At 61.2% G+C, this 57,671-nt stretch carries 49 protein-coding genes (1 of these 49 running past the window's edge); 20 read left to right on the top strand and 29 right to left on the bottom strand.

Annotated elements, in window-relative coordinates:
- Window positions 1–132 precede the first annotated feature (132 nt).
- The 7 genes from tkt to P3T25_RS07090 form a co-directional block, all read right to left on the bottom strand.
- Window positions 133–2,169, bottom strand: a complete 2,037-nt coding sequence (gene tkt, locus P3T25_RS07120) for a transketolase (protein WP_429357761.1) — start codon at window positions 2,167–2,169, stop codon at window positions 133–135.
- A gap of 99 nt (window positions 2,170–2,268) precedes the next feature.
- Window positions 2,269–2,940, bottom strand: a complete 672-nt coding sequence (dhaL, locus tag P3T25_RS07115) for a dihydroxyacetone kinase subunit DhaL (RefSeq protein ID WP_266241598.1) — start codon at window positions 2,938–2,940, stop codon at window positions 2,269–2,271.
- Window positions 2,937–3,944 carry a dihydroxyacetone kinase subunit DhaK gene (locus P3T25_RS07110; RefSeq protein WP_266241597.1) on the bottom strand — a complete coding sequence of 336 codons (1,008 nt, stop codon included), beginning with the start codon at window positions 3,942–3,944 and terminating at the stop codon, window positions 2,937–2,939. Before P3T25_RS07110 ends, dhaL begins: the two co-directional genes overlap by 4 nt.
- Window positions 3,945–3,970: 26 nt before the next feature.
- A complete protein-coding gene (locus tag P3T25_RS07105; protein ID WP_266259381.1) occupies window positions 3,971–4,741 on the bottom strand; it encodes a GolD/DthD family dehydrogenase in 771 nt (256 codons plus the stop codon).
- A gap of 15 nt (window positions 4,742–4,756) precedes the next feature.
- Entirely contained in the window at window positions 4,757–5,761 is a 1,005-nt protein-coding gene (locus P3T25_RS07100) for a substrate-binding domain-containing protein (protein ID WP_266241593.1), read from the bottom strand.
- A 45-nt stretch (window positions 5,762–5,806) separates the two neighbouring features.
- Entirely contained in the window at window positions 5,807–6,793 is a 987-nt protein-coding gene (locus P3T25_RS07095; protein WP_266241591.1) for an ABC transporter permease, read from the bottom strand.
- On the bottom strand, window positions 6,790–8,301 hold the full coding sequence (locus tag P3T25_RS07090) for a sugar ABC transporter ATP-binding protein (RefSeq protein ID WP_408518930.1): 1,512 nt from the start codon (window positions 8,299–8,301) through the stop codon (window positions 6,790–6,792). The genes P3T25_RS07095 and P3T25_RS07090 overlap by 4 nt, the downstream gene beginning before the upstream one ends.
- Window positions 8,302–8,554: 253 nt before the next feature.
- On the opposite strand from P3T25_RS07090, the gene rpiB reads away from it, so the two are divergent.
- Entirely contained in the window at window positions 8,555–9,025 is a 471-nt protein-coding gene (gene rpiB / locus P3T25_RS07085; RefSeq protein WP_054042378.1) for a ribose 5-phosphate isomerase B, read from the top strand.
- A gap of 87 nt (window positions 9,026–9,112) precedes the next feature.
- Window positions 9,113–10,099: a sugar-binding transcriptional regulator gene (locus P3T25_RS07080; protein WP_054042380.1), complete on the top strand. Its 987-nt coding sequence runs from the start codon at window positions 9,113–9,115 to the stop codon at window positions 10,097–10,099.
- Window positions 10,100–10,176: 77 nt separating this feature from the next.
- Here the strand turns inward: P3T25_RS07080 and P3T25_RS07075 are convergent, their stop codons facing one another.
- The 3 genes from P3T25_RS07075 to P3T25_RS07065 all read right to left on the bottom strand — a co-directional run bounded on the left by P3T25_RS07075 (window position 10,177) and on the right by P3T25_RS07065 (window position 13,710).
- Window positions 10,177–11,316 (bottom strand): ABC transporter substrate-binding protein, encoded by a 1,140-nt coding sequence (locus P3T25_RS07075; protein ID WP_429357760.1) that lies wholly within the window; start codon window positions 11,314–11,316, stop codon window positions 10,177–10,179.
- Between the two features lie 91 nt (window positions 11,317–11,407).
- A complete protein-coding gene (locus P3T25_RS07070) occupies window positions 11,408–12,427 on the bottom strand; it encodes a zinc-dependent alcohol dehydrogenase family protein (protein WP_429357759.1) in 1,020 nt (339 codons plus the stop codon).
- Window positions 12,427–13,710, bottom strand: a complete 1,284-nt coding sequence (locus P3T25_RS07065; protein WP_429357758.1) for a serine hydrolase domain-containing protein — start codon at window positions 13,708–13,710, stop codon at window positions 12,427–12,429. The genes P3T25_RS07070 and P3T25_RS07065 overlap by 1 nt, the downstream gene beginning before the upstream one ends.
- Before the next feature lie 124 nt (window positions 13,711–13,834).
- Here P3T25_RS07065 and P3T25_RS07060 point away from each other — a divergent pair, with 124 nt between their 5' ends.
- On the top strand, window positions 13,835–14,749 hold the full coding sequence (locus P3T25_RS07060; protein ID WP_266241547.1) for a LysR family transcriptional regulator: 915 nt from the start codon (window positions 13,835–13,837) through the stop codon (window positions 14,747–14,749).
- Window positions 14,750–14,852: 103 nt separating this feature from the next.
- Here P3T25_RS07060 and P3T25_RS07055 read toward each other — a convergent pair whose 3' ends face one another.
- Window positions 14,853–16,505, bottom strand: a complete 1,653-nt coding sequence (locus P3T25_RS07055; protein ID WP_429357757.1) for a carboxylesterase/lipase family protein — start codon at window positions 16,503–16,505, stop codon at window positions 14,853–14,855.
- A 2-nt stretch (window positions 16,506–16,507) separates the two neighbouring features.
- Window positions 16,508–17,362 (bottom strand): SDR family oxidoreductase, encoded by an 855-nt coding sequence (locus tag P3T25_RS07050; protein WP_429357756.1) that lies wholly within the window; start codon window positions 17,360–17,362, stop codon window positions 16,508–16,510.
- 105 nt (window positions 17,363–17,467) lie between these two features.
- On the opposite strand from P3T25_RS07050, the gene P3T25_RS07045 reads away from it, so the two are divergent.
- Window positions 17,468–18,070, top strand: coding sequence for a TetR/AcrR family transcriptional regulator (locus P3T25_RS07045; protein WP_429357755.1), 603 nt, complete (start codon window positions 17,468–17,470; stop codon window positions 18,068–18,070).
- An 83-nt stretch (window positions 18,071–18,153) separates the two neighbouring features.
- Here P3T25_RS07045 and P3T25_RS07040 read toward each other — a convergent pair whose 3' ends face one another.
- Both P3T25_RS07040 and P3T25_RS07035 read right to left on the bottom strand, forming a co-directional pair.
- The gene (locus P3T25_RS07040) at window positions 18,154–19,353 is read right to left on the bottom strand and encodes a porin (protein WP_429357754.1); all 1,200 of its coding nucleotides are present in this window, start codon (window positions 19,351–19,353) and stop codon (window positions 18,154–18,156) included.
- A 260-nt stretch (window positions 19,354–19,613) separates the two neighbouring features.
- A complete protein-coding gene (locus tag P3T25_RS07035; RefSeq protein WP_154563719.1) occupies window positions 19,614–20,519 on the bottom strand; it encodes a LysR family transcriptional regulator in 906 nt (301 codons plus the stop codon).
- A gap of 95 nt (window positions 20,520–20,614) precedes the next feature.
- Between P3T25_RS07035 and P3T25_RS07030 the strand changes: the two genes are divergently transcribed.
- From P3T25_RS07030 to aroE, 5 genes are read left to right on the top strand one after another with little or no spacing between them, the layout of a single operon-like run.
- A complete protein-coding gene (locus P3T25_RS07030) occupies window positions 20,615–21,565 on the top strand; it encodes a ketopantoate reductase family protein (protein ID WP_429357753.1) in 951 nt (316 codons plus the stop codon).
- Window positions 21,562–21,954, top strand: a complete 393-nt coding sequence (locus P3T25_RS07025) for a VOC family protein (protein WP_429357752.1) — start codon at window positions 21,562–21,564, stop codon at window positions 21,952–21,954. The genes P3T25_RS07030 and P3T25_RS07025 overlap by 4 nt, the downstream gene beginning before the upstream one ends.
- Window position 21,955: 1 nt before the next feature.
- Window positions 21,956–22,414, top strand: a complete 459-nt coding sequence (locus P3T25_RS07020) for a MaoC family dehydratase (RefSeq protein ID WP_154563713.1) — start codon at window positions 21,956–21,958, stop codon at window positions 22,412–22,414.
- The gene (locus tag P3T25_RS07015) at window positions 22,414–23,634 is read left to right on the top strand and encodes a CaiB/BaiF CoA transferase family protein (protein WP_429357751.1); all 1,221 of its coding nucleotides are present in this window, start codon (window positions 22,414–22,416) and stop codon (window positions 23,632–23,634) included. Before P3T25_RS07020 ends, P3T25_RS07015 begins: the two co-directional genes overlap by 1 nt.
- Entirely contained in the window at window positions 23,634–24,467 is an 834-nt protein-coding gene (aroE, locus tag P3T25_RS07010) for a shikimate dehydrogenase (RefSeq protein ID WP_429357750.1), read from the top strand. Before P3T25_RS07015 ends, aroE begins: the two co-directional genes overlap by 1 nt.
- A gap of 35 nt (window positions 24,468–24,502) precedes the next feature.
- Here the strand turns inward: aroE and P3T25_RS07005 are convergent, their stop codons facing one another.
- Window positions 24,503–25,192: an oxidoreductase gene (locus P3T25_RS07005; RefSeq protein WP_429357749.1), complete on the bottom strand. Its 690-nt coding sequence runs from the start codon at window positions 25,190–25,192 to the stop codon at window positions 24,503–24,505.
- 254 nt (window positions 25,193–25,446) lie between these two features.
- Between P3T25_RS07005 and P3T25_RS07000 the strand changes: the two genes are divergently transcribed.
- Entirely contained in the window at window positions 25,447–27,303 is a 1,857-nt protein-coding gene (locus P3T25_RS07000) for a beta-galactosidase (RefSeq protein WP_429357748.1), read from the top strand.
- A 58-nt stretch (window positions 27,304–27,361) separates the two neighbouring features.
- Here the strand turns inward: P3T25_RS07000 and P3T25_RS06995 are convergent, their stop codons facing one another.
- From P3T25_RS06995 to aspA, 3 genes are all read right to left on the bottom strand, one after another.
- The gene (locus tag P3T25_RS06995; RefSeq protein ID WP_429357747.1) at window positions 27,362–29,323 is read right to left on the bottom strand and encodes an enterotoxin; all 1,962 of its coding nucleotides are present in this window, start codon (window positions 29,321–29,323) and stop codon (window positions 27,362–27,364) included.
- Window positions 29,324–29,414: 91 nt separating this feature from the next.
- Window positions 29,415–30,707, bottom strand: a complete 1,293-nt coding sequence (locus P3T25_RS06990; RefSeq protein WP_171929291.1) for a dicarboxylate/amino acid:cation symporter — start codon at window positions 30,705–30,707, stop codon at window positions 29,415–29,417.
- 116 nt (window positions 30,708–30,823) lie between these two features.
- Entirely contained in the window at window positions 30,824–32,251 is a 1,428-nt protein-coding gene (gene aspA / locus P3T25_RS06985) for an aspartate ammonia-lyase (protein ID WP_429357746.1), read from the bottom strand.
- Between the two features lie 243 nt (window positions 32,252–32,494).
- On the opposite strand from aspA, the gene P3T25_RS06980 reads away from it, so the two are divergent.
- Window positions 32,495–34,732, top strand: a complete 2,238-nt coding sequence (locus P3T25_RS06980) for an NADP-dependent isocitrate dehydrogenase (RefSeq protein WP_429357745.1) — start codon at window positions 32,495–32,497, stop codon at window positions 34,730–34,732.
- Between the two features lie 67 nt (window positions 34,733–34,799).
- On the opposite strand, the gene P3T25_RS06975 is transcribed toward P3T25_RS06980, so the two are convergent.
- The 5 genes from P3T25_RS06975 to ansP form a co-directional block, all read right to left on the bottom strand.
- Entirely contained in the window at window positions 34,800–35,075 is a 276-nt protein-coding gene (locus P3T25_RS06975; protein WP_308102514.1) for a DUF883 family protein, read from the bottom strand.
- An 81-nt stretch (window positions 35,076–35,156) separates the two neighbouring features.
- Entirely contained in the window at window positions 35,157–35,981 is an 825-nt protein-coding gene (locus tag P3T25_RS06970) for a transglutaminase family protein (RefSeq protein ID WP_429357744.1), read from the bottom strand.
- 8 nt (window positions 35,982–35,989) lie between these two features.
- Window positions 35,990–36,931: an alpha-E domain-containing protein gene (locus tag P3T25_RS06965; protein ID WP_429357743.1), complete on the bottom strand. Its 942-nt coding sequence runs from the start codon at window positions 36,929–36,931 to the stop codon at window positions 35,990–35,992.
- Window positions 36,932–37,025: 94 nt separating this feature from the next.
- Complete coding sequence (locus tag P3T25_RS06960) at window positions 37,026–38,441, bottom strand: circularly permuted type 2 ATP-grasp protein (protein ID WP_168435833.1); 1,416 nt, start codon at window positions 38,439–38,441, stop codon at window positions 37,026–37,028.
- Between the two features lie 102 nt (window positions 38,442–38,543).
- Window positions 38,544–40,040 (bottom strand): L-asparagine permease, encoded by a 1,497-nt coding sequence (gene ansP / locus P3T25_RS06955; protein ID WP_266240925.1) that lies wholly within the window; start codon window positions 40,038–40,040, stop codon window positions 38,544–38,546.
- A gap of 342 nt (window positions 40,041–40,382) precedes the next feature.
- Here ansP and P3T25_RS06950 point away from each other — a divergent pair, with 342 nt between their 5' ends.
- Window positions 40,383–41,336, top strand: a complete 954-nt coding sequence (locus P3T25_RS06950) for a LysR substrate-binding domain-containing protein (protein ID WP_154563687.1) — start codon at window positions 40,383–40,385, stop codon at window positions 41,334–41,336.
- Between the two features lie 17 nt (window positions 41,337–41,353).
- Here the strand turns inward: P3T25_RS06950 and P3T25_RS06945 are convergent, their stop codons facing one another.
- Window positions 41,354–42,049, bottom strand: coding sequence for a mobilization protein (locus P3T25_RS06945; protein WP_154563685.1), 696 nt, complete (start codon window positions 42,047–42,049; stop codon window positions 41,354–41,356).
- A 193-nt stretch (window positions 42,050–42,242) separates the two neighbouring features.
- On the opposite strand from P3T25_RS06945, the gene P3T25_RS06940 reads away from it, so the two are divergent.
- Entirely contained in the window at window positions 42,243–43,931 is a 1,689-nt protein-coding gene (locus P3T25_RS06940; RefSeq protein WP_168435832.1) for an APC family permease, read from the top strand.
- A gap of 66 nt (window positions 43,932–43,997) precedes the next feature.
- Here the strand turns inward: P3T25_RS06940 and P3T25_RS06935 are convergent, their stop codons facing one another.
- Genes P3T25_RS06935 through P3T25_RS06925 form a run of 3 tightly spaced genes read right to left on the bottom strand, consistent with a single transcriptional unit; the run spans window position 43,998 to window position 46,095 of the window.
- Complete coding sequence (locus tag P3T25_RS06935; RefSeq protein WP_154563681.1) at window positions 43,998–44,738, bottom strand: PAS domain-containing protein; 741 nt, start codon at window positions 44,736–44,738, stop codon at window positions 43,998–44,000.
- A gap of 15 nt (window positions 44,739–44,753) precedes the next feature.
- A complete protein-coding gene (locus P3T25_RS06930; protein WP_154563679.1) occupies window positions 44,754–45,401 on the bottom strand; it encodes a response regulator in 648 nt (215 codons plus the stop codon).
- On the bottom strand, window positions 45,373–46,095 hold the full coding sequence (locus tag P3T25_RS06925; RefSeq protein ID WP_154563677.1) for a sensor histidine kinase: 723 nt from the start codon (window positions 46,093–46,095) through the stop codon (window positions 45,373–45,375). The genes P3T25_RS06930 and P3T25_RS06925 overlap by 29 nt, the downstream gene beginning before the upstream one ends.
- A gap of 288 nt (window positions 46,096–46,383) precedes the next feature.
- On the opposite strand from P3T25_RS06925, the gene P3T25_RS06920 reads away from it, so the two are divergent.
- The 7 genes from P3T25_RS06920 to P3T25_RS06890 are packed head-to-tail and all read left to right on the top strand — an operon-like array spanning window position 46,384 to window position 54,775.
- Window positions 46,384–46,953, top strand: coding sequence for a dimethylamine monooxygenase subunit DmmA family protein (locus P3T25_RS06920; RefSeq protein WP_414693464.1), 570 nt, complete (start codon window positions 46,384–46,386; stop codon window positions 46,951–46,953).
- On the top strand, window positions 46,950–47,885 hold the full coding sequence (locus P3T25_RS06915) for a PDR/VanB family oxidoreductase (RefSeq protein WP_154563673.1): 936 nt from the start codon (window positions 46,950–46,952) through the stop codon (window positions 47,883–47,885). Before P3T25_RS06920 ends, P3T25_RS06915 begins: the two co-directional genes overlap by 4 nt.
- A gap of 12 nt (window positions 47,886–47,897) precedes the next feature.
- Complete coding sequence (locus P3T25_RS06910) at window positions 47,898–48,914, top strand: heme-dependent oxidative N-demethylase family protein (protein ID WP_154563671.1); 1,017 nt, start codon at window positions 47,898–47,900, stop codon at window positions 48,912–48,914.
- A 51-nt stretch (window positions 48,915–48,965) separates the two neighbouring features.
- Window positions 48,966–50,096, top strand: coding sequence for an aminomethyltransferase family protein (locus tag P3T25_RS06905; protein ID WP_154563669.1), 1,131 nt, complete (start codon window positions 48,966–48,968; stop codon window positions 50,094–50,096).
- Window positions 50,097–50,147: 51 nt separating this feature from the next.
- Complete coding sequence (gene purU, locus P3T25_RS06900; protein WP_054041202.1) at window positions 50,148–51,005, top strand: formyltetrahydrofolate deformylase; 858 nt, start codon at window positions 50,148–50,150, stop codon at window positions 51,003–51,005.
- Between the two features lie 28 nt (window positions 51,006–51,033).
- A complete protein-coding gene (locus P3T25_RS06895; RefSeq protein WP_154563667.1) occupies window positions 51,034–52,401 on the top strand; it encodes a flavin-containing monooxygenase in 1,368 nt (455 codons plus the stop codon).
- 22 nt (window positions 52,402–52,423) lie between these two features.
- On the top strand, window positions 52,424–54,775 hold the full coding sequence (locus P3T25_RS06890) for a DUF1989 domain-containing protein (RefSeq protein ID WP_429357742.1): 2,352 nt from the start codon (window positions 52,424–52,426) through the stop codon (window positions 54,773–54,775).
- Window positions 54,776–54,839: 64 nt separating this feature from the next.
- On the opposite strand, the gene P3T25_RS06885 is transcribed toward P3T25_RS06890, so the two are convergent.
- Complete coding sequence (locus P3T25_RS06885; RefSeq protein WP_429357741.1) at window positions 54,840–56,657, bottom strand: bifunctional protein-serine/threonine kinase/phosphatase; 1,818 nt, start codon at window positions 56,655–56,657, stop codon at window positions 54,840–54,842.
- Window positions 56,658–57,671 carry the 3' portion of an APC family permease gene (locus P3T25_RS06880; protein ID WP_154563661.1) on the bottom strand. Its footprint extends 423 nt past the window's final position, so 1,014 of the gene's 1,437 nt are visible here — the last part of the coding sequence; the start codon falls outside the window, past its right edge; its stop codon occupies window positions 56,658–56,660.

The raw sequence follows: 57,671 nt of genomic DNA, 5'->3' as shown, positions 1-57,671 counted from the left end.
GTCATTTCCAGGAAGTAATGTCGCCGTGCGGCGAACGTCGTTAAATTGATATCGAGGATGATCACGACATCGCGCCGGTGTCGGCGATTCCGGCACTTTTGGGCACGACGCGGCGACGCAACGAAGACGCAACTAGTCAACCACCCCTTGTTCCACTTCGAGCGTGCAGTTCACGGCGTCGACGATCGCGTCCACCGTAATACCGAACTCTTCGTACAACGTCTCAGCCGGAGCCGACTCGCCAAAGTGCGACAACCCGATCACAGCGCCGCTCAACCCGACGTACTTCCGCCAGAAATCGCCGGCCGCCGCTTCAATGGCCACGCGCCGGATCTTGGGCGGCAAAACGGAAAGCTGGTACGCAAGCGGTTGACTATCGAAGATCGTGGTTGACGGCATCGACACAACCCTTGCGGCAATCCCTTGATCGGCGAGCGCCGTCTGCGCTTTGAGCGCGAGTTCCACCTCGGAACCCGTCGCAATCAGAATGATGTCCGCCGGTCCGCCGACAGCCTCCGAGAGCACATAACCGCCTTGCCGGATCTGTGCCTTCGCCTGCGCGGTACGGGAAAGCGGCGGCAGATTCTGGCGCGAAAGCAGCAGCGCAGTCGGCGCATCGGTTGTTTCCAATGCTGCCGCCCACGCATATGCCGTTTCGACCGCGTCTGCCGGACGCCACACGTTCATCCCCGGAATCTGGCGCAGCATTGCCGCGTGCTCGATCGGCTGATGGGTAGGCCCGTCCTCGCCGAGACCAATCGAATCGTGGGTGAAAACGTAAATACATTGCAGATGCATCAACGCCGCCATACGAAGCGCATTCTTCGCGTAGTCGGAAAACACCAGGAAGGTCCCGCCATACGGAAGGAAACCACCATGGAGCGCAGCGCCATTCATGATCGCGACCATGCCGAACTCGCGAACGCCGTAGTGGATATAGTTTCCAGGCCCGTTCGCGCTGTCGGACATGAGCGCACGCGAAGCCGGCACCATGGTGAGATTCGACGGCGCCAGGTCTGCCGAACCGCCCAGAAGTTCAGGCAATCGACCAACCAGCAACTCCAGGCATTTCTGCGACGCCTTGCGAGTCGCCATCTTCTGCTCGAACCAGTCACCGCCCTCCAGCAGGCTTTCGATCGCCTCGGCGGATCGTTCGCGGCGGCTGCCGTGCATGCGGGACTCGAAGTAGCCGGCCTTTTCCGGAAAGCGGGTGCGATAGGCTTCGAACAACGTGCGCCAGGCCATGTTGCTCTCACGGCCCGCCGCTCGCGCATCCCATGCGTCGCGAACCGGCCCGGGAATATCGAACGGCGCGTGATGCCAGCCAAGATGCTCCCGCGTGGCCGCGATTTCAGCGGCGCCAAGTGGAGCGCCATGCACGTCGTGCGTGCCGGCCCGATTCGGCGAACCATGTCCGATCACCGTCTTGCAGCAGATCAACGTCGGCCGGTCACGTTCCGCTCGCCCTGCCTCGATCGCCCGCTCGATCGACAGCGGATCATGTCCGTCGACACCCTCGACGACATGCCAGCCGTACGCACGGAAGCGCATCGGGGTCTGGTCGGTGAACCAGCCCTCGACATGGCCATCTATCGAAATGCCGTTGTCGTCATAGAACGCAATCAGTTTGCCGAGCTGCCAGGTGCCGGCGAGCGAGCACGCCTCATGCGAGACGCCTTCCATGAGGCAGCCGTCGCCGAGAAACACATAGGTGTGGTGATCGACAATGTCGAAACCCGGTTCGTTGAATTCAGCGGCCAACAGCCGTTCAGCCAACGCCATGCCGACGGCATTGGCAAGACCCTGTCCTAACGGGCCGGTAGTCGTCTCGACCCCTGGCGTCAGACCGCGTTCCGGGTGCCCGGGCGTAATCGACTGCCACTTCCGGAAACCCTTCAGATCGTCTATCGACAGACCGTAGCCGCTCAGATGCAACGCGGCATAGAGCAGCATCGACCCGTGACCGTTTGACAGCACGAAGCGATCCCGGTTGACCCAATCCGGACTTGCCGGATCATGCTTCAGGTACTTGCGCCACAGTACTTCGGCGATATCCGCCATTCCCATCGGCATGCCGGGGTGTCCAGAATTGGCAGCCTGGACGGCGTCGATTGCCAGAAACCGAACTGCGTTGGCAAGTTCTGTCCGGGTCGGATTAGCATGATCCATGAATCACCACTGTTTCGTATACCTAAATTAATATATTGAAGCCCCGCGCGTTTTTCTCGACGAGGCTCCGGCATCCTGTCTTCGGGTACTGTTACGACCTCAGGCGGCAGGCACCGCCGTACTATCCAGCAGATGCGTGATCGATTCACCCATGCTGCGCAGGATCAGAAAGCAGGAACATGCGCCGGCGTCCAGGACACCAATCGAACGGTCGCCCAAACGGGCTGCCCGGCCGATACGGGCGCGCAGCTCGCGGGTCGAATTCATCCCGGCTTCCGCGGCAACCACCATCGCATCGATACACTCCCGGAAGCTCTTGCCCTCTTCCAACGCCACCCCATACGCCATCCGCGCGGGAGCAAGCGTGTCGATCAGCGTCTTGTCGCCGACCTTCGCATCGCCGATCTCCTGGACAGAATCGATACCGGCAACAAGTGCCTGATAGAAAAGGGATTTGTCGAGTTCGGCGTGGTCCGCGAACGTGTCGCTCATGCTGAGAAAGAACGTCCCGTAGAGCGGTCCCATTGAACCGCCGATGCCGTCCATGAGTGCCGAGGACAGATCAGCGAGAGCCACCTGGAGCGACGGTGCCGATCCGCGTGCCGCAAGATGCTCCCCACACTGGCTAAAGCCCTTGCTCATGTTGATGCCATGGTCGCCATCACCAATCGCGCCGTCGACTTCGCTCAGATACTGGCGATTCGCGTTGATGGTTCGAACCAGATCGACGACCACACCGCCGGCGTCGGCCAATTTAACGATTTCAGTCATCGTGCGTCTCCCACATTGAGTCCGATGCTTTGACATGGATGCGCGAGGCACGCGCTCAGTTCGTCGTCGAGTTTCGTCAACGTCAGCGTAACCCCCATCATTTCCAGCGACGTAAACAGATTGCCGACGAACGAGAACTGGATGTCGATTCCCGCTTCACGCAGATACTCGGCAACCTCTCCGTACAGGATGTATTGCTCCATCACCGGCGTCGCGCCGAGACCGGACAACAGCACCGATACCCTGTCGCCTCTGGCAAAAGGCAGATCCGGCAACAGCTTGTCGAGCATCAGCCTCGCCATGTCTCTCGCGGGAACGGTGGGCTGGACCAGGATTCCGGGTTCGCCATGATGGCCGATGCCGACTTCCATTTCGCCATCTTTAATGACGAAGTTCGCCTTGCCGACCGCGGGGATCGTACAGGCGGACAGGCCGACGCCGATCGAGCGCGTCGAGTCCACCGCTTTGCGCGCACTGGCGATCACTTCATCGAGCGTGGCGCCCTGAGCGGCCCGTGCACCCCCCACCTTCCACATCACGATTTCACCGGCAACGCCGCGCCGTTTTTCGATCTCGTCTTTCGGCGCCGACGCGGCATCGTCGTTTGCGACGACCGTGCGCACGCGAATACCTTCGCGCTCGGCCAGCTTGATTGCCATCTTCACGTTCATATTGTCGCCTGCGTAGTTGCCGTAAAGGCACGCTACGCCCGCGCCGCTATCGGCCGCCTTGAAAGCTTCAAAGAATGATTTCGCAGTCGGCGACGAAAAGATTTCGCCGATGGCCACGGCGTCCACCAGGTTGCGCCCGACATAGCCGATAAAAGCCGGTTCGTGTCCTGATCCCCCGCCGGTCACAATACCCACACGGTCCTTCTGGCGAGCATGGGCATGCGAGACAACGCGAGGATTCTCCGGTGCGGCGCGCAGCTCCGGGTGTGCCGCGAGGATGCCGCGAAGCATGTCCTCGACAACGAGATCAGGATTGTTAATGACGCGATTCATACCGTTCCTTTACATCTTGAGTATTGTTACTGGGCGGTGTAGCCGCCATCAATCACGATATTCTCGCCGTTGACCATAGCGGCGGCATCGCTGACCAGATACAGAATCAACGCGGCGATTTCGTCGGGGCGTGCGAATCGCCCTGCGGGAATTTTAGCCTTCATCGCTTCGCCCACCGCACCCGCCCAGGCTTTCCTGCCCAGTTCGGTATCCACGACCGTGGGCGAAACGGCGTTGACCGTAATGCCGTGCTTTGCCCATTCGAGCGCGAGCACCTTGGTCATGCCGACGATTGCCGCCTTGCTCGCGCAGTACGCCACATGGCGCTCCAGTGCGACGACACTCGCCTGAGAAGCCAGATTCACAATCCGGCCGGGACCACCACGGCCCAGCATCTGCTTGCCGACGGCTTGCGCCAGGAGAAACGGGGCTTTGAGGTTGATTGTCATCGTCCTGTCCCAGGCTTCCTCGGACAGTGCTTCCGCGTTCTCAAGCAGAGCGACGCCGGCATTGTTGACCAGGATGTCGACGGGACCTAACGTCTCGGTCACGCGCCGCACCAGGGCATCCGAGATCCCGGCGACCGTGATATCCGCCGCGATACCCACGTGCCGCTCCGGGCCGCCAGGAAGCGTCCGGGCCACGGCCTCGACGGCCGGGTTGATATCGAGCAGCGCAACGCGCGCACCCGCGGCAGCAAGGCACTCGGCAACGGCAAACCCGATACCGCTTGCCGCGCCGGTCACGACCGCGACGCGGTCCGTGATATCAAAAGGGGTCGTTGAATTGACCGACATCGCTCCACTCCTTGATTAATTACTCTTGGGAATCTTGTTGAGAATGTCCTGGGCGTTGGCCGGCGTGACCTGCGTCCAAGGCACCGCGTAGGACTTCGCCGTACCGTCGTCCCAAGGCATCTTCGCGCCGTATCCCGCCCAGACGTCCGAGCGCGGTTTGTAAGACGAACCGATGACCGTACGCAGCGCAACGTCCAGTGCGCCTTGCGCCTGCGCCTGCGAGTCCTGGAAGAAGGTCGTCATTTCGCCGCGCTTGACTGCGGCGATGCCGTCGACAATTCCGTCAATACCGGCAACCGGAACTTTCTTCGGATCGATACCCTTCGATTTCAGCGCCTGGATTGCGCCGAGCGCCATGTCATCGTTCTCCGCAATGATGCCGCTGATCTGCCCCGGATGCGCGGTCAACCAATTCTCGACCAGTGCCAGCGACTCGGCACGCGACCAGTTCGCCGTCTTATGCTCGAGCACCTTCACGTCCGGATTTTTCGACAGCACGTCCTGAATACCCTTCGAACGATCGATCTGCGCGGACTGGCCGATCGGCCCCTCGAGGATGACCACATTGCCCTTGCCGCCGATCGCCTTGACGATCGCCCCGGCTTCCATTTGTCCTGCAATCACGTCGTTACTACCAACATAGGACGTGAGTTTGTCGCCGGACACCAGGGTATTCGATCCAATGACCGGAATATGCGCCGCGGCGGCTTTGGCCACGGCGGCGGCACCCGCTGCCTTGTCGATCGGCACGAAAATGATCGCGTCGTATTTCTGCGTGATCATCGTGTCGAACTGATTGCTCTGGGTGAGCGCGTCATAGTTGCCGTCGAATACCGTGATCTGCACCGTACCGTCCTTGACCGCGGGCTGAGCCTTAAGTGCGTTGGTCCACATCTGCATGAACTCACCCTTGAGCCCATACACCGCTGCGCCAATACGGATGGGTTTGGCCGCCTGCGCGACAGTGCAGGTGAGGCCCATCACTGCGCAGGCCAGCAAGGTTTTTTTCCACGAAATCATCGAAGTCTCCTGAATAGTTCCGGATTGTTTCTTTTGAGGTTGACGTTATTGCTTCTTGCGCGAAGCATCGAGCAGGACGGCACCGACGATAATGACGCCCTTTACAACTTGCTGGTAATACGACGACACGCCCAGCAAATTCAGTCCGTTGTTGATGACGCCGATCAGCAGCGCGCCGACCACCGTGCCGCCGAGCGAGCCCGTGCCGCCCGAAAGACTCGTGCCGCCGATCACGACGGCCGCGATAGCATCGAGTTCATAGGACACGCCGGCCTGCGGCAATGCCGATGTCGTGCGCGCGGCGAGGATGATCCCGGCAAGGCCCGCCAACAGTCCACCGATCACGTAGACGGAAAAGAGGATCTTCCCCGTCGAAATACCGCTTGTTTTGGCGCTCTTTGCGTTGCCGCCCACTGCATAAACGTAGCGGCCGTAGGTCGTATAGCGCAGGACAAACCAGAACAGCACAACGACGAGAGCGAAAACGATGATCGGCACCGGTATCCCGGCAATCGCGCCCGTGCCGATGGTCAGGTATCCGTCCGGCAGATCGGTCACCGGCATGCCATCGTTGTAGATATAGGTCAGCCCTCGCGCCGCGCTCAGCATGCCGAGCGTCGCAACAAAAGGAGGAATGGAGAGCCGGGCAACGAGCAAACCGTTGATCGCACCGATGGCAGCGCCTACGGCAAGCCCCGCCGCCAGTCCAATTGCCGCGCCGTGCGGATGCGGACCCGTCACGAGACTGGCGCTGATGATGCCGGCGAGAGCGAGCGTGGACCCGACCGACAGGTCAATGCCCGCCGTGAGCACGACATACGTCATCCCGACGGCCAGAATGCCGTTGATCGACGTTTGTCGCAGGATGTCCGCGATGTTGCCCAGCGTCAGAAAGTACTGATTGGCAAAAGACAACACGATGCACAGGACGACGAGCACGGCGACGATGCCGTAGCGCCGGTAGATATCGCGCATATGGGCGGAACGGCTTTGGCTCGCCGGGACTTTCAGGGAAGTGGTATGAGTATTCATGATGCGAGGTGCAAAAGATCTTCCTGAGTGGTGGTATGGCCGTCGATCACGGTGACCAACTGCCCCGACTTGAAAATGGCGATGCGGTCGCTGACATCCAGAATCTCCTGTGCCTCGGAAGACACCACCATGGCGGCGCCGCCTTTCGACACGAAGTCGTCGAGCAGCTTGTAGACCTCGCGCTTGGCGCCCTCATCGATGCCACGGGTCGGTTCGTCGCACAGCAGGCACGTGGGCTCGGTTGAAAGACAACGCGCGAGCACGACCTTCTGCTGGTTCCCCCCGCTCATCGACGAGACCGGCAGCGACACCGAACTGGTCTTGATCCGCATGCGATCGACCATCGTGTCGACGAGGGCCTTCACTTTCCGGCGGTTGATCAGCGACAGGCGCGACAGGCGGTTGTAGGCGGAGAACGAGATGTTGTCGCGCACGGACGCCGACAGCACGAGTCCCGTCTCCTTGCGATCCTCCGTCACAAGCGACAGGCCGGCCTGGATGGCCTTGGCGGGGCGGCCAACCGGCAACGCGCGGCCCTTGAGCCTGACTTGACCGCTATCGGGACGGGTCAGCCCGTACATGCAGTTGAGGTATTCACTGCGGCCGGCGCCCATGAGCCCGTAGATGCCAAGGATTTCTCCCTCGTGAACCGTGAGCGAGATATCGTTGAATTCCGACTCCCGGGAAAGACCCGTCGACTCCAGTACGGGCTCGCCCACGGCCCTGCGAACCTTCTCGGCGGAATGCAGCTTGCGGCCGACGATCGTGCTCACCAGATAGGAGCGGTCGATGTCGGCGATACGCCCGCTGTCCACATACCGTCCGTCGCGAAAGACCGTGTAGTCGTCCGCGATCTGGAATATTTCCGAGAGCCGGTGGCTGACATAGATGATCCCGGTCCCCTGCGCCGTCAGGTTACGGATCGCGTTGAACAGCACTTCGGTTTCGCGCTCGCCGATCGCCGAAGTCGGCTCGTCCATGATCATCACGTCGCAGTCGCGGCTGAATGCCTTGGCGATCTCAACTAGCTGGATCTGCGCGAGACTCAGCGACGACATGCGTGCGCGGGCATCGACCGGGAAAGCAAGGCGGTCCAGGAGTTCCTGCGCCTGTCTCACGAGCGCCCCGAATCTGACCAGCACACCGGCCCTGCGGGGTTCGCGGCCGAGATACAGGTTCTCGGCAACGGTCATGCCGGGAATCGGCGAAAGCTCCTGCGTAATGATCGCGATGCGATTGTCGAGTGCTTCGGCCGGCGTCTGGAAATTGACGCTTTGTCCCTTGAACAGGATTTCTCCGGCATCGCGCTGGGTGATACCCATGACGATGCCAAGGAAGGTCGACTTTCCGGCACCGTTCCCGCCGCATAGCGCATGGACACTTCCGCGCCGCAGCTTCAACCGGCCGTCCTCTAACGCCCTGACACCATTGAATGCCTTTTGTACACCGCTGGCATCCACAAGAAGGTCGTTCACTTTGTCTCCTAACATTTGCTCGTCATTGAACATTTGAGCATCTGGATGACATCGTAGGTTCGCTCCAAGCACCTGTCAATTACTCGGATCACGTGGTTTACCCCTAATGTCATCTCGCCTCAAAATCTGCTGCAGCGCAGTGATTACGGTCAATAGCGCCTTGGGGCCTTAACAGAAAACGCGTACCTACGGTCTTGACATTCACACGTACACGACTGAGAATTTGATCATCAGTGGACATTTGATCATTCGTGCGCTGAGCAATCTCGGACAACTGGAGTGAAATATGAAGCTGGCAATCGGGTGCGATGAAGCCGCATTTGACCTGAAGGAACTGATCAAGCAACATTTGACTGGCAAGGGGCTGGACGTCACTGACTTCGGAACCTACGAGGCGGAACCTGTCCACTACCCAAACATCGCGTTCGCCGTAGCGGAGAAGGTTGCGCAAGGCGAATTCGATCGGGCCGTGCTGCTGTGCGGAACTGGCATCGGCATGGCGATCGCCGCCAACAAGGTGCATGGCATTCGCGCTGCGCAATGTCACGACACCTACTCGGCGGAACGGGCGAGCAAGAGCAACGACGCGCAAATCATTACAATTGGCGCTCGCGTCGTCGGTCCCGAACTCGCGAAAGCGATTGTTGATACATGGCTTGGTGCGAGCTTCGATGGCGGACGCTCCGTCCCGAAGGTGAACCGCATCAAGGAATACGAGGATGACCACCAGTTACCGCGCAACAACAAGCCTGCTTGAACTGGCTGCCCCGGTCATAACTCGATTACCCACCGGCTCCGCGGCAAGCCACGTAATATCCAGCCGAATGGGAAAGAGACAAATCATATGACCACCGACGAACTGACTCGTCTGGCAACGCTTTACTACGTCGACGGACTCACGCAGGAAGATCTGTCAAAGCAGTTTTCGCTTTCCCGAGCCAAGATAGGCCGTCTTCTGAAGCGTGCGCAGGAAGAAGGCATCGTTGAAATTCGCGTCAGGCACCATCCACGTGATACACGAGACCTCGAGCGTGAGTTGATCGAGCGGTTTGGGATCGAAAAAGCGATCGTGTCCGTCAATCACAAAGACCAGGACAAGCAGCGCGAACTGCTTGCCGGTCTGGTCGCCAGCCATCTGGATCGCATTCTCACCAACGACATGATCGTTGCCGTGGGTATCGGCCGTAATATCAACGCGATCTCGGAGCATGCGATCTCGTCGACGCAACGCTCTCCGACCTTCGTCTGCGCCATCGGCGGCTTCTACCGGGGCGGCGAGATCATGAATGCCGACCACATCAGCCGTCGGCTTGCCGCCCGTTTTGGGGGTGGCAGCGAAACACTTTACGCGCCGGCTCTCGTGGGCGACCCTGCCGTTCGCGAGGGCCTGCTTCACAACGATGCGGTCAAACCCACGCTTGACAAGGCACGTAGAGCCCACATCGCGCTGGTTGGGGTCGGCGACATCAATGAAGACAGCATCATGGTTCGCAACGGCTGGTTTTCGCCGGACGAGATCGCCGAACTCCGCAAGTGCGGGGCAGTTGGAGACCTGATGGGCTACCACTTCATCGATATTGGCGGCCGCCCCGTTGTCACTCCCGTGCGCGACCGGGTCATCGGTCTTAGCATGGAAGACCTGAAACGCATTCCGAACGTTATTGCGGTCGCCAGCGAAAATACCAAGACAACCGCGGTCCTGGGCGCGTTGCGCGCAGGGGCAATCACCACGCTCGCAACGACGGAAGCCATTGCTCAATCGATTGTCAGCCTGGAAGACGCCACTCGCAACCCGCTTTCTCCGCAACAGTCGGAGCTGGCGACCCGGTAAAAGTCGGGCCGTCTGCATGGTCCGCATGCGCGTGCCGTGCAAACTCGAACGGCGTCCGCACACACGGTTCGGACGGCCTACTTCCCGACATGCTCGAGAACCGCAAGCTTGCCGCCCCGCACGCCAACGATCTGCATCATGACGTGGGCATGATTGTGCTCGTCCATCGCAAAGGTGCCACCCAGCATGGAAGGCATTTGGGTCGATCGCAACGCCTGCCGTATCGCAACAGGATCGTCCGAATTCGCGCGACGGATCGCGTCCACGACCAGCTCCGTCGCCTCGAACGCGAGGACCGACCGCTGGGTCGGAGCAAGCCCGTATTTCTCCCGGTAAGAGGCCACGAACTCCTGCACGCCAGAGTCGGGCGCCGAGGGTGTAAATACCGAAATCCCCGCGGACCGATCAAGCGCGCCAGCCGCCACGAACTGGGGAGACAAATTCGCAATCGCCGCCGTGAAATCAATGCGGCCCGCTAGCGGGATGCCGCCGCCGGTTTGCTCATAAGCACGGAAAAACGCCGCACTGGACGCGCCAAGGAGCGTAACGATGCGATCGGGTTGCAGCGCCTTCAATCGCTCGATTGACGGAACAAGGTCCGTGGTTCCCTTCGCAACGGTCTCGCTGGCCAACGTCTCGATGTGAGCGGACGTCGCGGCCTTTTCCATCGCCACCGCGTTGGCGCGGTTGAAGTCGTTGTCGTCCGCCAGGATGACGATACGCTTGACGTTCTGGGCCTTCAGCCACTGCATCATCGCGCTCGCCACGTCGCCATCGGACGGACTGGTTTTGAAAACGTAGTCGTAGCCCCCGGAACCGGCGGCATCGACGAATTCCTGGCCAGCCGAAATGTCGATCACAAACGGCACCTTCGCGTCATTCGCGACCGGCATCACGGCGCGCGTGACCGGCGTTGCCAGCGCGCCCAGCAACACGGAAACGTGCTGCTGTCCGATGAGTCGCTTCGCCGCCGCAATCCCTGTTGCCGGATCGGCAGCGTTGTCGCCATAGAACGCCTCGACAGGTCTGCCGAGCACGCCGCCGGATGCGTTGATGCGCTGTAATGCCAACTCGACGCCGTATTGCTCGCTCTGTCCGCGATCGGCATTCGGGCCGCTCAGAATGGTTGTGACGCCGATGCGAACGGGGTCCGCGGCGAATGCCGGGCTAACCACAATCGCCAACCCCGTCGCCAACAACACTGACATCAATCTCATACACGATTCCTTTGCTGATGGCTTAACTGGCGATCGCAGCCAGACTGCCTGTGGAAAGCGCCTGCTACCGGAACAGAAGGCGAGCGCCGCGTTATGCGCGCACGTCGACTACCACTTTGCCGAAATGCCGGCCGCCCGCGAGATACTCATAGGCTGACGGAGCCGCATCGAACGGGAAGACTTTGTCGACGGCAGGATTGATCTGGTTGACGTCGACGAAACGGACGAGCTGTTCGAGCATCGCGCGGCTACCCGCGGTAATGCCGGCGAGACGCTTTGCTCCGCCGATGAGTGCGCCGGGCTCGATCGAGACACCCCCGCCGCCGCTGACCCGGCCGATCACGACGATCGTCCCGCCGGATCCCGCGGCCTTCAGCGAGCGCGCCAACGTGCCCTCGCCACCGACCTCGACCACGACATCGACCCCGGCCCCCTCCGTGAGCTGCAAGACCTCGTCCTGCCATTCCGGGCTGTTCCGATAGTTGATGGTCGCATTCGCGCCCAGCGAGCGTGCTCGTTCAAGTTTTTCGTCCTGGGACGATGTCACGATCGTGAAGACGCCCGCGGCTCTCGCAAGCTGTAGTGCCCAAAGCGAGACACCGCCGGTTCCCAGCAGCAGCACGCTGCCACCGCGTTTGACCGCGCCTGCGACGAACAGCGCATTCCATGCCGTCACACCGGCGCAAGGCAACGTTGCAGCCATGATGGGATCAAGACTGCGTGGCGCCAGCACGAAAGCCTCCTCACTTGCCACGAGTTCTTCGGCGAGCGTGCCGTCGAACTGGGCGCCGAAGGACACGGCCGTCTTGGCAGGGGACAACGCACCGTCAATCCATCGCGGGTAGTAACTCGTGATGACGCGATCGCCCACCTTGAAACGGGTGACCGCCTCCCCAACGGCAATGACGTCCCCGCATCCATCGACGAGCGGGACGATCGGATAGCTCGGCGGGTTATCGAACTGGCCCCGCGCAAAACTGAGGTCGCGATGGTTGAGCGCGGCGGCGTCTACGCGCAGCCTGATTTCGTAGGCACCGGGGTCCCGGCTTGGGCGTTCGACACGTTCAAGTCCGCCAAGGCCAGCACCGGCCTGGATTTGATAAGCCTTCATTACACCTCCTGGTAGACTGCACGGCGCAGTGCCATTGGAAAATTCCCGGTCATGCCTGCGACTGCCGTGTTCGTCAACGCAACGACAGAAATGCCGGTAGCCGGGTCCACCCAGAAGTTCGTGCCGTACACGCCGGACCAGTTCCAGGCGCCGGCGCTCACTGGCGATTTCGCCGCAGCTGGATCCCTGAGCACGGCCACGCCGAGTCCCCAGCCGAAGCCTGGGCCCGCTGCGCCGACCGGCAGATCGCCGATCGCATTGGACGTCATCGCCGCCACGGTTTCCGGACGGATGATGCCCGCACCACCTGAGCGGATCGCTTCGACAAAGCGGAGGTAATCTTCCGCCGTGCCTACTATGCCGACGCCACCTGATGGAAAGGCCTTCGAATCGAATGCCCGGGCGGGCGAATACACAATGGCGCTTTGCCCGAAGCCGAGCGAGAAAGGATCGGTCATGCGGGTGGGGTGAGGCGACGCATCGCCATACGGCGTCGCCAGCACGGTATCGGCTGAAGCAACGAAGCGGATACTGGCGATGCCCAACGGATCCGTCACGATGCGCTGGACCGCGTCAGGCAATGTCATGCCGGTTACGCGCTCGATGACGGCGCCGAGCACGTCGATGGCGACGGAATAGTGCCAGGCAGTCCCAGGCTCAAAAAGCAGCGGTGCTGCTGCAATTCGCCAAAGGTTCTCTTTCAGCGTCAGCCCGGAATGATCGAGTCCGTCGGACACGCCCAACTGGTGATAGGGACCGCCCTCAGCCTCGAGGAACCCATAAGTCAGCCCAGCCGTATGCGTGAGCAGATGGCGCACCGTGATGACGGGCTCGCGGCCATCGGACAGCTTCGGGCGGAAGTCGGGCAGCCATCGGGTAACGGGATCTTCCAGGCCAAGCCGGCCACGATCGATGAGCGCCAGCGCCGCCACGCAGACAATCGGTTTTGTCATCGACGCGAGGCGGCAGACCTCGTTTTCCGTCATTGGCCGGCGGGCTTCGCGGTCGGCAAAACCAGCCGCGTGCCGGTAGACGATCTCTCCGTCTTTTGCGGCAATCACGGTCGCGCCTACGATATGCCCACTGTTCACCGCGTCGAGAATGACGGCGTCCAGCGCCTTCGCCCGATTCCATCGGGACCGAATGGCCGGCGCAGATGGCGTTGCCTCGGAAACCGGACTCGTCAACGCGGCGGCAAGGCCGCCGACCGTGGCGGCGACACAGAATTCACGGCGCGATACCTTTCGAACCGCGACTGCTCGCCGGGATGTGGATGCTGTCATTGCTGCCTGCCCTCGCCGCTCACGCGGCCTCTAACAAGATATGGAGAGCAATGTACAGTTTCACCTATGAGGCGATAATATGTTCAATTGACGATTCAGTTTTTAACCACAGCGAGAAATCACAATGCTCGACCGCCTTACGGGAATGCAGGTGTTTTCCCGTGCAGCTACTGCCGGAAGCCTCTCCGCGGCCGCCCGGCAACTCGGCCTGTCGCCCGCCATGGCGACAAAGCATCTGGATGCAGTGGAGCACCGGCTGGGCGTGCGCCTGTTTCACCGCAGCACGCGCAAGCTCACGCTCACCGAAGCGGGACAGCAGTATCTGGAAACCTGTGCCCGCCTCCTGCCCGATCTGGAAGAAGCGGAGGCGACGATCGCGTCCCAGCGCGTGGAGGCGAGCGGACTGCTGCGGCTGAATTCGCCACTTTCGTTTGGCGTTCGCTACATCGCGCCGCTGATTCCTGCCTTCAGAAACAAGCATCCCGGGGTCACCATCGACCTCGGGCTGAACGATCGTGTCGTCGATCTCATGGAAGAGGGCTGGGATCTGACGATCCGGGTTGGGCGCCTGAAGGACAGTCGTCTCGTCTCGCGCAGGCTCGCGGAGAGCGCGATGATTGTCTGCGCGGCTCCGGGCTACTGGGAGCGGTATGGGCGCCCGAAACGCTGGTCCGAACTGGGCGATCACAATTGCCTGAGCGTCACTTTCTCCAACATCTCGCGGCCCGACGAATGGCGCTTCGGCAAGGACGGCGACAAACGCGTGGCCGTCAAGGGAACCATGCGAGCCAATAACGGCGACGCACTCGTCGCCGCGGCCGTTGCCGGTCTCGGCGTTCTTTACGAGCCCGAGTTCATCGTCGCCGATGCGGTTCGGCAAGGCGCACTGGAGCAGATTACGCTCGAAGTCCGCACCGCGGACCTCGGCGGCATACACCTGGTTCGCGCGCCGGATCGGGCTCCCCCGGCGAAGGTGCGGGTCATGACTGATTTCCTTCTCGACGCATTCAATCCACACCCGCCGTGGGCCATCCGATAAGGTGACGGCGAGCGCTCCGCTGGATCGTCGGACTGCTTACGATTCGGGCCGCCGGCGGGCGGGCCCCGAGTACTTTCGACGAGGAGCGAAGAGGGGCGTATGACTAGCCCATGAACAGGAGCACCGTCTTTGCCACGACCTTGGCCAACAGCGCCGGCATCCGGCCCTGGACTCGCCTCCAGTCCTCTGGTAGTCGACCAGAAGACCTGAAGGACTGGATGAAGCGGAATCGTGCCGTTGCGTCCTCGGGTGCTGCGCCGCTGGAGCTGCCGAAACGCATGACCAGGGAACCCGGCCCGCCGTAGACCGGCCATGGCGGCAATCCGGGGCCGTTCGGATTCCCATTCCGTGCGAAGTTCGTCCAGTACGACATCATCAACGCCGACAATTCCTTGTCTGCCTCGCCGGCCGGTGCCGTTGACGGCCCAAAGCTCATGTCAAGGCTACCGAATACGAATGCCGTTTCCGCGCCGTGACTAGGCTTGGGCGAATAAGGCGAGGTGTAGTCGAAGTTGTAGGCAAACACGTCCGAGCGGGCCGTCGTGCGATGGAAACCCAGCCATGCCCAAGTCTGTTGGCTAATGCACAGATCACCCATCAGATACTGCGCCGATTGCTCGGCCGCTTGCTTCGTGTCGGCAGGATATACGGCCAGAAAGTCCTGCATCCGGGAGGGACCGAACTGTGCCGCGGCAGCCTCGACGAACTGCGCCGGTGTGCGATGCGGCAACGCCCGGCTCATGAAGAAGCTGTGCTCGTCTGCATTCCAGCCACCCAGCAAAGGGACATCGGCTTGCCCGCCGCGCTCGAACGTCTGTGCGGGCGATTCTTGCAGCACAAAACCGTCGATATTAGGAGCAAATGCGGTGATGGCGGGGTCTGTAAGAAAGTTCCAGGCGGAGGCGCGGTGAAGCTTTTCACCCGCCAGCGCACGCAACTCCGCGAGAGAACGGACCCGCATCCTGGTCATGAAGGCGCGGGTTCGGGCTTCGGCTTCGGCCTTGCTCGCGATCGACCCATGCTCGGTGTCCCAGAACGCGCCGCTTTCTCCGATGGCTCGATGGAACAAGCCGCGGGCCAGTGGTGAGGCCATGAGCATGCCCACAGCGTGCGACCCGGCGGATTCGCCAAACAGCGTGACATTGCCCGGGTCGCCGCCGAACAGTGCAATATGCTCTTGCACCCATCGCAGCGCCTTGATCTGATCCTGCAAGCCGAAGTTGCCCGAGGGCGAACCTTCGCGATCCAGTTCGGGATGAGCGAGAAACCCGAACACGCCAAGCCTGTAGTTCATGCTGACCATCACGACGCCCTTCGCCGCGAGGTGCGCACCCTCAGCCCCGAAGAAAGTGGACGCGCCCAACTCGAAGCCACCACCGTGAATCCACACCATGACCGGCCGCCGCTCCTCGGCAGTCTGCGCCCCAGTCCAGACATTCAAGGTCAGGCAATCCTCGCCCTGATCCCTGGTCAGCGCTTTCAGGCCCGGCACCGGCATCGGTGCCCCAAAGCACGGCGGGCCATAGGCAGTAGCGTCGCGGACATCGGTCCAGCCCACGACATCTTGCGGAGGCCGCCAGCGCAATTCACCGACCGGTGGCGCAGCGAAAGGGATTCCCTTATAGGCGAGTACGCCCTGTGCATTGCGGGTAACGCCGCGGATGCGCCCATGCGGCAAGCTCGACTCAGGCATCAGCATGGCTGGCGCTTCCTGTGCCGACGCGTGATGAGCGCCGTGATCGACGAGTGCTAACATTCTCACCGTCCTCCCGCGGCCGGCGCGGCCGATTCCGCACTCAGGAACCGCGCGCGCATCAGTGCGATATAGTTGTCTTCGCCCATTTCGTGCCGGGCCTTGACCAGCGCAGCGATATCTTCGCCGACAACATAGCGCAGCCGCGACGACTGATCGATCGCCGCGCCGAAGACAACATCGGCCACCTGCTCGGCACTGCTCGTCTCGCCGCCCTGCATCGCGGCATAAAGGGCATTGGTCTTGTCGATGAACCGGTCGTAGCAGGCCAGCGACCGATCATGCGCAAATTCAGAGAACATCCGCGCCCCAAACTGCGTGCGCACTGCGCCCGGCTCGATCAGCCTGACCGCGATGTTCTGCGACGTCAGTTCATAGGCCAGCGATTCGGAGAAGCCCTCGACCGCGAATTTGGTGGCGTGGTACATCGACATCAGCGGCACGGTGATCATGCCGCCGCTGGAACTCACGTTGACGATCGTGCCACCGCCCTGCCGCCGCAAGACAGGCAGCACGGCGCGCGTGACATCCATCAGGCCGAAGACGTTGACCGCGAACTGCTCCTGGATCTTTTGCGGCGACAGCGCCTCGAAAACGCCAAACAGGCTGAAGCCGGCGTTGTTCACGAGAACATCGATCCCACCGAAGCGCTCGACGGCTGCATCAACCGCCGAAGTCACACTGGACTCGTCCTGAACGTCCAGTCGCGTGACGAACAGGCGGTCTCCGTTGACGAGTTCAGTCTCCGCAGACGGATCGCGCAGTGTCGCCACGACGTTCCAGCCCCGCCCGGCAAACTGCTTCGCTACAGCTTTGCCGATGCCTGACGAGGCACCGGTGATGAAAATGGTCTTAGGCATGCCCTGCTCCGTTCCCACAAGTCGTTCATATGTTGAGGTATCATTCAACTTCATCCTATTTTAAAGTTGAGGGTGCCGTCAAGTTATGAATAAAACCTTAACGCCATGAACCATCCTGGCGCCGGGAAACCTGATACGCCGCGGCTACGACGCGACGCACAGCTCAATACGGAAAAGATCAAGACTGCCGCACTGGACGCATTCCAGGAGCGTGGCCTCGACGTGCCACTGGAAGAGATCGCGCAACGTGCGGGTGTCAGCATCGGCACCCTGTACAACCGGTTCGGCACGCGCGAAGCACTCACCGATGTGGTCATGGCGGACGTCGCGGCAGAGCGGCTCAGTGACGCGGTGGCGCGCGCACGCGGCTGCCCCGACCCATGGAGCCGGTTCGCCTCTTATGTCGAACTGATTTGCGAAATCCAGGCCACCGAGCCTGCGCTCAACGACATCGTTTCACGCCGCCACCCCGACGCCTCGCGGCTGGCGGCTGTGTGCGACGAGACGATGACGCAAGCGCGGCAATTCGTCGAAGACGCGCAGCGCGATGGTTCGTTGCGCGCAGACTTCACGCTCGAAGACCTGTTTCTGGTGTTCGTGTCGAATGGCGCACTGATGCGGATCATGGCCGACATCGGAGCCGACACCTGGCGGCGTCGCGTTGGGTTCACGCTCGACGGTCTTCGCACCGAGGCGGCGCGACGATGATGGTGCGCCCGTTCGTGAACGAACGCCGGCAGCAGGCGGATTGCCGCAGCAGCGTCGACAGACGCCGCCACGCCACCTGGCAATTAGAACCGGTGAATGATACCCACGCCTGCCGCGAACTGGCTGCGTGACGAGGACGGCGCGCTGTTCTGACCGTCACCGATATCGGCCGTTGCGTTGATGATGCTCTTGCCGTTCGTTCCGATCGTCTGGCCACCCGCACGCTGATAGGCTTCCAGCGCATACAGCCCCGTACGCTTGGAGAGGCTGTAGTACTGCGAGAGATTGAACTGCTGGTAGCGTGCCGAGCTCGAGATGCCGTTCGACTGCGTTGCGCGCGTATAGCTATAGCCGGCAGCCAGATCCAGCACCGTCAACGGCTTGAAGTGCAGCACTGCGCCAGCCGTATTGAAAATCGCCTCGTTGTGGAACTTCGAGTTGATACCCGGGATGTATTGCACGTTCGAGTACGAGAACGAGACGTCCCATTGCGAGCTGAACGCATAGCCGCCCGTCACCGCAACGCGCTGCTGCGCCTGCGCCGTCTGGTAACCGTTATTGATGCCCGACACACCCGGCTGCGCGCCCGCATTCGACGCCGTGGAATCCGCGCCCCACGCACCGCCGCCAGGCGTCGAGTTATTGATGCGCTGGTAGCCTGCCGCGATACCGAACGGACCATTCAGGTACTGGATCGCCGCGCTATACGTCGAACCGGCATTGGTGCTTCCTGCCACGCCGCCCAGCGCATACGAACCGCTCACCGTCAGGCCATACATGCTCGGCGACGTGTACACCAGCGAGTTATTCACGCGGTACAGCGTATCCAGCGAATCGATATCGCCCGGGTGTGCGCCGTATGCGCCCGTCAGCCACGTGGTCGGGCTATAAGGCGACAGCAGCGTGTAGTACGACGTGTATTGACGGCCGGCCGTGAACGAGCCGTAGGTGGCGTTGGCCACGCCGACGTACGCTTGCCGGTTGAACGCCAGACCGGAGACGGCCTGTGCGCCGGTTGCACTGTTAAAGCCTTCTTCCAACTGGAAGATCGCCTTCGTGCCGCCGCCCAGATCTTCGGAGCCCTTCAAACCGAAGCGGCTGCCCGCCCAGATGCCGTTCACCATCTTGATCACCGAGCGGCCGCCACTCGTCGAACCAAGCGACGTCTGGCTGCTCTGATAACCGATCCCCGCATCGACGATCCCGTACAGCGTCACACTGCTCTGGGCGTGTGCGCCGAGGGCGACCAACCCAAGGGCCGAGGTTGCTATTACCTTTTTCATTTCTGCTCCTCTTTAAAAATCTTTTCTCAATCTCTAACACCCGTAATCGCCCCGCTAATCCAAGGTGTGCAGAGCTAGCCGGCTCAGCATGCCGGTGCAAATGCGAAGAGGGGTGAGCACTGAGTGACGCCTGGATCTCCAAACCAGCACGAAGTGTCGTTCAAACGCGATCCGATGTCTTTCGGGGTTTATACGCATTTGTACGATCTAGTTAGTTTTTTTCTGGTGCGATTTTGATTGAGTTAGCGCGGCCGGCCTGATCAGCCCGAGGTTCCGAACAACTGCACCACCAGACCACGCAGCCAACGGTTGCCCGCTTCGTGGTGATATCTGGCGTGCCAGTGCTGCCGAACGGCAAAACCATCCACAGGAACCGGGCACGGATGGACCGCCAGATCATTGACCTTTGCCAGCGTCTCACCGATGTGTCGCGGCAGCGTGGCGATCAGGTCGGTACTCTTGATGATCGCCCCGAGCCCGAGGAAACCCGGTAACTCCAGCACCACGTCGCGATCGATATGCTCACGGACCAGCGCCTGTTCGAGCAGTTGCGCTCCCGTCCCCGCAGTGATCGCGACATGTCCCTCCGCGCGATAGTGCTTCAGGCCGAGTTTGGTGCCTAACCTCGGGTGACGGCGATTCGCCAGACAGACCCAGTCCTGCAGATATAGCTGCTGCTGGTAAATCCCACCGCCAAGCCAGGGCACATGGCCGATCGCAAGGTCGGCCTCACCGGATTCCAGCGCCCGCTCCGTATTGCCGTCAATCCTCGTCGCTTCGAGGCGTAGACCCGGCGCCTGCGCGCGCACGTGCGCCAGCAATCGCGGAAGCAGCGTTATGTGGCTGGCGTCGGTCATGCAGATACGGAACCGCCGCTTCGCGGTGGCTGGATCGAACGCGATCTCCCAGGCAGCGAAGCGTCGCAACGATTCGAGAATCTCCCGGCACGGGCCGATCAGCGCATCGGCTTGCGGTGTTGGCGCCATACCGCCCGATGTACGTATGAACAACGGGTCCTGCAGATGCTCCCGCAAACGCCCGAGCCAGATGCTAATCGTCGGCTGACTTTGTCCGAGCTGCTCGGCCACACGCGTGACGCTGCGGGCGTCGTACAGAAGGTCGAAAAGTTGTAGAAGTTTCAGATCAGGAAGTTCGGTCGAGTTCATAGGATTATTGCCCTCCGCAATGACGTCATTGTATTCATTGCATTGCCGATATGAATGTCCGCTCGTATCGTGGTCTCCATGTTGAGGAGACGGCAGTGAAGATTGCGATTCTGGGTGCGGGGGCGCTGGGCTGCGCCATTGGCGCGGCGCTGACCGAAGGCGGCAACGAGGTCTGGTTGCTGAACCGTTCGGTGGTGCATGTGGAGGCGATGAGGTGTGACGGACTACAGGTGGACGATGCGGATGGCTCCCGTCGCGTGAAGGTCCGCGCGGCGACACAGGCGGCCGAGGCCGGTGTCGTCGATCTGGTCGTCGTGCTGGTCAAATCGTTTCACACCGATGCCGCGATGCGCGGCGCACTGGAGCTGATCGGACCCGAAACGCTGGTCCTGTCGTTACAGAACGGCCTGGGGCACGAAGATGTGCTCGCCGGCATCGTGGGGCGCGAGCGCGTGCTGGCTGGCAAGACGTACGTTGGCGGCGTGATGCGCAACCCGGGCCACATCGAGTCAGGTGTCGCCGGCAAGGCCACCTACATCGGCGAACTCGACGGCCGGATTACCTCCCGCGCGACGGCGCTCGCCGCAACCTTCAACGCCGCCGGACTAGCCACCACGGTCAGCGACAACATCGTCGGCACGATGTGGGACAAGCTGCTGGTCAATGTCGCGACTGGCGCGGTGACCGGCATCACCGGCCTGACGTACGGTCAACTCTACGACGAAGCGCTTCTGAGGACGACCGCGCTCGCAGCGGTCGCCGAGGCGATGGCGGTCGCTCGCGCCGCCGGTGTGAAGCTCTCCACCACTAATCCCGAACGCCCGTGGACGCTCGCCGGAGAAGGACTCTCCCCTGCCTTCAAGACCTCGATGTTGCAAAGCCTCGAGAAGGGCTCCATCACCGAAATCGACTTTATCAACGGCGCGGTCGTGCGCTGGGGACAACGGCACGGCGTGCCGACGCCGGTCAACGCGACACTGGTGGCCTGCATCAAGGGCATCGAGCGCGCCATGACCGACCGACAACATAGGGAGACAACCGCATGAACGGCAGCAAGGCCTATCTGGAGCACGTCGCCATCTGGGTGAAAGATATTCACTGGCATATCCGTTTTTTCGAAGACGTGCTTGGCATGACGATGCGCGAGGTCGACGGCACTGTCGACGAACCCCGGCAGTACTGGACACTCGGCGGTCTGCAATTCATCCATAACCCCAACCATGATGCGCCTGAAGGCCGGCTCGGCCATCTCGGCGTGATGTGCGAAGACATGGAGGCGGCACTCGCCGCCGCGCATCGATACGACGTCAGCGAAATGCCGCAGGGACGCAACTGGTTGCGCCTGCCGGACGGACTCGCCGTCGAACTGATTCAGGCCAGGCCCGCCTCGTGCGTGGCGCGGGCACTGGACATCAATCCGCGCGCGGAGGTGTGACATGACGATCGTCGATAAATACTGGGACGATGCCCGCGAAGGCGACGAATGCGTGAGCCCGACTTACACGGTGACCAAAGAACGCATTCTGGCCTACGCCGATCTCACTGGCGATCACACGCCGGTCCACGTAGACGAGGCATACGCGAACGCGAGCCACTTCGGCTCGATCGTCGCACACGGCCTGTTCGGCTTGTCTATTGCCGATGGCCTCAAGACCCAAAGCACTTATCGCTTCCTGCCCGGCATGTCGCTCGGCTGGACGTGGGATTTCAACCTGCCGATCAAGGTCAACGATTTGCTGCACGTGAAATTCCGCGTGGGCGCGATGCGCGCGAGCAAAAGCCGTCCAGACTGGGGCATCGTCGTGCTGCCCTCCGATCTGATCAATCAGGATGGCCAGGTTGTCCAGCACGGCGAACATCGTCTGATGGTGCCGCGCCGACCGGGAGCGTTCTGATGCAAGCCCGTCCTCTCGAAGGTATTCGCGTCGTCGACTACAGCCACTTCCTGGCCGGCCCGTACGTGGGGCGCTGCCTCGCGGCGCTCGGAGCAGAGGTCATCAAGGTCGAACGTCCGGTCAGCGGCGACGCTGGACGTCAACACGCCACCGTGCTCGATGATGAGCAGAGCGGCTACTTCCTGCAGCTCAACATGGGCAAACGCGGTGTTAGCGTTAACATGAAGGACTCGCGCGGCAAGGAATTCATGCAGCGCCTGTGCGACTCGGCGGACGTGTTTGTCGAAAACTATCGGCCCGGCGCGCTGAACAAGCTCGGGCTCGGCTATGACGAGTTGTCCGCACGCAATCCGAGCCTCGTCTACTGCTCGATCTCGGCATATGGCCATACGGGGCCGGACGCGCATCGCGCCGGCTTCGGCCTGATTGCCGAAGCGAAGAGCGGGATCATGCAGATGATCGGTAGTCCCGGCGAGCCGCCGCCGCTGATGCGCATCTCGCTCGGCGACATGTACACCGGCATTCACGCGGTGGCGGCGATCAACGCAGCGCTACTCGGTCGCGCAAAGAGCGGCCGGGGCCAGCACATCGATATGGCGCTGTACGACACGCTGGTGTCGATGCACGAATACGCGGTGCAGTGCTACACGATGCAAGGCGTCGTCCCCGAACAGACCGGTCACGACATGCCGACGTCGACGCTCTACGGCGTGTTCCGTGCCGCTGATGGCGACCTTGTGATCGCCGCGCAAGTAGACGATGCGTGGAAGCGTTTCGCAGCGCTGATCGAAGCGCATGGCGGCCCGGCTGGCTTCGGCACCGACACGCGTTTTCACACCCTCGCGGGACGCAATACGAACCGGTTGGAGATTCTGTCCATCGTGAAGCCTTGGGTGGCCAACCAGCCGGTCGCACAGGTGCTGGACCTGCTCGATGGCATTGACGTGCCTTGTGCGAAGGTGCAACGCATCGACGAAGTGCTCACCGATCCGCAGATCGTCGCGCGAGGCATGGTCGTCGAGCAGGAGCACCCGCGTTACGGGAAGTTGCGTCTGCCGAACCTGCCGTTCCGGTTCTCCGATTGTGACACGACGATTCGCGAGGTCGCGCCCGATCTCGGTCAACACAACGCGGAAGTCGCGCAGTCGTTGGGCTTCAGCATCGCCGAAATCGACGCGATGCAAACCGATGGTGTGCTGTATTCAAAGCTGAGGCCGTAATGACTGACCAGTACGCCGTGATCGGCAATCCAATCGGCCATACGAAATCTCCACTGATTCACGGCCTATTTGCGCACGAGACACAGCAGGACATGTCCTATACGGCCATCGAGGGTCCAGTCGAGCCGCAGGATGCCTTCGCCGGGACCGTCCATGCGTTCGTCGCGGCCGGTGGCAAGGGCATGAACGTGACCGCGCCGTTCAAGCTGAAGGCGTTCGCGATCGCCGATGAGCGCAGCGAGCGCGCCGCACTAGCTGGCGCGGCCAACGCGTTGAGCTTCAAGGATGGCCGGATCGTTGCCGAGAACTTCGACGGTGTCGGCCTGGTGCGCGATATCGAAGTCAACCTCAACCTGCCGATGGCCGGCAAGCGCGTGCTGGTCCTTGGCGCGGGGGGCGCGGTGCGTGGTGCATTGCTACCGTTCATCGCGGCGCGGCCTGCTGAACTGGTCATCGCCAACAGGGACATCTCCAAGGTAAAGGCGCTGGTGGCGCAAGTCGCCGGCGGGCGTCCCTTGGTCGCCTGCGGCTACGGCGAGCTTGAAGCGATGGGACGCTTCGACCTGGTGGTCAATGCGACATCGGCCAGCCTCACCGGCGAGTTGCCGCCGGCTCCGCCGAGCGTTTTCAGCCCCATGGGTGTGGCTTATGAACTCGCCTACGGCAAGCGACTGACGCCTTTCCTGAGACTCGCACGCAGTGCGGGCGTGGCGAGCGTCGCGGACGGTGTTGGCATGCTGGTCGAGCAGGCAGCAGAAGCATTCGCTTGGTGGCGCGGCGTACGACCCCAGACCCATGCCGTGATCGACAGGTTTACCGTTCCGCTCGATTGAGCTTGAACCGAAACCATATCGGGGAAAAGACGCGCCTATGAATTTTTTCTGTCACCCAACACAATTTTGTGGATATTAGCCGGATACACCCAGTCGCGGGCCTGGCGCTCGATAAGATCCATAAATGCTGGGGGGCCACTGCAGTAGATCTGAGTGTTCGCATGTGCCGGGCTCATCGCGTGAGAAGTGGTCTGCTCCAATCGGTCAGCATTCAAGCCAAAATGGTGATGGATCCCACCTTCCCTTTTAAGCGCGTCGAGTTCTTTCCGAAAGACTGCACGTTCAGGTGATCGAGCGAAGTTGTGCAGCTCGAATTTTTGACCTGCCAAGGCAAGCCGATTCGCGATTCCCGCTATCGATGCGGCGCCAACGCCTCCAGCAAAAAGAATAGATCGTGTGCTATCGTCTAAAACAACCGTAGGACTCCGTGGCGTTACGATGAACGCCTCGTCTCCTTGACTCAGTGAGATGTCCGCCGTTTCTGCGTCCGTATCGTCATCATCCTGTCGCACAGCGATCACATATGCGCTCGGCCGGGACGTAAAACAGCACAGCGGATATATTCTTTCCTTGCAGATGACGTTGTCCCGAACAAGGGTGATGCAAGCGCCATCGTCAAACGACGGAAGCTCCGATCGGGACCTGGTTTGAAGTTCGACGGCATGGTAACTCTCGGCAAGTTGCCATTTCCGTGTGATGATGACCGGGAGGAGGTTGTCGTGCATGTCTTCTCCAATAGGATCTTCGTCTTCCGAGATCGGGAGTTCGTCGATGTATGGATTGCATGAGATGGCCGGTCCGGGAAACTGTTCGAAGGACCGCTGAGTGTCAGATTCAGGTTAGGGCGAGAGAAATCCACCAGCAAGGCGTTCAACGCGCATACCACGTATACAACTATGCGGATAAAGGGTGGCCGTTGGCTGGTTTTCACCTTTCGCTTAGTTCAACCGCGCCTCAGGCGCCAAAGTGTGAGTGCACCGTGAACCTCGAATGCGGCCACACCTTCTCTTTCAGCCCTGACGGCGAACACTTCCTGCTCGACGGCGAGCCGTTCCAGATTCGCAGCGGCGAGATGCACCCGGCCCGCATCCCGCGCGAGTATTGGCAGCATCGAATCAGGATGGCCAAAGCGATGGGGATGAACTGCATCGCCTTGTACATCATGTGGAATTACCACGAGACACGTCCGGGCGTGTTCGATTTCCGCAGCGGCAACCGCGATATCGAGGCCTTCATCCGGCTGTGCCAGTCCGAAGGAATGTGGGTGCTGCTGCGCCCCGGGCCTTACGTCTGCGCCGAATGGGATCTGGGAGGGCTCCCTTCCTACCTGTTGAGCGATCCGCACGTCCAGTTGAGGACCGACTCGACCACCGATGCCCGTTATATGGCGGCGGTGGCTCGCTACATCGAGGACTTGGTCCCACGTATTAAGCCGTTGCTGATCCAAAACGGCGGACCGATCCTGATGATCCAGATCGAAAATGAATTCGGTTCGTATGCGAGCAATCCGGCTTACCTCGAAGAGCTCAGGCAGCTTTGGCTCAAAGGAGGCGTAACCGGGCCGTTCTACACCGAAGATGGCCTCCTGCAACTCGAACGCAATCGCACCACGGTAAGCGGTGGTGCGATTGCGTTGAGCAATGGCGATGCGGCGCAAATCGCAACCGTCCGCCGGGAATTCCCCGCGGTGCCCGCGATGGCCGGTGAGGTGTACCCAGGGTGGCTCACTCATTGGGGTGAACCGGGTTTCGCAGGGTTGAACTACGACCTCTCGCACACCTTGACCGCGTTCATGCAGTTGAAACGGTCGTTCAATCTGTATGTCATTCACGGCGGTACGAGCTTTGGTTTCTATGCCGGCGCGAACGTGGATGATTCAGGCAACTATCAGCCCGACATCACCAGCTACGACTATTCGGCGCCGATCAACGAGCAGGGCGCGGCGACACCGAAGTATATGAAGTACCGCGACATCATCGGCAGCTTCCTGCCTGCGCCGTTGCCCGATATACCTGGCGCCATCGCCACGCTCGAATGCACAGGCGTCGATGCTTTGATGCCAACCCTCTACGCGTCGATCTGGGACAGCCTGCCCGCGGCGCTGCCGCGCGAACAGAGCATCGATCCACAGTCCTTTGAGAGTTATGGCCAGGTGTTCGGCTTCGTGTTGTACCGCAAGCAGTTGCAGGAGTACGCAGGCGGCGTGCTGGATATCAGCAGTGTTCATGACTATGCGACCGTTTTCGTCGGCGGACGCTACGCATGCGGCGTCTCGAGGGCGCAAATACCATCGGAGTACGCGCAGCCGCTCCGCATGACGCATCGCGCGCCACTCGCGCTACCTTCGACGTTGCCGGAGCGCGAGTCGAACTCAGGTGACCCGGTATCGTTAGAGATCCTCGTGGAGGGCATGGGGCGGGTCAACTTCGGCCCCGCGCTCGTCGACCGCAAAGGACTGGTCGACCCGGTCAGGATGAAAATCGCCGATGGGTCGCTCTCCGTGCTCAGGGACTGGGAAATCTTCCTGCTGCCGATGGATGAAACGTTTATCGCCAACCTGAAGGGAAGTTGCACGAACCCACTGAAGCCCGGGCTATTCTTCAAGGCAAGTTTGCGGCTGGATGAAGTCGGCGACACCTGGCTCGACATGGGCAACTGGACCAAGGGCGTCGTCTGGGTCAACGGGCACAATCTCGGACGCTACTGGAATATCGGTCCGCAAAGGCGCTTGTATTGCCCTGCGCCATGGCTCGTGCGAGGTGACAACGAAGTGCTGATCTTCGACTTGCACCAGATCAAGGCGAAGCCGGTGGAACTGGCGGATGCGTTGTCTTAGCGCGAACGACGTGGGTCGATGCCGGGCAAGCGGCCACAATCCGGCCACATCCACCTCACTACTCCGCTTCAGCGATCGGCAACAGTTCCAGCGTAAGCACTTCGAACGGCGCGAGCTGGACTTCCTGCGGCACATCAGCGTCTAGCAAAGCTGGAATATCGGAAGCCCCTTCACGCCAAATGCTACGCGCACTGAATCGCGCCGCCGCCGCTTCCGGCAACTCCAGGTGTCGCCGCAGATCCAGCGTGAAGCGTTGCGCGCGGCTGTGCGGATTGCGCAGCGTCACGATTGCCTTGTGCTGCGCCCACGCTGCCCAACCGTAGACCGCTTGCTGGTCAGGTGCCCCGCCGATCCAGTGGCTGTCGCGCAGTACATCGCCGTTTTCGCGCGCCCATCTGGCGGCCTCCGCGAGCACATCCCAGTCGGACTCGGTGAGCAGCGCTGGCGTAATGTATAGCTCCTGCAATTGCGTGCCGCTCCCGAAGTAGGAACGCACCTCGTTGGCGAAATCATCGCCTGCTGCCGTGTTCAGGCGCGGATTGCACTGCGCGAAGAGGATGCCGTGCAGCATCAGCGAATTGAGCGGGAAGAGCGGACTGCGCACCACGACGTTGTGGTACGTCTGCGCGTCGCGGTACGTAATCCAGCGCTCACGGTTAGTGCCGGTTCCGGCCAGATCGTCGTCCCTGCCACCGCGCCAGATGGAGTCTGCGTAACGCAACCAGAACGGCGACGGATGCGTCCCTGTAGTGAGATTGATGAAGGTATCCGGTTTGACCGCGCGGATGTGCTCGATGAGCTGGATCGCCGCGTCCCAATCGCTATCGAAGAGGCTGCCTGGAAACACCGTGTCGGCGTTGCCCGTACCGTCGAACTTGAACTGGTTGACGCCGTCCTCATCAAGCAAGGCCATCACGACTTCGTGAAAGCGTCGATAGTAACTCGGCCCCGATAGCGCGAGTCCGTTATCGATGACCTCATAGCCAGCGGCACGGCCGCTCGTCACGCGCTCCTGTTTCGGCGCTCCGTAGCCACCCCACGGGGACAGCCATATGCCGGGCGCGGCGCCGTATCGTGCTGCAGCGTCGCGCAGCGGAACGAAGCCATGCGGAAAATCCTTGCTGAAATGCCAGCTACCGCTAAGGTCGTCCCAGCCATCGTCGAACAGAAACGAATCGATCTGCACACCGCGCGCTTCATGCAACTCGCGGCCGATTGTTTCGATGCGCTCCAGCGCTTGCTGCTGTGTGTACGGCGTGAGGTAGCCGATATCGCCCCAACTGTTGTAGTGCAGAAACGGGCGATACGGGTGAGCCCGCTCCCGTTCCAGATAGGTGGCGAAGTCGCGCCGCAACTGGCCGTCGCGCACTACGCCGGCCACGGCGGAGTAGACCAGCGTCCTGTTCTTTTCCAGCGGCAATGCGCGTTGCAGAGTAAAGCTGACGCTGTCGCCGTCCACATGACTTTCCGCCAGCGGCAGCTCGAAGCCCAGATAGAAGTTGCCCGCGATGACAGGCGTGCCCTTCAGTTCGCTGCTAGCCTGTGCGTTAGCAGCACGCGCCTCCAGCAATGAAACGACGGCGATATTTTCGTCCCGAAGAAGCGCCGTAATCGCTAGCTGTTCGCGCAGGTATCGTGAGCCTTCGCGCTGCTCCACACTCCACTCCACCTTCAGACGGCCTTGAGCGTCGACGAGTGTGGCGCTCACGCGTCGGCCTGCGATTCGTTCGGCCAGGCGGGACGCGTGGGGGTTTGATGCGAGTGTGGTTTCGTTCAGCGGCGCAAGGATCCTCAACTCGGCCACGCCAACAGTACTTCCGTCATCGAGCAATAGCGCGAACGGCGTGACGATGGGCAGCGTGCGTTGCCCCGCGAAATCCATCAGTGAGAAATCCGCTAGCCGTTCGTCCCTGACGGTCCAGCGCAGCGCGAGCGCGTCGTTACCGAATGAGCAGGCATCACCCGTCGTCTGGAACACGGGCATGCCGGCTTGCGTAGGCAAAGCATCGTTGGCGCGCATGGAGAGGCCTGTCTCGAGCAGGAGCAACGTCCATAGAGTACCGGCAACGGCCCAGCGCGTCCAAGCCCGCCGGAAAGAACCCCACTCCGCCCTAGTTCGCCAGAGCGTTCTGCTCAGGCGGCTCGAACATGTCGTCCTCGTCGACATCGCGCGTGGCGCCGAGCAAGCCTTCCGACTTGGCCACCACCGCGGTGGCGATGCTGTTGCCGATCACGTTGGTCGCCGTGCGGCCCATGTCGAGAAACTGGTCAATGCCGAGGATCAGCAGAACGCCGGCCTCGGGCAGCTTGAACATCGGCAGAACGGCAGCCACCACGACGATGGACGCCCGCGGCACACCGGCGATGCCCTTGCTCGTGATCATCAGCACCAGCAGCATGGTGATCTGCTCCGTCAGGCTGAGCTGGATGTTGTAGGCCTGGGCGATGAACAGCGACGCGAAGGCCGAGTACATCATCGAGCCGTCGAGGTTGAACGAGTAGCCGAGCGGCAGCACGAAGCCGGTGATCTTGTCGGGCACACCGAACTTCTTCAGTTGCTCCATGACCGAGGGATAGGCGGCCTCGCTGCTGGCGGTCGAGAAAGCCAGGATGGTTGGCTGCTTGACCAGCTTGAGCAGCGTAAATACGCGTGCGCCAAGGAACAGATAGCCCGCTCCGATCAATGCCGCCCACAGTACCAGCAGGGCCACGTAGAACTCGCCGATGAACCTGCCGTAGGTCACGAGCACGCCGATGCCCTGAACGGTGATCGCGGCGGCCACTGCCCCGAATACGCCGAGTGGGGCAAAGCGCATCACGAAGTCGGTAACGCGCAGCATCGTCTTGCCCAGGTCCTCGATCGGCGCGAGCAGATGCTGGCCGGCGCGGCCCTTGAACGACGCGATGGCGAAACCGAAGAACAGCGAGAAGACCAGAATCTGCAGAACCTCGTTCTGGGACATCGCCTCGAACACGCTCCTGGGGAAAACGTGGGTGACGAAGTCCTTCAGGTTCAGCGTGGAGGTCTGCAGATTGGTCGTGGCGGCGATGTCCGGCAGAGGCAGGTTAAGCGCGTGGCCCGGCTGCAGGACGTTCACGAACAGCATACCGAACAGCAGCGATACCACCGAGGCGGAGATGAACCACCCCATTGCCTTGGCGCCCATGCGACCGACGGCGGACGAGTCCCCCATGCTGGCGATGCCCCCCACCAGGGTCGCGAACACCAGCGGCGCGATGACCATTTTTATCAGACGCAGGAACACATCTGTGGCAATCGAGAAATAACCGGCGATCGCCTTGGCGGCCTTTGCGTCGGGTGCATTGATGTTGCAGATGTAACCCACGGCAACACCCAGAACCATGGCAACCATGATCCACGTCGTAAGCTTGTTCGTCTTCATGAATTCCTGTCTCCGGCAACTGCGCTAGATCGTGGGTTGAGCATCAATCAATTAGTACCTGGGCAACGCGTCGTCTCCCGGCTCGACACCGGGCGCTTCATACGGCCAGATCGCTTTTACTGCTTCGGCGGGATATGAAGCGGCGTGGGCTGCGTGAGGACCTCTGGCTTGAGGATCTCGTCGAGCTGTTGCTCGGACAACAGCCCCCTCGCGAGCACGATGTCGTAGACGCGTCCGCCCGTGGCATGTGCCTCCATCGCGACGGATGTCGCGTTGGCGTAGCCGATGTACGGATTGAGCGCCGTCACGATGCCGATCGAATTCTCGACCGACGCGCGCAAGTGCGCCTCGTTGGCGGTAATGCCTTTGACGCAGCGTTCGGCGAGCGTCAGGCAGCCGTTGCGCAGGTGGGTCACGCTTTTGAACAGGCTGTGCGCGATGATCGGCTCGAACGCGTTCAACTGAAGCTGCCCAGCCTCGGCCGCGAAACTCACGGTGACGTCGTTGCCGATGACCTCGAACGCAATCTGGTTCACGACCTCGGGAATGACCGGGTTGACCTTCCCCGGCATGATGCTCGAGCCAGCCTGCATGGGCGGAAGGTTGATTTCCCCAAGACCCGCACGGGGACCGCTGGAGAGCAGGCGCAAGTCGTTGCAGGTTTTTGACAGCTTGACTGCCACGCGCTTGAGCACGCCGGACAACTGAACGAAAGCGCCACAGTCCTGCGTCGCTTCGATGAGGTTGGGCGCCGTGACAAGCGGAATACCCGTGATTTCCTTGAGATGCTTCAGGATCAGCGGTGCGTAATCGGGATGCGCGGTAATGCCCGTTCCGATCGCCGTCGCGCCCATGTTGATTTCACAGATCAGCAGCGCCGCCTCCCGCAGCCGCTCCTCATCCTCTCCGAGCATCACGGCGTAGGTGCTGAACTCCTGGCCGAGCGTCATCGGCACCGCGTCCTGCAATTGCGTACGTCCCATCTTCAGAACGTCCTTGAACTCCACCGACTTTGCTTCGAAAGCGCGCCGCAAGACGGCCATCGCGTCGATGAGACTCAGAATGCCGAACCATGTCGCGACTTTCAGGGCCGAAGGGTACACATCGTTGGTGCTCTGGCCAATGTTGACCTGCTCATTCGGGTGCAAATACTGGTATTCGCCTTTCTTCTTCCCCAACAGTTCGAGCGCGCGGTTGGCGATCACCTCGTTCGCATTCATGTTGGTCGATGTCCCGGCGCCGCCCTGAATGACGTCGACTACAAACTGATCATGCAACTTGCCTTCCAGCAATTCAGCGCAGGCACCGACGATGGCGTCACAACGCGTCGCGTCGAGCAGACCCAGCTCATGATTCGCCTGTGCGGCGGCCTGTTTGATGCAAGCCAGTGCCTTGATCAACTCCGGGTACACCGAGATCGGCGAACCGGTAATCGGGAAATTTTCCAGCGCGCGTAGCGTATGAACCCCATAGTAGACGTGAGCGGGAGCGTCACGATCGCCAAGCAGATCATGTTCGGTTCTAAAGAAGATTTCAGCGGCCATAGACATGTTCCTCACGCGGGATTGGGGTTGAAGACACCCTTGCACCTATATGGAGGAAACAAAAATCCAGCGCGACCGTCATGCTAATTTTTCATGACGCGCGCCAGTCCACGCATAGGTCAGCCGGGTTTGTCGGAAATTCGATGATGACGAAAGCGAAATCAGGCAGAATTCGAACACGAATGCCGGTTTGTGACGCGGCCGGTGACATCCAAAACAGGTTTCCCGATCTTGAGGCAAGCGATGAGCACCCAGCAACCGACAATCATCTACACCCTCACCGATGAGGCCCCGCTGCTAGCGACCAGCGCCTTCCTGCCCGTCGTCCGCACATTCACCGCGGCAGCCGGCATCGACGTCACCACCAGCGACATCTCCCTCGCGGGCCGCATCCTGGGCGAGTTCCCCGAATTTCTGACCGAGGCGCAACGGGTGCCCGACAGCCTGTCCGAACTCGGCCGCCTCACCCTCCTGCCCGACACCAATATCATCAAGCTGCCCAACATCAGCGCCTCGGTCCATCAGTTGGTCGGCGCGATCAAGGAACTGCAGGCCAAGGGCTACGCGGTGCCGGATTTCCCTGAAGAGCCAAAAACCGACGTTGAGAAAGCCATCCGCCAACGCTATTCCAGGTGCCTCGGCAGCGCTGTCAATCCCGTACTGCGCGAGGGCAACTCGGACCGCCGCGCACCCGCCGCCGTAAAAAACTATGCCCGCAAGAACCCGCACAGCATGGGCGAGTGGAGCATGGCGTCGCGCACCCACGTGGCTCACATGAAACACGGCGACTTCTACCATGGCGAAAAGTCCATGACGGTAGACCACGCCCGCGACGTGAAGATGGAATTGCTGACACAAAGCGGTAAAGCCATTGTGCTTAAGCCCAAGGTGTCGCTGCTGGACGGCGAGATCATCGACAGCATGTTCATGAGCAAGAAGGCGCTGTGCGACTTCTACGAAGAGCAGATGGAAGACGCCCGCAAGACTGGCGTCATGCTATCGCTGCACGTCAAGGCCACGATGATGAAGGTTTCGCACCCCATTGTCTTCGGCCACGCGGTGAAGATTTTCTACAAGGAAGCCTTCGAGAAGCACGGCAAGCTGTTCGACGAACTGGGGGTGAACGTCAACAACGGCCTCGTCAACCTGTATGACAAGCTGGAAAGCCTGCCCAGCTCGAAGCGCGAAGAAATCATCCGCGATATGCACGCCTGCCACGAGCATCGCCCCGAACTGGCGATGGTGGACTCGGCCAAGGGTATCTCCAACCTGCATGCGCCTAACGACGTGATCGTGGACGCCTCGATGCCGGCCATGATCCGCATCGGCGGCAAGATGTGGGGCGCCGACGGCCGTCCGAAGGACACCAAGGCCGTGATCCCGGAGAGCACGTTCGCCCGCATCTACCAGGAGATCATCAACTTCTGCAAAACCAACGGCAACTTCGACCCCGTCACGATGGGCACGGTCCCCAATGTCGGGTTGATGGCCCAGCAGGCCGAGGAATACGGCTCGCACGACAAGACTTTTGAAGTTCCCGAAGCGGGCGAAGCGCGCATCGTCGACCTCGCCACCGGCGACGTGCTGCTCACGCAGAACGTTGAAGAAGGCGACATCTGGCGCATGTGCCAGGTCAAGGACGCGCCGATCCGCGACTGGGTCAAGCTGGCGGTCACGCGCGCCCGCAACTCCGGCATGCCGGCCATCTTCTGGCTGGACCCGTACCGCCCGCACGAGGCCGAGGTGATCAAGAAGGTCGAGGCCTACCTCAAGGACCACGACACCACGGGCCTGGACATTCAGATCATGTCGCAGGTGCGCGCCATGCGTTACACGCTGGAGCGCGTCATTCGCGGCCTCGATACCATCTCGGTCACGGGCAACATCCTGCGCGACTACCTCACCGACCTGTTCCCTATCATGGAGCTTGGCACGAGTGCCAAAATGCTATCCATCGTTCCCCTGATGGCAGGCGGCGGTATGTACGAAACAGGTGCCGGCGGCTCGGCGCCCAAACATGTCAAGCAGCTCGTGGAAGAAAACCACCTGCGCTGGGATTCGCTGGGTGAATTCCTGGCACTCGCCGTGTCACTGGAAGAGCTGGGCATCAAGACCGACAACGACAAGGCGAGAATTCTGGCTAAAACGCTGGATGCCGCCACGGGCAAGCTACTCGACAACAACAAAAACCCATCGCCCAAAACCGGCCAGCTGGACAACCGCGGCAGCCAGTTTTATCTCGCCCTGTACTGGGCTCAGCAATTGGCGGCGCAAACAGACAACGCCGCGCTTGCCGCACAGTTTGCACCGCTGGCCAAGCAACTGACTGACAACGAGCAGATCATCGTGGACGAATTGTCAGCCGTGCAAGGCAAACCGGCAGACATCGGCGGCTACTACCGGCCTGACGCCGAAATGCTGGCTGATGTAATGCGCCCGAGCAAGACGCTGAACGCTGCACTCGCGGCGACGCGGGCTTAAGAAAATCCGGTCGCCCTGTCAATCATCAGGGCGACCGGACGGATGGATGTGCCGGTAACGCAGCGGACTATTTTCGACCGATCAACAAACCGATCAGTACGCCGACACCCAGGGCCACACCGGCCGTCGTCCACGGACGGTCATGCGCATAGTCGTTGGCAGCCCGAGCAGACTTGCGCCCCGTCTCGATGACGATGACCTGCGCATCGGCCGCCTTCTGTTTCGCGCGCTTAAGACGCGCGCGCACCTTGCCGGACACCGGCTCCGCGTCCACGCTGGAAGCGTGTGCGACGTCTTCCGACGAGCCATTGATGTCGCTCACTGCGCTACCGAAATTTGACATACTGCCTCCCTGCAAGCGTGGTTAAGAACATCTACGCATCTCTCATCAGCGCAACCGCTGATGAGGTGTTACATCGGTCCGTCAGCTTTGACTCTGGCTTTGACTCTGGACCGGCAAAACGCTCAGCTCGACAGTCAGCGTCTCAGCACCCTGCCCGGTGCGAATACCGGATACGGGCATCGCGTCGCGATAGTCGAGGCCGGTGGCGACGCGCACATAGCGCTCGTCCGGACACGTATTGTTGGCCGCATCGAAGCCGACCCAACCGAGTCCGTCGAGATACGCCTCCGCCCATGCGTGGCTCGCCGCCTGCATCGCGACACCGTCCATCAGCAGATAGCCCGAGACGTAGCGGGCCGGGATGTGGAGCGCTCGCGCCACGGCGATAAAAACGTGCGCGTGGTCCTGACAGACCCCGTGGTGGTTGAGCAAAGCCGTCTCTGCATCCGTACTCACGTCGGTCATGCCGGGCTGATAAGCGATCCGGTCGTGGATCGTATTCATCAACGCATGCAGCGACTGGAGCGGCTCGTCTTCGGAGCGCAGGTCAGCGGCAAGCGCCTTGATTCGTTCGCCGGCCCGCGTCAGCGGCGTCTCCCGCTCGAAGACCCAGGGCGGGGCAAGGCCATCGACCACGCCGAAGATCCCGGCCCGGTCCTCCGTGTCGACCGTTCCCTGCGCCACGATGACGATCTCGCGCTTGTTGCGCTCGTGCCGCACGAAATCGACATGGTTACCCAGACCGTCCACGTAAGAGACGTTCGGCTCGACGCCGTCGACCGTGACCTGCCAGTCGATCACCGTCTGCCCGGGGCACGACTGCGGACGCAACCTCAGACGTTGCAAAGCGTAAGGGACAGGTTGCTCGTACTGATAGTGCGATGTATGGCGAATTGCGATACGCATGGCCGGTCTCAATCGAAGTTGTAGGTTTCGGCGATTTCAAAACCAAGCCGGTTGTTCTGCCCGATGAAGCCCTCGAGAAACTCGTGCAGGCCCTGCGCAAAGATCTGCTTGACCGTATTGTCGCGGAGCGTGGCGAGCGTAATGTCGGCGGTCTTATGGCAGGCGTGGGTGACGCCATAGTCTTGCGCCAGATACGCGAGGTTCTCGACGATGTTCAGGTAGCAGAAGTTCAGCGAGCGCGGCATGCGGCCGTTGAGGATCAGATAGTCGGCGATATTGGTCGGCTTGTACTGGACGTCGTAGACCCAGCGGTAGGATCGATGCGCGTCGACCGAGCGCAGGATCGATTCCCACTGGTAGTTGTCGAGCGTCGTGCCCACATAGGACACCGCGGGCAGCAACAGGTGGTATTTGACGTCCAGAATGCGCGCGGTGTTGTCAGCGCGTTCGATGAACGTGCCGATGCGGGCGAAATTAAAAATCTCGTTTCGGAGCATCGTGCCGTGGAAGGTGCCGCGAATCAGCGCGGTCTGGCGCTTGATCTGATCGAGCACGACCGGCAGTTCGCTCGCCGCCACCGGCGTTGCGAGCACCCGCCTGACCACCATCCACGCTTCGTTCACGCTCTCCCACGCCTCGCGGGTGAGCGCCGTGCGCACCATGCGGGCGTTCGAGCGCGCCGCTTCGATGCACGACAGGACGCTCGACGGATTGTGGCCGTCGCGCAGCAGATAGTCGGAAACGGTGCCGGCGGTATAGGCGTCGTGTTTCTCCCGGAAACCCTCTTCCGTACCGGATGTCACCACCACGGACGACCAGGTTGCCTGCGCATCGGACGTTCGGGTCAGCGCCATACGCAGCCCGGCGTCGACTATCCGTGCGATGTTTTCCGCGCGTTCGATATAGCGGTGCATCCAGTAGAGTCCGCTTGCTGTGCGTCCGAGAAGCATGTGCTGTCCAACTCCAGTGTCTGTTCTTTTCCGTGTGCCAGTTCTGTATCAGGCTGGCGTTCTGTGAGGCTCGCCACCGGCCCTCAGTCGGCCCTCAGTCAGCCAATACCCAGGTGTCCTTGGTGCCGCCGCCCTGGCTCGAATTGACCACCAGCGAGCCTTCTTTCAAGGCGACGCGCGTCAGACCTCCCGGCGTGATGCGAATGCGGTCCGACACCAGCACAAAGGGCCGAAGATCCACGTGGCGCGGCGCGAGACCTTTTTCGGTCAGGATCGGTGTGGTCGACAGCGCCAGCGTTGGTTGCGCGATGTAGTTGTTCGGACGGGTTTTGAGCTTGGCTGCGAAATCTTCCCGCTCCTTCTTCGACGCGGCGGGCCCGACCAGCATGCCGTAACCACCCGACCCGTGGACTTCCTTCACCACCAGTTCTTCGAGATGATCCAGCACGTATTTCAGGCTGCCCGGCTCGGAACAGCGCCAGGTCGGCACGTTCTCCAGGATCGACTTGCGGCCCGTGTAGAACTCGACGATTTCCGGCATATAGGAATAGATCGCCTTGTCGTCGGCGATGCCGGTGCCCGGTGCGTTGGCGATCGTGATGTTGCCCGCGCGGTAGACGTCCATGATGCCGGCGACGCCAAGCACAGAATCGGGCCGGAAAGTCAGCGGATCGAGATAGGCGTCATCGAGCCGGCGATACAGAACGTCGATGGCGCGGAACCCTTCGGTTGTGCGCATTGCCACGCGGCCGTCCACCACCTGGAGATCGCTGCCCTCGACCAGATGAACCCCCATCTGGTCGGCGAGGAACGCGTGCTCGTAGTACGCGGAGTTGTGGATACCGGGCGTCAGCACCGCGATGGTCGGATTGTCCTGGTTGCCGCCGGGCGGACACACCGCGGCAAGCGACTCGCGCAGCAGCTGCGGATAGGCTTCGACCGGCCGCACCTTGACCTGCTGAAACAGCTCAGGGAAAAGCTGCATCATCGTCTCACGGTTCTCCAGCATGTACGAGACGCCGGAGGGTGTGCGCGCATTGTCTTCCAGCACGTAGAACTGATTTTCGGCCGTGCGCACGATGTCCACGCCGATGATGTGCGTGTAGACGTTCCCCGGCGGCCGGAAGCCGATCATCTCCGGCAGAAAGGCCTCGTTCTGGGCGATCAGTTCCTTCGGGATACGCCCGGCGCGCACGATCTCCTGACGATGATAGATATCGTCGAGAAAGGCGTTGAGGGCGATCACGCGCTGTTCGATGCCTTGCGAAAGGCGCGTCCATTCCGAACCGGAAATGATGCGCGGGATGATGTCGAACGGAATCAGACGCTCGGCGGCCTCTTCTTCGCCGTACACGGCAAACGTAATGCCCGTCTTGCGAAACACACTTTCCGCGTCATCCGCCTTCTGCGCGAGATTCGCAGGATGCTGCGTATCGAGCCATTGCTTGAGCAGTTCATAAGGCGCGCGGACCCCGTCAGCGGACGTCAGCATCTCATCGAATGGCTTCACTTCGGTTCTCCGTCGTTATTGCTGTTGTTGCTGTTGTTACTGTTGTTGTCGATGCAACAGGGAGGCGCTGCGCGCCGCCGCATTAGCCCGCATTAGCCCGCATTAGCCCGCGTTGTCCTCGAGCACGCTCTGAGTCAGGGCGACCGACGGGATCGTCGGCTTCATCATCGCATGCGCGCGGCGGCGCACCCCGTACCAGCCGGCAACCAGGATCAGGGCCACGACCGGAATCGCGGCAACGGTCCACGTGCCGTTCGGATAGTCGAATGCCATCAATACCAGCACCCCCACCAGAAACGCCAGCGTCAGCCAGGACGTCACCGGCGCGCCGGGCATTCTGAACGTCACCGGCTCAGCCTCACCACGGGCCACCGCCTGACGCAACTTCATCTGGCAAACCACGATGAATCCCCACGTGCTGAGAATACCGAGCGACGCCACGTTGAGCACGATTTCGAACACGCTCGACGGCACGAAATAGTTCAGCACGACACCCACGATATAGATCGCGACCGTGACCAGAATGCCGGCGTACGGCACCGACTGCGAGCTCATGCGGGACAGGAAGTGCGGCGCGGAGCCGCCCATCGACAACGCACGCAACACCCGCCCGGTCGAATACAGCCCCGAGTTCAGGCTCGACAGCGCCGCCGACAGCACGACGACATTCATGACCGAGCCGACACCCGGCACGCCGAGCGCGGCGAAGAACGTGACGAACGGGCTCTGCCCCGCCTTGTAGGCACTCCACGGCAACAGACAGACCAGCAATACCACCGCGCCCACATAGAACACGGCGATGCGCCAGATCACGCTGTTGATGGCGCGCGGCAGCACCTTGCGCGCGTCCTTGCATTCGCCCGCAGCCGTGCCGACCAGCTCGACGCCGGCGAACGCGAACACGACGCCCTGCACGAGCACCAGCGCAGGCAGCAAACCATGCGGGAACAGCCCACCGTTCTCGCTGATCAGATGCACCCCCGTGGTGTGCCCGCCGACGTGCGTCCCGGTACCCAGAATGATCGAGCCGATCACGAGGAACAGCGAGATCGCGGCAACCTTGATGAGCGCGAACCAGAACTCCATTTCGGCAAACCATTTCACGCCGATCAGGTTCATCGCCGCGACGATGCATAGCGCAATCAGTGCGAAGATCCATTGCGGCACGGACGAGAACGCCGCCCAGTAATGCATGTACAGCGCGACGGCCGTGATGTCGACGATGCCGGTCATCGCCCAGTTCAGGAAGTACATCCAGCCGGCGACATACGAAGCTTTTTCACCGAGGAACTCCCGGGCGTACGACACGAAGCTGCCACTGCTCGGCCGATGCATCACCAGCTCACCCAGCGCGCGCAGGATCAGAAACGAGAAAACGCCACAGACAAGATAGACGACGGCAAGCGAAGGACCCGCTATTTGCAGGCGCGCGCCCGCGCCGAGAAAGAGGCCAGTGCCGATCGCGCCGCCAATGGCAATCATCTGAACCTGACGATTACCCAACGTTTTGTGATATCCCGCTTCGTGCGACTCCAGCCAGCTTTTCTTATCTACGTCGCCAGTGGATGCCGGGGAATTTGGGTTGTGCAGTGTGGACATAATCAGTTCAATCCTTTTAATGCGGGCACTTGACTTCGCAATCCCGGAGACATATACGGAAGGATGTATGCGCGATGGCGCATCGATTAAGCTGCAAATCAACAACGTAAATTTTTGAACAGTCGTTCGTTTTTAGCGCCGGACCAAGGGCAGTTTGTATCGGGTCACCGAGGGCAGGCAGACAAAAGGTATGTAGCCCAATTTATGGGGGCAACGCTCATGCATATTTCGACTAACACCTATCGAAAAAAAACATCGGTATTCTTGCAATGAGGAACGGTAGGCTAGCGTTGCCGCGTCGCACAGACGCGGTTGTCGATTGACCCAACACAAGTGATCAATATGGAAGCAAAGTGGTTGGAAGACTTTCTTAGCCTTTCGGATACGAAGAGTTTCTCCCGGTCGGCGCGCAGCCGGCATCTCACCCAGTCAGCTTTCAGTAGACGGATCGTGGCGCTCGAAACGTGGATGGGCACGAAGCTCGTCGATCGCAGCGTCAATCCGATCACCCTCACGCCCGCCGGCCGGATGTTTCGCAGTCTCGCGGCGGACATCCTGCGCAGCATGCATGCGGCACGCAACCTGGTGGGCGGGTACGAACAGTTCGCCGAAAACGACCATGTGGTTCATTTCGCGGTTGCCCATACACTCGTCTTTACGCTTTTTCCCGACTGGCTCAAGCGCCTGACCAGCGAGTTCGGCCACATCATGGCCCGGGTTCAGGCCGTCAACGTGCCCGAGGGTGTGCAACACCTCGTGGCAGGCGACTGCGACCTGCTGATTGGCTATCACCACCCGCAATTGCCGATCGCTCTCGATCCCAATCACTTTCCTTTCCTTACACTCGGTGTCGAGCGCATCGTGCCTGTCTCGGCAGCAGGCAGTGACGGCAAGCCTCTCTTCGAACTCCCTGGCAAGAGCAGCAGACCGCTGCCCCTGCTCGCCTACTCATCCGGTGCATTCCTTGGCAACGTTGTCGAAATGCTGTTGATGAACGCGACGGAACCGTACTCGCTGTTCCGCTGCTTTGAGACCCACATGTCAGAGGCGTTAAAAGGCATGGTTGTAGCCGGCCACGGAATCGGCTGGCTTCCGGAAAGCTGTATCGCCAAAGAGTTAAGCGAAGGAAATCTGGTTCGCGCTGGCTCGGACATCTGGGCGACTGAGTTGGAGATACGCCTGTACCGCCCGGTCAAGGAGCGGGGCCAGGCGGCAGAACAGCTTTGGGCTTTCATCAGCTCCCAGTTGATTGAGCCGCGGGTGGATCGGTTACCAGACATCCTGACCGCGGCGTGAGGCCAGTCGGTGCGCAGCTATAAGGCGAGCTTGGCCAATTCACCATAAGCGCGATGTAGCCACACTTTGACGCGTTGCCGCTCAAGCATGCCCAAGCCTGCGGCGGCGCGATCATGATGATTGATGGCTGCCCAAAAGCTTGCGCTTTGCCGATCGATCTTCTGCATCGTCGCGTCGGGCAGCCGGCGCAGCGTGATCACGCTCGCGCCGAGCGCTTCAGCACGCGCGAGTTCACCGGATGCGTCCAGGATCTCGAAGCGGTCACCGCGAAGTTCGTTCAATACGATCACCAGCTTGATTCGTCCACCAAACTGGTCGAGCCACTGTCGCAGCAGATCGACCGAATCGCGTCCTGCGTCCATGACGTGCCACCAGGTCAGCGTTAGACCGTGCTCTTCGGCAAGACCGATGACGTCCGCATCGTCCAGCCATTGTCCGAGAGACTGCTGCGTTTGAGCGGCAAGATCGACCAGAACACGCCGCTGCGGATCTTCGAGTGCATGTTCGATAATGGGATCCAGGCTGTCGTGCTGATCGAGTACTGCCGGAGCTGCAAAATCGGCATAGAAGCGCAACAAGGCGCCATGTGATTTGTCGGTGTCAAAACCGACGAACTGAATACTCTCGTCGATAAAATACTGGGCCAAAACGCGGGCGACCAGCGATTTGCCGACGCCGCCCTTCTCGCCGCCAATAAAGTGGATGAAGCTCATCTGTGCAGATCCTTGGTTATGAAGCCGGCTGGGTTGAAAACAAAAAATACCAGATCTAAAAGGCGGAACTGCGACTTAGTCTACAGAGGATTTCCCATTTCCCCCTCCAAGGGAGTACCTCTTCGCGCCGCTTGCCCCACCGATATTGGCCGGTGAATGTCGCCAGAGTGACAACACCTCTGGAGAGCCGAACGTGAGTTCCGTAAATGATGCAGGTCAGGAGCTTCATCTTGCCGCGCCGATAGACGCAACAGGACTTCATAGAAAGATCGGCTGGGCAGGCGCATTCTGGGTAGCCAGCGGCGTACCGGCGCTGGTGCTGTTCTCGATCGGCTCGATTGCGGCGACCGTCGGCAAGCCGTCGTGGATCATCTGGGCGATTTCGATCTGTTTCGGCTTCATCCAGTCCTTTTCCTATGCTGAGATCGCCGGGCTGTTTCCGCACAAGTCCGGCGGCGCATCGGTGTATGGCGCGGTCGCCTGGGTGCGCTACAGCAAGCTGCTCGCTCCGCTCTCCGTGTGGTGCAACTGGTTCGCGTGGTCGCCGGTATTGGCGATCGGCTCGGGCCTCGGCGCAGGCTACGTGCTGAACATGTTGTTCCCGGCGACCGCCGCAATCAACACCTGGCAAATCACGCTGGTCGATCTGGGTTGGTTGTCGAGCGGCCTGAGTCTGCGAGTCAATGCCACTTTCGTGATCGGTGCCGCGATTCTGCTGACAACCTTCGCGATCCAGCACCGCGGCATCCTTCAAGCCGCGCGGCTCCAGATGATTCTCGCGATCTCCGCACTGCTGCCGCTCCTGTTGGTCGGCGTCTACCCGCTGCTGACGGGCGATCTGCCAATGCACAATCTTTTCCCGCTCTATCCGCTGGCAAAAGACGCCGGCGGCCGCGTGATAGACGGCACGTGGAATCTGAGCGGTATCGAACTGATGGCCGGCGGACTCTTTATCGCGGCCTGGTCCACCTACGGATTCGAAACGGCAGTCTGTTATACACGCGAATTCAAGGACCCGCGCCGCGACACGGTCAAGGCGATTGTCTATTCCGGACTCCTGTGCCTCGTGTTCTTTACGCTAGTCCCACTCGCGTTCCAGGGCGCCCTCGGTCTCGGCCAACTCGTCTCGCCCGAGGTCAAGGATGCCGCTGGCAATGTGACGCAACCCGCTGTCTATGACGGCATTCTTTCGCCTGGCATCTACAGCGGCATGGGTGTTTCCGAAGCGATGGCGAAAATCGTGCATGCCGGCAACTGGGGTGAATTCATTCTGAAGCCCATGCTGGTGTTCGCGCTCGTACTCGCCATCATGACCTCGATGGCGGGCTCGTCGCGCACGCTCTACCAGGCTTCCGTCGACGGCTGGCTGCCCAAATATCTTTCGCACGTCAACCACAACGGCGCACCGACCCGCGCGATGTGGACCGACCTCGTATTCAATCTCGTGCTGCTGCTGATGTCCGACTACGTCGTCGTACTCGCGATGTCGAATGTCGGCTACATCATCTTCAACTTCCTGAATCTCAATGCCGCGTGGATCCATCGGCTCGACCGGCCAACCTGGGAGCGCCCTTTCAAAGCGCCAAAATGGGTACTCGGCGCCGGCGCCGTGTTGTCGTTCGTCAATCTCGCACTGATGGGACTGGGTGCGGATGTATGGGGCAAGGGCACGCTGATTTCGGGCATCGTCTTCTCGGCGCTGATCGTGCCGGTGTTCATCTGGCGCCACTACGTGACTGACAAAGGCCGCTTCCCGGACGCAATGCTGGACGACATGGATCTTTCGAACGCCAGTACCAAACGGCGCGCGGGTTTCCTGCCGTATGCGGCGTTAGTGCTCGGCGTGGTAGTCGTCTTCGTGAGCCACTGGATCACGACCTGATTGCGCGCGTTGCTCTGAAGACCGAACGCCCGTGTTGCGCGATTCTCCGCGCAACACGGGCGAAGTTCATCGCACGGCAAAGATCGCGCCTTCGATACCCAGCACCTCGCTGCTGGCCGAATAAATACCGATGCCGCGCTCCCATACGTTTCTCACATCGCCATTCGCGCCGCGAATGCGATAACGCAGTTCGAACGGCCTGCGATCCGCCAGTGCTTCCTGCACGCCACGCCAGACGTAATCGACGTCGTCCGGCACGATCAACTGGCTGTAGCTATGTTCGTGACTGTCGACAAACCAGGCGGCCGGATAGCCCGTCAACTCTTCGCAGCCGTCGCTGACGAATTCCATTGACCACGATGGATTGTTGCGGCCGCGATAAATCAATCCCGGTACGCCGTTCAGGAGTCCCATCGCACTACGCAACCTGGCTTCGATTGAAGTCTCCTGACGCTTTTGCGCCGTGGTGTCGAACGCGGAGATAAAGAAGGCGTCTTCGTGCCGGCGACATGCCACCTCCAACCAGCGAAGCTGACCGCGAGGATGAACGAAGCGTATCCGCTCGCGGCTACAGACGCCGGTTTCGTTACGCAGCCGCGCCAGCATCTCGCGCCAGATCAGGCGATCCTCCGGATGGACATATGCGGCCATCTCGACGCCCACGGCGCCTGCATCCATCAGTTCGGACCATGCAGCGTTAGCGCTGCGAATGCTGCCCTCGTTATCCACTTGAAGCAACGCGACCGGATAGGCATCGAGGTTCATCGCGGCTGCGGCGAATTCGCTTACAACAGCATTGTCTTGCATTCGTTTACGCCTTCATCATTGACGCGTAAGAGCATCGCGGTGAACCCACGCTGCCAGTTCGAGCCGGGAACGCAAATTCAGCTTGCGCAGCAGATTCTTTACATAGACCTTAACGGTGCCATCGCTGATGCCCAATTGCCGGGCGATCTGCTTGTTGCTCATGCCTTCCGAAATGAGCGCCAGTGTCTGCGCTTCACGCTCGGTCAGTTCGACCCGGCGAGCGCCTCCTTCACCTTCGGGACCATCGTCGTCTTTCGCAAGCAGGGTGACCAGACAATCGTCCAGCACGATCACGCCCTGCACGCAGTTGCGTATGTATAAGCGCAGATCGTCGGGCTCGGTTTCCTTCAGCATATAGCCGTCGGCACCGAGACGAAGCGCGCTCAATAACTCCTTGCGATCGAGCGAAGCGGTCAGCACGACTTTGCGGCTCTCGATCTCGAGCTGGCCCAATTCATCGAGCACATGCAAGCCGCCGAGTCCCGGCATGTGAAGATCGATCAGGATCAGGCCGGGTCGTAACTGCTCCGCGAGCGCAATGCCCTGCCGGCCGCTGGAAGCTTCGCCGACTACCTGAAACTCCCCGGTCGAGTTGAAGTACTCGGCGAGGCCACGCCTGAACAGCGGATGGTCGTCAATCAGAAGCAACGTCGTCGGACCCATCAAGGAACTCCTTTCTGGCATCGTCATTCGGGACAAGCAGGCGCACCCGCGTGCCATTCGGCTGCACATTCTCGATTGCAACTTGCGCGCCTATCGCACGCGCCCGCTCGCGCATGATCTCCAAGCCATAGTGATTTTCCTCTACCGATGCGGGCCGCAATCCGAGCCCGTCGTCAGTCACGGTCACACACAAAGCGCCTGCGGGGTCGTCTATCACTTCAATCCGCGCATGTCTTGCATGCGCGTGGCGGACCACATTCGACAACGCTTCGCGCACGATCTGCAATGCGTGCAGCGCGACATCCGGCGCGAGTTCGATTTCCGGCATGCGGTTATCCAGTTCGAAGACCACGTTGCAGCGACGCGAAAATTCATCGACGGAATCAGCCAGCGCCTGGCGCCACGAGCGCCCTTCGAGCGTCAGGCGCGCACCGGTGATCAACTGGCGAACGTCGCGCTGCAACCGCGTCATCGTGGTCCGCAATTCCGCGAGCAGCGGTTCGGCGGCCTCGGGATTGCGCACCTGCTGTTGCACACGGCTGACGAGAAACGACATGAAGCCCAGTTGCTGTGCGACCGAATCGTGAAGCTCACGGATAAGCGCACGGGTGCCCGCGTCGCAATCGACCTCGCCGCCCCCATCCACCAGTTGCGTGGATGCATCGCGCTGCACCAGGGTCCGGGTCACCGCCATCCAGGCCACCCCACGGGAAAAGCGATCTTAGAGGCAAGAAACGTGCCGTTTGCGGCACTACTCCTTTGGGCATACCTCGTTATCAGGATTGAACGGTGTTTCCCTTTAAGAAACTATTTTGCTTGTGGGGAACGCCGCTTTTCGGGTGTTTTATCCGTCAGACCAGCGATTCGCAACGCACTCGAATGGAGCACACGCCCCGTTTTAGTTCAGATGCAAATGCACACGTTTGAAGCGAAACATGATCCACGTGCTTGACCCGCATCGACAGAACCGGCGACTAAAGACATGACACTGACGCACGATAGAACACCAGGCTCGCCTCCGAGTCTTCCGCGATATCAGGCGCTCCGGATATGTGAGGATGCGCGCCAACACGTTGTGGTCGTTCAAGCCGACGCACTTGCAAAGGTCGAAGCTTTCATCGCGACGCTGCCGGTCGAGCCTGACGTGAGCACGCTGCTCGTTCAAGGCGACACGTCGGCAACGGCTCGCCGTGCATCGTTCTTCCCGACACACGACGCGCTCGATCGCCATCTTCTCGCGACCCTGGATCGCGCGGCAATCGGCTTACGGCTCTATGTATGCGGCGACGAAGCGTTCATCTGGCGCATCCGCCGCCTCGCCGGCGAGGCCGGCATGCTGCCGGAAGAAATCACTGCCGAGCTCGATGCCGCACCGCGCGCCGTCTATTGCGTGCACTGCAGCGCTTCGCATGTGTACGACGCGCTGCCCGAAGTCGAATGTGCCGGCTGCGGCATCAACCTGAGTGTGCGCCAGCATTTCTCGCAGCGCGTCGGTGCCTATCTGGGCGTCTGCGCCGATCCGGATCGTCCTTACCTGGTGCGCCACGCATGAACACAATCGAGGTTCGAGTCGAAGCAACGCGGCTGCTGACGCCGGTGGTACGCGAGTTCACCCTGGTCGCGAGGCACGGTCGGCTGCCGAAGTTTTCCTCGGGCAGTCATATCCAGGTGCAGTTGCCACTGGATGACCGCCCATTGCGCAACGCCTATTCGTTGATTAGCGATCCGGCGGACGCATCCAGCTATCGCATTGCCGTACGCAAACAGGACGATTCGCGCGGCGGCTCGGTATTCATGCATGAGCAAATGCGTGAAGGTGCGGCATTGAAAATCACGCCGCCGGCCAATCTGTTTGCACTGCATTCCAGCGCTCGCGCTCACATCCTGATCGCGGGGGGCATCGGCATCACACCGTTCGTCGCGCATGTCGCCGCACTGGAGCGCGATGTTGCCGACTTCGAACTGCACTACGCCTACCGGCAAGGGCTCACGGATGCATATCGCGCCGAGTTGAGCGAGCGCCTCGGCAGCCGCTTCCATGGATACGACGGTGAGCGTGCGCGCCTCGATGTCGAACGGGTGCTGCGCGGTCGCCCGCTGGGCACGCATGTTTACGTGTGCGGTCCGCAAACCCTTCTGGACTCGGTACGAGACACGGCTCGTGCCCTCGGCTGGCCGGACGGCCGCGTGCACTGGGAAGCCTTTGCTGCGCCGCAGTCCGGCACGCCGTTCGTCGTGACACTCATGCGTAGTGGCTCGAGGTTGGAAGTGGCGGCAGACCAGAGCCTGCTGGAAGCGCTCGAAGCAAGCGGACTCGACATCCCGAACCTGTGCCGCGGCGGTGTCTGCGGTCGGTGTTCGACCCGTCACGTTGCCGGCGAGGTCGACCACCGCGATCTGTTCCTTCACGAATCCGAGCGCGCCACGCACCTGATGCCGTGTGTCTCGCGCGCCCACAGCACCTCCCTTTTCCTGGATCTTTGAGGAACACCCGCCATGAGCGTCATTCTGAAGCCCGCCGAAAGCTATCGTGAAACGTTTTCGTTTCGCAACAGCGAAGCCGCCATCGCCCGCTTCCCCTTCCCGTTTCCCGAAGACGCCTACATGTATTCGGTGAATATCGAGCCGGCCACGTCACGCGATCCAGGCTCGGTCTTCGAGCACTGGTTCGATATCGACGAGCACTACCGCTCCGAAGTCGCCGAACGCGCGATCGTGCTGCAAAACGACTCGCGCCGCTGCATGGTGATGCCGCACATGCAGAGAGCGTCGTGGGACGCGCTGGAAATGATCATGGAGCATCTCGCCCAGGATTATCCAAAACTGTTTTCACTTACCCGCGCAGGCGACCAGTGGTTGTGGCGCAATCGCGCGCTCGGCATTGAGCAGGCGTTTCGTTTCGGCAATGCCGAGACGCTGCCGTGCGAGCCGCTCGAATACATCATGCGGCAGACGCAAGGCGATATCGCGCTGCTCGATCAGCGCGACGGCGACCTCTTTATGGATGCCGGTGTCATCACCGGCCCTGCCGACTGGTCGCTCGCGTTCGATGCGGGAATGAGTTTCAAGCAATGGCATTCGCCGGTTCCCATGGCACACGACATGGGCATTTTCGATCGCGCGCTGAAGTATCTGCTGCATATCCAGGTAGACCGCCCGGTACGCCGTCTGAATTGGACACTCACGATCAACCCGCGCCTCGATACCGCTCCCGAGAATTACCACCTGTGGGGCGCGGAGCGCGGCCAGGTCACGCCGGAGAACGTTGCGCAATGCGTGCATCTGCGCGTCGAACTGCAATTTATGGCGCGGCTGCCACAGAGCAACGCGATGATGTTCAGCATCCGCACGTATCTCGCCAGCATGGCCGAGCTCGTCACCCAGCCGGCGTGGGCGCGCCGTCTTCATCGGGTGCTGCGCGACCTGCCTGAGCCCATTGCCGACTACAAGGGTATGACGCGTTACCGGAAGACCCTGGTCGACTGGTTGAGTCAGTTCGACAACGGCGCCTGATGCGTTGTCGATTTCGTACACCAACACATCCTCACCTCTGGAGTAGCAGACATGGCTAATTCATGGCGTATTTCCGCGCTCGCGGACCGTCATCGCGCATTGGGCTCGAACCTCGAAGACTGGAACGGCATGGGCACCGCATGGACGTACTCCGGCGACCTCGCCGATCAGCACGAGGCGATTCGCACCAAGGCTGGCTTGATGGATGTATCCGGTCTGAAGAAGGTCCACTACGTCGGCCCGCACGCGGAGAGCCTGCTCAACTGGGCAATCACGCGCGACGTCAGCAAGCTCTACCCCGGCAAGTCGGTTTATGCAGCGATGCTGAATGAAGACGGCAAGTTTATCGACGACTGCATCGTCTACCGCACCGGGCCGAATGCGTTCATGGTCGTGCATGGCTCCGGAACCGGTTATGAACGCCTCGTTCGCTCCGCGCAGGGCCGCCAGGTCGCCGTGCTGTTCGACGACGATCTGCATGATCTGTCTTTACAGGGTCCCGCCGCCGTGGACTTCCTCGCCGAACACGTGCCGGGCATCCGCGATCTGCCTTATTTTCATCACCTGCAAACGCGGCTTTTCGGCAAGCCGGTGATGATCTCGCGCACCGGCTATACCGGCGAGCGCGGCTACGAAATCTTTTGCAAGGCCGCGGATGCACCGTTCATCTGGGACACCGTCCTCGACAAAGGTGCGGCGTCCGGCATCATCCCGTGCGCGTTCACGGCGCTCGACTGGTTACGCGTCGAAAGCTATCTGCTGTTCTTCCCCTACGACAACTCCGAGATGTACCCGTTCGCGAACGAAAAGGCGGGCGACACGCTGTGGGAGCTCGGCCTCGACTTCACCGTATCGCCGGGAAAAACCGAGTTCTGTGGCGCGGGCGAACACTTCCGTCTGCAAGGCAAGGAGCGTTTCAAGATCTTCGGCGTACTGGTGGACTCCACCGAAGCAACCAACGGCGGCGACGCATTGTGGAACGACGGCAAGCAGGTCGGCGTCGTCACATGCGGCATGGTCTCGCGGTTGACCGGCCGCTCGATGGCGATCGCCCGCCTCGACGTGGACTACGCACGCCCCGGCGCGCCGCTCGAAGTGCGCGGCCGCATCAAGGCCCGTGCCAGCGCCGCCGAATTGCCGTTCGACGATCCGGAAAAGAAGAAACGCACCGCAATCGGCTGATCCGTCGACGGTCTCCCGTTACGTCTCTCACGTATTTTCAGGAGTGTCGCAGTGACCCAGAATTACATACTGACGATCAGTTGCCCGGCCACCTCCGGCATCGTCGCGGCCGTCTCGTCCTATCTCGCGCAATCGGGCTGCTATATCAGCGAGCTGGCGCAATTCGACGACGAATCCAACGGCACATTCTTCATGCGTGCGGTGTTCCGCTTCAACGATGCGAAGACCGGCAGCATCGACAAGCTACGCACCGACTTCGGCAGCATCGCAAACGACTTCGCGATGCAATGGAAGCTCTACAGCGCCGCGCAACCGATGAAGGTGCTGCTGATGGTCAGCAAGTTCGACCATTGCCTCTCCGACCTGCTGTACCGGTATCACAAAGGCCAACTGCATATGCAGATCACCGCCGTCGTCTCCAACCATCTGGACCTGCGGCCGATGGCGGAGCGCGAAGGCATCCGTTTCATCTATCTGCCGGTGACACCGGAAACCAAGGACCAGCAGGAAGCCGAACTGTTGAAGATCGTCGCCGAGACGGAGACGGAACTCGTGGTGCTCGCGCGCTATATGCAGATTCTCTCCAACAACCTCTGCAAGCAGCTCGCCGGCCGGGCCATCAATATCCATCACTCGTTTCTGCCGGGATTCAAAGGCGCAAAGCCGTATCACCAGGCATTCGAACGCGGCGTCAAGCTGATCGGCGCCACCGCGCACTACGTCACGTCAGATCTCGACGAAGGACCGATCATCGAACAGGAAGTGCAGCGTGTCGATCACGTCCTGCAACCGGACGGGCTCGTAGCGATCGGGCGCGATACGGAAACGGTGGCGCTGTCGCGTGCGGTGAAATTCCATACCGAACATCGCGTCTTCCTCAATCGCGACCGCACCGTGATCTTCCGATAACCCTGGCTCAACTCATCGGCGGCAAACCATGAAAAAACGCGTTGCAATCATCGGTGCGGGCCCTTCCGGGATGGCGCAATTGCGCGCTTTCCAGTCCGCGAGAGAAAAAGGCGCAGACATTCCCGATATCGTCTGCTTCGAGAAGCAGAAGGACTGGGGCGGCATGTGGAATTACACATGGCGCACGGGCGCCGACGAGAACGGCGAGCCGGTGCACGGCAGCATGTATCGCTACCTGTGGTCCAACGGGCCAAAGGAATGTCTGGAGTTCGCGGACTACACCTTCGAGGAGCATTTCGGCAAACCGATCGCCTCGTATCCGCCGCGTGAGGTGCTGTGGGACTATATTCGCGGACGCGTCGAGAAAGCCGGTGTACGGCCTTATATTCGCTTCAATACGGCGGTTCGTCAGGTGAGCTTTGACGCCGCAACCAGGAAATTCACCGTCACTGCGCAAGACTATTCCGCCGGCACAACGACGTCGGAAGAGTTCGATTACGTCGTCAACGCGTGCGGCCACTTCTCGACACCGAATGCGCCAAGCTTCCCCGGCTTCGAGAGTTTTGGCGGCCGCATCCTGCATGCACACGATTTCCGCGACGCGCTGGAGTTCAAGGACAAAGATGTATTGCTGGTCGGCAGCAGCTATTCGGCGGAAGACATCGGCTCCCAGTGCTACAAGTACGGTGCGAAGAGCATCACCAGTTGCTATCGCACGGCGCCGATGGGCTATCACTGGCCCGAAAACTGGGAAGAAAAACCGATATTGCAGCGCGTGCGCGGCAATATCGCTTACTTCGCCGACGACACGCACAAGCGCATCGACGCGATCATCCTGTGCACCGGGTATCAGCATCACTTCCCGTTTCTACCCGACGAACTGCGCCTGAAGACCGGCAATCGCCTGTGGCCTTTGAACCTTTATAAAGGCATTTTCTGGGAAGACAATCCGGGCCTGATCTACCTCGGCATGCAGGACCTCTGGTATTCGTTCAACATGTTCGACGCTCAAGCCTGGTATGCGCGCGATGTGATCCTCGGACGCATCACGCCGCCGTCGAAAGCGGAGATGACTGCACACAGCCTCGCATGGCGCGCGAAAGAAGAAAAGCTCGTCACCCATCAGGAAATGTTCGAGTTTCAGGGCAGCTACATTCAGGAGCTGCTCGATGCGACCGACTACCCGAGTTTCGACATCGAAGGGGTGAACCGAACTTTCCTCGAATGGAAACACGACAAGCATGACGACATCATGGGCTACCGCAACAAGTCCTATCGCTCGCTGATGACTGGCACGCAATCCCCGCCTCATCACACGCCGTGGCTATCGGCACTCGATGACTCGATGGACGCGTATCTTGGCGAACCCGTTGCGGCGTTGAAAACCGCCGGCTAAGCGGCGCGAGCCAGGGAAGAACATGCTGATACGCACCCCCATAAGCTCGCGTCCCGCTGAGCCGGCGCTATTTGCTCGCGCGGCCGGATGCGAACGATATCGCGTGGCGGGCGGCGGCCTCACGGTCGTCGCGCTCACGCCCGGCGATACTTTGCAGATCGTGGATATCGAAGGCCTGCAGCCCTGCGAACTCATGGCCTTCGATGCGCACGGCGAAGCGGCGCTGGCCGCGCTCGATCTACAAGCGTCGGCGGGCGCTTCGTTCATGGCGAGTCTGTTGCATAACAGCGCGGCCTCGCACGTGCTGACCGGTCTGCTCAAGCGTGGCGTTCATGCGAGCGCATTGCAGTCCGCGGCGACTATCTGGAGCGGCGACACACCGGCGGGCTTTACGCGAAAACTCATTGCCTCCGAAGCGCTGCTCGTCATCGTCGCCGCGCCGGGTGCCGCAAGGGCAATCGATTCGCAGAACCCGCCCACCGGCTTGCGCCTCACGATCGATCGCGCGAATCCCGCGCTGCTCGCCGCGCCGCCGCTTCCCGCACCATTGGCCGACACGCTGAACGACTTCACGATCCAGCCCGGCACCGCCACCGCGTACACGGTGCGCGCGGGAGAATACATTCAGGTACTGGACGTCGCGGGTCGGCAATGTTCGGATTTCGTCGCCTTCGATCTCGCCGCGTTGGATAGAAACAAGGAACTCGACCTCGACCAGACCGTGACGAGAACGCTGAATGGCAATGCGTATCCCGCTCCCGGCCTGTTCTCGAAGTTCTTCAATCGAAACATGCAGCCCATGCTCGAAGTCGTACGCGATACGGTGGGCCGTCACGACTCATTTGCACTGGCGTGCGCGGCGCGCTATTACGAAAGCCAGGGCTATTTCGGCCATAGCAACTGCAGCGACAACATGAGCCGTGCCCTCGCCGCTTTTAACGTGGCGCCGCGCCCCGGCTGGCCCGCGATCAATTTCTTCTTCAATACCGGCATCAATGCCCATCAGCAAATGACACTCGATGAACCGTGGTCGCGTCCAGGCGACTACGTGCTGGTGCGCGCGCTGACCGACCTCGTGTGCGTGAGTTCGTCCTGTCCCGACGACATCGATCCTGCGAACGGCTGGAATCCGACCGATATCCAGATCCGCGTCTATCCGAACAAGGAACGCTTCTCCATTGCCATGGCTACCCGAACCACGCCCGATGCCGAACCGGTCCTGACCCGCGAGTCAGGCTTTCATGCAAAGACGTCGGCGCTCACCCGCCATTTCACCGACTATCGCGGCTGGTGGCTGCCCACGCACTACGAGGGCTTCGGCACCGTCGAAGAATACTTCGGCTGCCGGGAGCGCGTCGCCATGATGGATCTGTCCGCGCTGCGCAAGTTCGAGATCATCGGTCCCGACGCGGAAGCCCTGTTGCAATACTGTCTGACGCGCGACGTCCGGCGCCTCGCGGTAGGCCAGGTCGTGTATTCGGCGATGTGCTATCCGCACGGCGGCATGCTCGACGACGGCACGCTGTTGCGCCTCGGCCCGGACAATTTCCGCTGGATCTGCGGCGAAGACTACGCCGGTGTCTGGCTGCGCGAGCAGGCCGCGGCGCTCGGCATGAAAGTGTGGATCAAATCGGCCTCGGATCAGATTCACAATCTGTCGATTCAGGGACCGCTGAGCCGCGAGTTGTTGAAGCAGATGGTGTGGACGCCGCCCACCCAGCCGGCACTCGATAAGCTCGGCTGGTTCCGCTTTCTGGTCGGCCGGCTCGACAATTACGAAGGCTGTCCGATCATGGTCTCGCGCACCGGCTACACCGGCGAACTCGGCTATGAAGTCTGGTGTCATCCGCAGGATGCCGAACGCGTGTGGGACCGTTTGTGGTTGGCTGGGCAACCGCTAGGCATGGTTCCGCTCGGACTGAACGCGCTCGATATGCTGCGCGTCGAAGCCGGCCTGATCTTCGCCGGCTACGAGTTCACCGACGAGACCGATCCGTTCGAAGCCGGCATCGGCTTTTCGGTGCCGCTGAAAACCAAAGCGGACGACTTCATCGGCCGCGACGCATTGCTTGCCCGCAGCGCGCATCCGCGGCACAAGTTGGTCGGACTCGAACTCGACGGCAACGAACCCGCGCATCATGGAGATTGCGTGCACGGGCAACACAACGCGCGCGCGCAGATCGGCGTGGTCACGAGCGGCGTGCGTTCGCCGATCCTCGGCAAGAACATTGCGCTGTGCCGTATCGATATCGCCTATGCCGAACCGGGAACACGCTTGCAGGTCGGCAAGATCGACGGGCATCAGAAACGCATCGACGCTCAGGTCGTGGCGCCGATCTTCTACGATCCGGACAAGAGCCGTGTCCGCGCCTGAACGGCTGCAGCACGGGCCCCGGCTTGCGCCAGGTAGCGCGGCGGGGCTGCGCCACCAACCCCGCTCAATGCCGCATCAAGGACCACAACAGCAGCGCCAGCAACAGCACCACGACCACCTGCCAGAACAGCACCGGATCGCTCTCGAGCAAGGGCTTGCGCCGAATCGGCGCCATCGCGTCCCGACCGCTCGAAAAACGATCGAGATCAGCGCAGACTTCGAGCACGTCCTGATACCTGCGCGCCGGGTCGGTCTGCAGGGCTTTCTCCAGCACCAGGTCGAGCCATTGCGGCGCGTCCGGCCGGTACTGATAGAGCGGCACGCGTCCATTAAAACCGTAGGGCAGCTTGCCGCCGCTGAACAGCCGGTACAGGGTCACGCCAAACGCGAACACCTCGGAGCGCGCATCGCCCTGTGCGCCCTTCATCAACTCAGGCGCCATATAAGCGGGCGAGCCCGGCGCGGCGTCAGGGCCTGGCAACTGCATGCCCGGCATATAACCGAAACCGAGATCGAGCAGGCGCGTGCTATCGCCCCACATCACGAGCACGTTCTCGGGTTTGATATCGCGATGGAAGATATTGCGGCGATTCAGCACGTCGATCGAATGGCCTAGCTGTTGCGCGATCTTGAGCGCACGTGGCAGTGCCATGGGCTGAGGCGCCGCCAGCAGTTTTTCGAGCGTGACGCCTGCGCCGAGCGGCATCACCACATAGAGCCGGGTTTGCCGGTCGGCATCGATCGGCATCGGCGCGAGCACGCCGTCGTCGCCGATCTTGCCGGCCAGCCAGCGCTCGCGCACGATCGACTGCCGCACGTTCTCGTCCTGCTCGACACGCGGCTTGGGAAACTTGAGCGCCAGCGGCGTGTTCGGATCGGCCAGATCGTAGCCGGCGAAAATCCGCGAATAGAAGCCATCGCTCAACACGCTCTTGAGCAGATATCCGTCGACCACCTCGCCGGCGTCGGGAACAGCCGGAATAGGCAAAACGCCGACCACACGTTCGAGGTAACCGACATCGAGCGAAGGCAGGGCGCCCACATCGAGCACCGCGCTCGTCACGTCGTCCTGCGAGCCGCGCGTCAGCGCCAGCGCGCCCAGCCGCCGTGCCGTTTCGAGCGCACCGCCGCGCGCCGCCAGCACCGTCTGCAGTTCGCGCATCGGCACGCGGCGATAGAGTCCGTCGGAGCACATCAGCAGTCGGTCGCCCTCGCGCAGCTCAAGCGTTTCGATGCGCGTCACCAGCGTCGGAAGCATGCCGACCGCGTGCGCCACATACGAACCGAAAGCAACCGGCACCACGTCGTCGTCACCGAGCTGGGTCAGTTGGCCATCGCGCAGCAGATAGAGCCGCACATCGCCGGCCGCGACCAGATACGCGGTAGCGCGGCGCACGATCAGCGCCGCAAAGGACGCGGACATCTGCTTCAGTGCAGGGTCGACGCGGCCGATCTGATGCAGCCAGCCGTGTATCGCCTCGAGCGCGCGCGCAGCGGCCACGCCGGGCTGCAAGGTGTCGGCGAGCCCGTAATAGGCATCGATAAAGGTCCGCACCGAGAGTTCGGCTGCGACCCGTCCGCCCTTGCTGCCGCTCACGCCATCGGCGAGAGCGATCACGCTGCCACGCGCGGCGCGCGCCGCGAGATCGCCGAGCATCACGCCGACGTAGTCTTCGTTAATGTGATCCTGCCCGCGGGCGCGGGCAGGGAAAGAAACACAACCGATCTCGAGCGCGGCGCACTCGCCGCGCTCCGGCCTCAACTGCAGATCGATTTCCTGGCCGCTCATTCCGCGACCGCTAGCGGGCCTTCCCTCTGGATCGTCTGGCACCGGGCTGGTGTTCGGTGCGGGCAAGCTATCCTGGGAGAAGGGTTCATTCATTTACTTTTTGCCGTGGGTCATCACGTCGCTTGTTTCCAGATCGTGCTCGATCTTCTCGAGCACCTGCGGCGAGCGCTTCTTGAGCATCAACAACCAGACTGCGCCAACCAGCATATACGCAACGAACAGATACGGCAGGATGTTATACGGATAATCGGGCACCGGATACACGCTGCCGATCACCGCGCCGACCATCGCCAGTGCGCCGAGCACGCCCCACACCACGTTGCTCGTCTTGAGCTCGCCCTGCTTCTTCAGATAAACCGGTGCCGCGATGGCGACCAGGAAATACACGACCAGGAAGCCGAAGGTCGCAAACGTACTGGTATAACCGAAGGTGTTGAGCGGACCCGTGCCGAGCATCGCGATACACACCACAAAGGTCACGATGGAGGAAAACGCAACGGCAATGTACGGTGTCTGGTGCGTGCGGTGCACCATGCCCATCGAGCGATGCACGAACTGATAGCGGCCCATCGAATACAGCAGACGGCTGGACGAGTTGATGCACGCAAGCACGCACGAGAACGCGCTGACCGAGGCAATCAGATAAAACACCGGACCGAGCGGCGAGGCGCCGACGCTCGTAAGCAAGGTGCTGAGCACGGCCGAATCGCCGCCGAGCTTGGCTGCGTCGTCGTGGTAGGCGATCGTCATAGAGTACGCCACGAACATGAAGAACAGGCCCGACAGGATCACGCACCAGACCACCGCACGCGGAATGACGCGCAACGGGTTTCTGGTTTCCTGGCCGAGCGAGGCCGCGCTTTCGAAACCGACGTACGAGAAGATGCCAAGCACCATGCCCTGTGCCATGCCCTTACCGCTCACGCCCTGCAGACCCAGTTGCGTATGGTCGATGATATGGTCCGGATGCAGTGCGAGCACATAGATCAGCACACCGCCCACGATCACCACCGAAGCGGCTTCGATTGCCAGCGACAGGCGCGAGGAGAGCTTCACGTCACGCGCCGAGAAGAACCAGGCCAGGCCGACAAAGATCGTGTAGACCGC

This window comes from Paraburkholderia sp. GAS32 (genome assembly GCF_050434225.1).
GTDB classification, from domain to species: Bacteria; Pseudomonadota; Gammaproteobacteria; order Burkholderiales; family Burkholderiaceae; genus Paraburkholderia; species Paraburkholderia madseniana.
This window is presented reverse-complemented; position numbering and strand designations above follow the sequence as displayed.

Bases quoted from the DNA above. Each gene is read 5' to 3' on its own strand.
- P3T25_RS07065 (WP_429357758.1), bottom strand. From the start codon at position 13,710: ATGACAGCATCCACATCCCGGCGAGCAGTCGCGGTTCGAAAGGTATCG.
- P3T25_RS06890 (WP_429357742.1), top strand. From the start codon at position 52,424: ATGCTGATACGCACCCCCATAAGCTCGCGTCCCGCTGAGCCGGCGCTA.
- P3T25_RS07040 (WP_429357754.1), bottom strand. From the start codon at position 19,353: ATGAAAAAGGTAATAGCAACCTCGGCCCTTGGGTTGGTCGCCCTCGGC.
- P3T25_RS07020 (WP_154563713.1), top strand. From the start codon at position 21,956: ATGACGATCGTCGATAAATACTGGGACGATGCCCGCGAAGGCGACGAA.
- P3T25_RS06935 (WP_154563681.1), bottom strand. From the start codon at position 44,738: ATGCAAGACAATGCTGTTGTAAGCGAATTCGCCGCAGCCGCGATGAAC.
- P3T25_RS06915 (WP_154563673.1), top strand. From the start codon at position 46,950: ATGAACACAATCGAGGTTCGAGTCGAAGCAACGCGGCTGCTGACGCCG.
- P3T25_RS07090 (WP_408518930.1), bottom strand. From the start codon at position 8,301: ATGTTCAATGACGAGCAAATGTTAGGAGACAAAGTGAACGACCTTCTT.
- P3T25_RS06970 (WP_429357744.1), bottom strand. From the start codon at position 35,981: ATGCGTATCGCAATTCGCCATACATCGCACTATCAGTACGAGCAACCT.
- P3T25_RS07015 (WP_429357751.1), top strand. From the start codon at position 22,414: ATGCAAGCCCGTCCTCTCGAAGGTATTCGCGTCGTCGACTACAGCCAC.
- P3T25_RS06925 (WP_154563677.1), bottom strand. From the start codon at position 46,095: ATGGCGGTGACCCGGACCCTGGTGCAGCGCGATGCATCCACGCAACTG.
- dhaL (WP_266241598.1), bottom strand. From the start codon at position 2,940: ATGACTGAAATCGTTAAATTGGCCGACGCCGGCGGTGTGGTCGTCGAT.
- P3T25_RS07035 (WP_154563719.1), bottom strand. From the start codon at position 20,519: ATGAACTCGACCGAACTTCCTGATCTGAAACTTCTACAACTTTTCGAC.
- P3T25_RS07055 (WP_429357757.1), bottom strand. From the start codon at position 16,505: ATGTTAGCACTCGTCGATCACGGCGCTCATCACGCGTCGGCACAGGAA.
- P3T25_RS07110 (WP_266241597.1), bottom strand. From the start codon at position 3,944: ATGAATCGCGTCATTAACAATCCTGATCTCGTTGTCGAGGACATGCTT.
- P3T25_RS06885 (WP_429357741.1), bottom strand. From the start codon at position 56,657: ATGAATGAACCCTTCTCCCAGGATAGCTTGCCCGCACCGAACACCAGC.
- P3T25_RS06920 (WP_414693464.1), top strand. From the start codon at position 46,384: ATGACACTGACGCACGATAGAACACCAGGCTCGCCTCCGAGTCTTCCG.
- P3T25_RS06980 (WP_429357745.1), top strand. From the start codon at position 32,495: ATGAGCACCCAGCAACCGACAATCATCTACACCCTCACCGATGAGGCC.
- P3T25_RS06990 (WP_171929291.1), bottom strand. From the start codon at position 30,707: ATGAAGACGAACAAGCTTACGACGTGGATCATGGTTGCCATGGTTCTG.
- ansP (WP_266240925.1), bottom strand. From the start codon at position 40,040: ATGTCCACACTGCACAACCCAAATTCCCCGGCATCCACTGGCGACGTA.
- P3T25_RS06945 (WP_154563685.1), bottom strand. From the start codon at position 42,049: ATGAGCTTCATCCACTTTATTGGCGGCGAGAAGGGCGGCGTCGGCAAA.
- P3T25_RS07050 (WP_429357756.1), bottom strand. From the start codon at position 17,362: ATGCCTAAGACCATTTTCATCACCGGTGCCTCGTCAGGCATCGGCAAA.
- P3T25_RS07105 (WP_266259381.1), bottom strand. From the start codon at position 4,741: ATGTCGGTCAATTCAACGACCCCTTTTGATATCACGGACCGCGTCGCG.
- P3T25_RS07025 (WP_429357752.1), top strand. From the start codon at position 21,562: ATGAACGGCAGCAAGGCCTATCTGGAGCACGTCGCCATCTGGGTGAAA.
- P3T25_RS07070 (WP_429357759.1), bottom strand. From the start codon at position 12,427: ATGAAGGCTTATCAAATCCAGGCCGGTGCTGGCCTTGGCGGACTTGAA.
- P3T25_RS06930 (WP_154563679.1), bottom strand. From the start codon at position 45,401: ATGGGTCCGACGACGTTGCTTCTGATTGACGACCATCCGCTGTTCAGG.
- P3T25_RS06965 (WP_429357743.1), bottom strand. From the start codon at position 36,931: ATGCTTCTCGGACGCACAGCAAGCGGACTCTACTGGATGCACCGCTAT.
- P3T25_RS07045 (WP_429357755.1), top strand. From the start codon at position 17,468: ATGAACCATCCTGGCGCCGGGAAACCTGATACGCCGCGGCTACGACGC.
- aspA (WP_429357746.1), bottom strand. From the start codon at position 32,251: ATGGCCGCTGAAATCTTCTTTAGAACCGAACATGATCTGCTTGGCGAT.
- rpiB (WP_054042378.1), top strand. From the start codon at position 8,555: ATGAAGCTGGCAATCGGGTGCGATGAAGCCGCATTTGACCTGAAGGAA.
- P3T25_RS06995 (WP_429357747.1), bottom strand. From the start codon at position 29,323: ATGCGCGCCAACGATGCTTTGCCTACGCAAGCCGGCATGCCCGTGTTC.
- P3T25_RS06895 (WP_154563667.1), top strand. From the start codon at position 51,034: ATGAAAAAACGCGTTGCAATCATCGGTGCGGGCCCTTCCGGGATGGCG.
- aroE (WP_429357750.1), top strand. From the start codon at position 23,634: ATGACTGACCAGTACGCCGTGATCGGCAATCCAATCGGCCATACGAAA.
- P3T25_RS07100 (WP_266241593.1), bottom strand. From the start codon at position 5,761: ATGATTTCGTGGAAAAAAACCTTGCTGGCCTGCGCAGTGATGGGCCTC.
- P3T25_RS07095 (WP_266241591.1), bottom strand. From the start codon at position 6,793: ATGAATACTCATACCACTTCCCTGAAAGTCCCGGCGAGCCAAAGCCGT.
- tkt (WP_429357761.1), bottom strand. From the start codon at position 2,169: ATGGATCATGCTAATCCGACCCGGACAGAACTTGCCAACGCAGTTCGG.
- P3T25_RS06975 (WP_308102514.1), bottom strand. From the start codon at position 35,075: ATGTCAAATTTCGGTAGCGCAGTGAGCGACATCAATGGCTCGTCGGAA.
- P3T25_RS07060 (WP_266241547.1), top strand. From the start codon at position 13,835: ATGCTCGACCGCCTTACGGGAATGCAGGTGTTTTCCCGTGCAGCTACT.
- P3T25_RS06910 (WP_154563671.1), top strand. From the start codon at position 47,898: ATGAGCGTCATTCTGAAGCCCGCCGAAAGCTATCGTGAAACGTTTTCG.
- P3T25_RS07080 (WP_054042380.1), top strand. From the start codon at position 9,113: ATGACCACCGACGAACTGACTCGTCTGGCAACGCTTTACTACGTCGAC.
- P3T25_RS07075 (WP_429357760.1), bottom strand. From the start codon at position 11,316: ATGAGATTGATGTCAGTGTTGTTGGCGACGGGGTTGGCGATTGTGGTT.
- P3T25_RS06905 (WP_154563669.1), top strand. From the start codon at position 48,966: ATGGCTAATTCATGGCGTATTTCCGCGCTCGCGGACCGTCATCGCGCA.
- P3T25_RS06950 (WP_154563687.1), top strand. From the start codon at position 40,383: ATGGAAGCAAAGTGGTTGGAAGACTTTCTTAGCCTTTCGGATACGAAG.
- P3T25_RS07005 (WP_429357749.1), bottom strand. From the start codon at position 25,192: ATGCACGACAACCTCCTCCCGGTCATCATCACACGGAAATGGCAACTT.